The 56,459-nt window shown below is 49.8% G+C and carries 58 protein-coding genes and 1 tRNA gene (2 of these 59 cut by a window edge); 35 read left to right on the plus strand and 24 right to left on the minus strand.

The annotated features are described in order from the left end of the window. Nucleotides 1–451, minus strand: partial view of a GIY-YIG nuclease family protein gene (locus HG66A1_RS32365; RefSeq protein ID WP_232106775.1) — the 5' portion only. Its footprint begins 359 nt before the window's first position; the window shows 451 of its 810 coding nt (coding positions 1–451); it begins with the start codon at nucleotides 449–451; its stop codon lies beyond the left edge, outside the window. A 245-nt stretch (nucleotides 452–696) separates the two neighbouring features. On the opposite strand from HG66A1_RS32365, the gene HG66A1_RS08010 reads away from it, so the two are divergent. Beyond that, complete coding sequence (locus HG66A1_RS08010; protein ID WP_197997037.1) at nucleotides 697–1,383, plus strand: hypothetical protein; 687 nt, start codon at nucleotides 697–699, stop codon at nucleotides 1,381–1,383. Nucleotides 1,384–1,563: 180 nt separating this feature from the next. Here the strand turns inward: HG66A1_RS08010 and HG66A1_RS08015 are convergent, their stop codons facing one another. The 4 genes from HG66A1_RS08015 to HG66A1_RS31870 form a co-directional block, all read right to left on the minus strand. Beyond that, nucleotides 1,564–2,079 (minus strand): hypothetical protein, encoded by a 516-nt coding sequence (locus HG66A1_RS08015; RefSeq protein WP_145181861.1) that lies wholly within the window; start codon nucleotides 2,077–2,079, stop codon nucleotides 1,564–1,566. A gap of 141 nt (nucleotides 2,080–2,220) precedes the next feature. Continuing rightward, nucleotides 2,221–5,274, minus strand: coding sequence for an SUMF1/EgtB/PvdO family nonheme iron enzyme (locus HG66A1_RS08020; RefSeq protein ID WP_145181863.1), 3,054 nt, complete (start codon nucleotides 5,272–5,274; stop codon nucleotides 2,221–2,223). Nucleotides 5,275–5,358: 84 nt separating this feature from the next. Beyond that, on the minus strand, nucleotides 5,359–6,006 hold the full coding sequence (locus HG66A1_RS08025; protein WP_145181865.1) for an RNA polymerase sigma factor: 648 nt from the start codon (nucleotides 6,004–6,006) through the stop codon (nucleotides 5,359–5,361). Between the two features lie 297 nt (nucleotides 6,007–6,303). Then, on the minus strand, nucleotides 6,304–6,657 hold the full coding sequence (locus HG66A1_RS31870; RefSeq protein ID WP_197997038.1) for a hypothetical protein: 354 nt from the start codon (nucleotides 6,655–6,657) through the stop codon (nucleotides 6,304–6,306). Nucleotides 6,658–6,995: 338 nt separating this feature from the next. Here HG66A1_RS31870 and HG66A1_RS08035 point away from each other — a divergent pair, with 338 nt between their 5' ends. Then, entirely contained in the window at nucleotides 6,996–7,304 is a 309-nt protein-coding gene (locus HG66A1_RS08035; protein WP_145181867.1) for a hypothetical protein, read from the plus strand. A gap of 27 nt (nucleotides 7,305–7,331) precedes the next feature. Here the strand turns inward: HG66A1_RS08035 and HG66A1_RS08040 are convergent, their stop codons facing one another. After that, the gene (locus HG66A1_RS08040; RefSeq protein ID WP_145181870.1) at nucleotides 7,332–7,988 is read right to left on the minus strand and encodes a carbonic anhydrase family protein; all 657 of its coding nucleotides are present in this window, start codon (nucleotides 7,986–7,988) and stop codon (nucleotides 7,332–7,334) included. Nucleotides 7,989–8,142: 154 nt separating this feature from the next. Between HG66A1_RS08040 and HG66A1_RS08045 the strand changes: the two genes are divergently transcribed. The 4 genes from HG66A1_RS08045 (at nucleotide 8,143) to HG66A1_RS08060 (ending at nucleotide 9,535) form a co-directional block, all read left to right on the plus strand. Further along, nucleotides 8,143–8,430: a hypothetical protein gene (locus HG66A1_RS08045; RefSeq protein WP_145181872.1), complete on the plus strand. Its 288-nt coding sequence runs from the start codon at nucleotides 8,143–8,145 to the stop codon at nucleotides 8,428–8,430. A gap of 57 nt (nucleotides 8,431–8,487) precedes the next feature. Continuing rightward, complete coding sequence (locus tag HG66A1_RS08050; RefSeq protein WP_145181876.1) at nucleotides 8,488–8,703, plus strand: hypothetical protein; 216 nt, start codon at nucleotides 8,488–8,490, stop codon at nucleotides 8,701–8,703. 94 nt (nucleotides 8,704–8,797) lie between these two features. Then, nucleotides 8,798–9,229 (plus strand): hypothetical protein, encoded by a 432-nt coding sequence (locus HG66A1_RS08055; RefSeq protein ID WP_145181879.1) that lies wholly within the window; start codon nucleotides 8,798–8,800, stop codon nucleotides 9,227–9,229. Nucleotides 9,230–9,283: 54 nt separating this feature from the next. Then, entirely contained in the window at nucleotides 9,284–9,535 is a 252-nt protein-coding gene (locus HG66A1_RS08060; RefSeq protein WP_145181882.1) for a hypothetical protein, read from the plus strand. Between the two features lie 297 nt (nucleotides 9,536–9,832). On the opposite strand, the gene HG66A1_RS08065 is transcribed toward HG66A1_RS08060, so the two are convergent. Continuing rightward, nucleotides 9,833–10,339 (minus strand): hypothetical protein, encoded by a 507-nt coding sequence (locus HG66A1_RS08065; RefSeq protein ID WP_145181885.1) that lies wholly within the window; start codon nucleotides 10,337–10,339, stop codon nucleotides 9,833–9,835. A 221-nt stretch (nucleotides 10,340–10,560) separates the two neighbouring features. On the opposite strand from HG66A1_RS08065, the gene HG66A1_RS08070 reads away from it, so the two are divergent. From HG66A1_RS08070 to HG66A1_RS31880, 4 genes are all read left to right on the plus strand, one after another. Then, nucleotides 10,561–11,163, plus strand: coding sequence for a recombinase family protein (locus HG66A1_RS08070; protein WP_145181888.1), 603 nt, complete (start codon nucleotides 10,561–10,563; stop codon nucleotides 11,161–11,163). 535 nt (nucleotides 11,164–11,698) lie between these two features. Further along, nucleotides 11,699–12,109 carry a heavy metal-responsive transcriptional regulator gene (locus tag HG66A1_RS08075; protein WP_145181891.1) on the plus strand — a complete coding sequence of 137 codons (411 nt, stop codon included), beginning with the start codon at nucleotides 11,699–11,701 and terminating at the stop codon, nucleotides 12,107–12,109. A 131-nt stretch (nucleotides 12,110–12,240) separates the two neighbouring features. Further along, the gene (locus HG66A1_RS31875) at nucleotides 12,241–12,390 is read left to right on the plus strand and encodes a hypothetical protein (protein WP_197997039.1); all 150 of its coding nucleotides are present in this window, start codon (nucleotides 12,241–12,243) and stop codon (nucleotides 12,388–12,390) included. 77 nt (nucleotides 12,391–12,467) lie between these two features. Further along, the gene (locus HG66A1_RS31880) at nucleotides 12,468–12,638 is read left to right on the plus strand and encodes a hypothetical protein (RefSeq protein ID WP_197997040.1); all 171 of its coding nucleotides are present in this window, start codon (nucleotides 12,468–12,470) and stop codon (nucleotides 12,636–12,638) included. Nucleotides 12,639–12,698: 60 nt separating this feature from the next. On the opposite strand, the gene HG66A1_RS08080 is transcribed toward HG66A1_RS31880, so the two are convergent. Next, nucleotides 12,699–13,112: a MerR family transcriptional regulator gene (locus HG66A1_RS08080; protein ID WP_145181894.1), complete on the minus strand. Its 414-nt coding sequence runs from the start codon at nucleotides 13,110–13,112 to the stop codon at nucleotides 12,699–12,701. Between the two features lie 171 nt (nucleotides 13,113–13,283). Here HG66A1_RS08080 and HG66A1_RS08085 point away from each other — a divergent pair, with 171 nt between their 5' ends. From HG66A1_RS08085 to HG66A1_RS08135, 11 genes are all read left to right on the plus strand, one after another. Continuing rightward, on the plus strand, nucleotides 13,284–14,828 hold the full coding sequence (locus tag HG66A1_RS08085) for a mercuric transporter MerT family protein (protein ID WP_145181897.1): 1,545 nt from the start codon (nucleotides 13,284–13,286) through the stop codon (nucleotides 14,826–14,828). Nucleotides 14,829–14,886: 58 nt separating this feature from the next. Continuing rightward, a complete protein-coding gene (locus HG66A1_RS08090) occupies nucleotides 14,887–15,444 on the plus strand; it encodes a heavy-metal-associated domain-containing protein (protein WP_145181900.1) in 558 nt (185 codons plus the stop codon). 134 nt (nucleotides 15,445–15,578) lie between these two features. Continuing rightward, complete coding sequence (gene merA, locus HG66A1_RS08095; protein ID WP_145181903.1) at nucleotides 15,579–17,006, plus strand: mercury(II) reductase; 1,428 nt, start codon at nucleotides 15,579–15,581, stop codon at nucleotides 17,004–17,006. Between the two features lie 47 nt (nucleotides 17,007–17,053). After that, nucleotides 17,054–17,386, plus strand: coding sequence for a YnfA family protein (locus tag HG66A1_RS32775; protein ID WP_145181907.1), 333 nt, complete (start codon nucleotides 17,054–17,056; stop codon nucleotides 17,384–17,386). A 176-nt stretch (nucleotides 17,387–17,562) separates the two neighbouring features. After that, a complete protein-coding gene (locus HG66A1_RS08105) occupies nucleotides 17,563–17,883 on the plus strand; it encodes an ArsR/SmtB family transcription factor (RefSeq protein WP_145181909.1) in 321 nt (106 codons plus the stop codon). A 238-nt stretch (nucleotides 17,884–18,121) separates the two neighbouring features. Beyond that, a complete protein-coding gene (locus HG66A1_RS08110) occupies nucleotides 18,122–18,511 on the plus strand; it encodes a hypothetical protein (protein ID WP_145181912.1) in 390 nt (129 codons plus the stop codon). An 83-nt stretch (nucleotides 18,512–18,594) separates the two neighbouring features. Next, on the plus strand, nucleotides 18,595–19,041 hold the full coding sequence (locus tag HG66A1_RS08115) for an arsenate reductase ArsC (RefSeq protein WP_145181915.1): 447 nt from the start codon (nucleotides 18,595–18,597) through the stop codon (nucleotides 19,039–19,041). A 7-nt stretch (nucleotides 19,042–19,048) separates the two neighbouring features. Continuing rightward, nucleotides 19,049–20,287 carry an ACR3 family arsenite efflux transporter gene (gene arsB / locus HG66A1_RS08120; RefSeq protein ID WP_145181918.1) on the plus strand — a complete coding sequence of 413 codons (1,239 nt, stop codon included), beginning with the start codon at nucleotides 19,049–19,051 and terminating at the stop codon, nucleotides 20,285–20,287. A gap of 5 nt (nucleotides 20,288–20,292) precedes the next feature. Then, nucleotides 20,293–20,553, plus strand: coding sequence for a hypothetical protein (locus tag HG66A1_RS08125; RefSeq protein WP_145181923.1), 261 nt, complete (start codon nucleotides 20,293–20,295; stop codon nucleotides 20,551–20,553). A 32-nt stretch (nucleotides 20,554–20,585) separates the two neighbouring features. Then, nucleotides 20,586–21,005, plus strand: coding sequence for an arsenate reductase ArsC (locus tag HG66A1_RS08130; RefSeq protein WP_145181926.1), 420 nt, complete (start codon nucleotides 20,586–20,588; stop codon nucleotides 21,003–21,005). Nucleotides 21,006–21,036: 31 nt separating this feature from the next. Then, nucleotides 21,037–21,519 carry an ArsI/CadI family heavy metal resistance metalloenzyme gene (locus HG66A1_RS08135; RefSeq protein WP_145181928.1) on the plus strand — a complete coding sequence of 161 codons (483 nt, stop codon included), beginning with the start codon at nucleotides 21,037–21,039 and terminating at the stop codon, nucleotides 21,517–21,519. Nucleotides 21,520–21,617: 98 nt separating this feature from the next. Here the strand turns inward: HG66A1_RS08135 and HG66A1_RS08140 are convergent, their stop codons facing one another. From HG66A1_RS08140 to HG66A1_RS08170, 7 genes are all read right to left on the minus strand, one after another. Continuing rightward, complete coding sequence (locus tag HG66A1_RS08140; RefSeq protein ID WP_145181931.1) at nucleotides 21,618–22,697, minus strand: PD40 domain-containing protein; 1,080 nt, start codon at nucleotides 22,695–22,697, stop codon at nucleotides 21,618–21,620. A 76-nt stretch (nucleotides 22,698–22,773) separates the two neighbouring features. Further along, a complete protein-coding gene (locus tag HG66A1_RS08145) occupies nucleotides 22,774–23,856 on the minus strand; it encodes a hypothetical protein (protein WP_145181934.1) in 1,083 nt (360 codons plus the stop codon). A 21-nt stretch (nucleotides 23,857–23,877) separates the two neighbouring features. Next, nucleotides 23,878–24,423, minus strand: coding sequence for a hypothetical protein (locus tag HG66A1_RS08150; protein ID WP_145181936.1), 546 nt, complete (start codon nucleotides 24,421–24,423; stop codon nucleotides 23,878–23,880). 78 nt (nucleotides 24,424–24,501) lie between these two features. After that, a complete protein-coding gene (locus HG66A1_RS08155; protein WP_145181939.1) occupies nucleotides 24,502–25,584 on the minus strand; it encodes a hypothetical protein in 1,083 nt (360 codons plus the stop codon). Between the two features lie 80 nt (nucleotides 25,585–25,664). Then, nucleotides 25,665–25,886, minus strand: coding sequence for a hypothetical protein (locus HG66A1_RS08160; RefSeq protein ID WP_145181942.1), 222 nt, complete (start codon nucleotides 25,884–25,886; stop codon nucleotides 25,665–25,667). Nucleotides 25,887–26,328: 442 nt separating this feature from the next. Then, nucleotides 26,329–27,912 carry a hypothetical protein gene (locus HG66A1_RS08165; RefSeq protein ID WP_145181945.1) on the minus strand — a complete coding sequence of 528 codons (1,584 nt, stop codon included), beginning with the start codon at nucleotides 27,910–27,912 and terminating at the stop codon, nucleotides 26,329–26,331. Between the two features lie 142 nt (nucleotides 27,913–28,054). Continuing rightward, a tRNA-Arg gene (locus tag HG66A1_RS08170) sits at nucleotides 28,055–28,128 on the minus strand. A 482-nt stretch (nucleotides 28,129–28,610) separates the two neighbouring features. On the opposite strand from HG66A1_RS08170, the gene HG66A1_RS08175 reads away from it, so the two are divergent. Together HG66A1_RS08175 and HG66A1_RS08180 are read left to right on the plus strand one after the other, a co-directional pair. Next, nucleotides 28,611–29,861, plus strand: coding sequence for a nitrous oxide reductase family maturation protein NosD (locus HG66A1_RS08175; protein WP_145181948.1), 1,251 nt, complete (start codon nucleotides 28,611–28,613; stop codon nucleotides 29,859–29,861). 60 nt (nucleotides 29,862–29,921) lie between these two features. Then, entirely contained in the window at nucleotides 29,922–31,025 is a 1,104-nt protein-coding gene (locus HG66A1_RS08180) for an alpha/beta hydrolase family protein (protein WP_232106776.1), read from the plus strand. Nucleotides 31,026–31,042: 17 nt separating this feature from the next. On the opposite strand, the gene HG66A1_RS08185 is transcribed toward HG66A1_RS08180, so the two are convergent. Continuing rightward, nucleotides 31,043–33,118: a serine hydrolase gene (locus HG66A1_RS08185; protein ID WP_197997041.1), complete on the minus strand. Its 2,076-nt coding sequence runs from the start codon at nucleotides 33,116–33,118 to the stop codon at nucleotides 31,043–31,045. A 152-nt stretch (nucleotides 33,119–33,270) separates the two neighbouring features. Between HG66A1_RS08185 and HG66A1_RS08190 the strand changes: the two genes are divergently transcribed. Then, entirely contained in the window at nucleotides 33,271–34,119 is an 849-nt protein-coding gene (locus HG66A1_RS08190) for a glycerophosphodiester phosphodiesterase (protein WP_145181953.1), read from the plus strand. A 31-nt stretch (nucleotides 34,120–34,150) separates the two neighbouring features. Here the strand turns inward: HG66A1_RS08190 and HG66A1_RS08195 are convergent, their stop codons facing one another. The 5 genes from HG66A1_RS08195 to mprF all read right to left on the minus strand — a co-directional run bounded on the left by HG66A1_RS08195 (nucleotide 34,151) and on the right by mprF (nucleotide 42,421). Continuing rightward, nucleotides 34,151–34,999: a DUF6159 family protein gene (locus HG66A1_RS08195; RefSeq protein WP_145181956.1), complete on the minus strand. Its 849-nt coding sequence runs from the start codon at nucleotides 34,997–34,999 to the stop codon at nucleotides 34,151–34,153. Between the two features lie 136 nt (nucleotides 35,000–35,135). Continuing rightward, nucleotides 35,136–36,152 carry a prenyltransferase/squalene oxidase repeat-containing protein gene (locus tag HG66A1_RS08200; RefSeq protein ID WP_145181959.1) on the minus strand — a complete coding sequence of 339 codons (1,017 nt, stop codon included), beginning with the start codon at nucleotides 36,150–36,152 and terminating at the stop codon, nucleotides 35,136–35,138. 113 nt (nucleotides 36,153–36,265) lie between these two features. Beyond that, nucleotides 36,266–37,543 carry an FAD-dependent oxidoreductase gene (locus tag HG66A1_RS08205; protein ID WP_145181962.1) on the minus strand — a complete coding sequence of 426 codons (1,278 nt, stop codon included), beginning with the start codon at nucleotides 37,541–37,543 and terminating at the stop codon, nucleotides 36,266–36,268. A 260-nt stretch (nucleotides 37,544–37,803) separates the two neighbouring features. Continuing rightward, nucleotides 37,804–39,870: a glycogen debranching protein gene (locus HG66A1_RS08210; RefSeq protein ID WP_145181965.1), complete on the minus strand. Its 2,067-nt coding sequence runs from the start codon at nucleotides 39,868–39,870 to the stop codon at nucleotides 37,804–37,806. Then, complete coding sequence (gene mprF / locus HG66A1_RS08215; RefSeq protein ID WP_145181968.1) at nucleotides 39,854–42,421, minus strand: bifunctional lysylphosphatidylglycerol flippase/synthetase MprF; 2,568 nt, start codon at nucleotides 42,419–42,421, stop codon at nucleotides 39,854–39,856. Before mprF ends, HG66A1_RS08210 begins: the two co-directional genes overlap by 17 nt. A 303-nt stretch (nucleotides 42,422–42,724) precedes the next feature. Here mprF and HG66A1_RS08220 point away from each other — a divergent pair, with 303 nt between their 5' ends. Then, complete coding sequence (locus HG66A1_RS08220; protein ID WP_145181971.1) at nucleotides 42,725–43,705, plus strand: YybH family protein; 981 nt, start codon at nucleotides 42,725–42,727, stop codon at nucleotides 43,703–43,705. 57 nt (nucleotides 43,706–43,762) lie between these two features. After that, a complete protein-coding gene (locus HG66A1_RS31885) occupies nucleotides 43,763–45,529 on the plus strand; it encodes a hypothetical protein (protein WP_197997042.1) in 1,767 nt (588 codons plus the stop codon). Between the two features lie 88 nt (nucleotides 45,530–45,617). On the opposite strand, the gene HG66A1_RS08230 is transcribed toward HG66A1_RS31885, so the two are convergent. Next, entirely contained in the window at nucleotides 45,618–47,288 is a 1,671-nt protein-coding gene (locus tag HG66A1_RS08230; RefSeq protein ID WP_145181974.1) for an arylsulfatase, read from the minus strand. 350 nt (nucleotides 47,289–47,638) lie between these two features. On the opposite strand from HG66A1_RS08230, the gene HG66A1_RS08235 reads away from it, so the two are divergent. From HG66A1_RS08235 to HG66A1_RS08250, 4 genes are all read left to right on the plus strand, one after another. Continuing rightward, entirely contained in the window at nucleotides 47,639–48,364 is a 726-nt protein-coding gene (locus tag HG66A1_RS08235; RefSeq protein WP_197997043.1) for a PDZ domain-containing protein, read from the plus strand. Nucleotides 48,365–48,673: 309 nt separating this feature from the next. Then, nucleotides 48,674–49,156, plus strand: coding sequence for an ATP-dependent zinc protease (locus HG66A1_RS08240; RefSeq protein WP_197993886.1), 483 nt, complete (start codon nucleotides 48,674–48,676; stop codon nucleotides 49,154–49,156). A 45-nt stretch (nucleotides 49,157–49,201) separates the two neighbouring features. After that, entirely contained in the window at nucleotides 49,202–50,446 is a 1,245-nt protein-coding gene (locus tag HG66A1_RS08245; RefSeq protein WP_145181980.1) for a RimK family alpha-L-glutamate ligase, read from the plus strand. Nucleotides 50,447–50,458: 12 nt separating this feature from the next. Continuing rightward, nucleotides 50,459–51,592, plus strand: coding sequence for a succinylglutamate desuccinylase/aspartoacylase family protein (locus HG66A1_RS08250; protein WP_145181983.1), 1,134 nt, complete (start codon nucleotides 50,459–50,461; stop codon nucleotides 51,590–51,592). A 48-nt stretch (nucleotides 51,593–51,640) separates the two neighbouring features. On the opposite strand, the gene HG66A1_RS08255 is transcribed toward HG66A1_RS08250, so the two are convergent. Together HG66A1_RS08255 and HG66A1_RS08260 are read right to left on the minus strand one after the other, a co-directional pair. Then, entirely contained in the window at nucleotides 51,641–52,168 is a 528-nt protein-coding gene (locus HG66A1_RS08255; protein ID WP_145181986.1) for an Ig-like domain-containing protein, read from the minus strand. Between the two features lie 92 nt (nucleotides 52,169–52,260). After that, a complete protein-coding gene (locus tag HG66A1_RS08260; protein WP_145181989.1) occupies nucleotides 52,261–53,199 on the minus strand; it encodes a DUF1559 domain-containing protein in 939 nt (312 codons plus the stop codon). Between the two features lie 627 nt (nucleotides 53,200–53,826). Between HG66A1_RS08260 and HG66A1_RS08265 the strand changes: the two genes are divergently transcribed. The 5 genes from HG66A1_RS08265 to HG66A1_RS08285 form a co-directional block, all read left to right on the plus strand. After that, a complete protein-coding gene (locus tag HG66A1_RS08265) occupies nucleotides 53,827–54,816 on the plus strand; it encodes a hypothetical protein (protein ID WP_145181992.1) in 990 nt (329 codons plus the stop codon). A 46-nt stretch (nucleotides 54,817–54,862) separates the two neighbouring features. Further along, on the plus strand, nucleotides 54,863–55,315 hold the full coding sequence (locus HG66A1_RS08270) for a hypothetical protein (protein ID WP_145181994.1): 453 nt from the start codon (nucleotides 54,863–54,865) through the stop codon (nucleotides 55,313–55,315). 20 nt (nucleotides 55,316–55,335) lie between these two features. Continuing rightward, a complete protein-coding gene (locus tag HG66A1_RS08275; protein WP_145181998.1) occupies nucleotides 55,336–55,776 on the plus strand; it encodes a hypothetical protein in 441 nt (146 codons plus the stop codon). Between the two features lie 30 nt (nucleotides 55,777–55,806). Further along, a complete protein-coding gene (locus tag HG66A1_RS08280; protein WP_145182001.1) occupies nucleotides 55,807–56,259 on the plus strand; it encodes a hypothetical protein in 453 nt (150 codons plus the stop codon). A gap of 103 nt (nucleotides 56,260–56,362) precedes the next feature. After that, a protein-coding gene (locus HG66A1_RS08285; RefSeq protein WP_145182003.1) for a hypothetical protein crosses the window boundary here: on the plus strand, nucleotides 56,363–56,459 show its 5' end (the start). Its footprint extends 341 nt past the window's final position; the window shows 97 of its 438 coding nt (coding positions 1–97); it begins with the start codon at nucleotides 56,363–56,365; its stop codon lies beyond the right edge, outside the window.

The following is a 56,459-nucleotide window of genomic DNA, read 5'->3' on the forward strand; positions in this document are numbered from 1 at the left end:
TTTTTGCAGCAATGGCTGACAGCAAAAAATCATTCAGCTTAAATCCCACCTCATGTGGAGACATTGCATCTACGATCAGCAAGTCCTGAGCATATTCAATGAGTTGGTTCATCGAACTTGTTACAGAGCGATTTAATGCTTTACCAAACTGAACAGTTTTGAATTCAGGAGCAATGAATTTCCGGAAAGCCCACTGATTGGCATCATCGGCTGTGAAATCCCGGATACAGTCTACTGCTTTTTCGGCAAAGACCTTCTGATTAGTAATACCTTTGGCTGGCATGACACAGGAATAAAGTGATTTGGTATTACACAACAAAATGTACTGACGGCGATTAGCTGGAAAGATGTGGCATGACCAGTCACCAAATGGGTTCCGGTCTAATGGGCTGGCATTGAGCGTACCAATTTTGATTTTCTGCTTGAGCCTTTGAGAGAGACGAAAGATCATAGCGGTTCTTTTTATAAATAGTTGTTTGCTTTTATGTGCATGGCAGTATAATAAATCAGCCGTCTGGAGCAGCCACACAGACGGCTTTTTTTACGAATGGATCCTTTTTAAATTGCCCCGCCATGCCCAGGTTATCTCTTTGTGCCTCCATCATCTTATGCCTGCACTTCGCAGTCGCGGATTCCCTCGCTGATGAACCCAGTCCAGGATCTGAGCTCAGCTCCCAGTTGCGTAAAATATCCACCGTGGCTTCTGTCGTAAATACGCCGATCAATTCCAAACCCAAACAAATCATCATTCATTTGCTGAACTGGCACTTTGTGTCTCGAGATGATTTCGCTACTGATCTTTCTGATTCCTCAGATAGTAAACTATCTGAAGCAGAAATCGAAAAGCAGTATTATGAATTTCTGGATGATGTTGAAGCTGTTCAGAAAGAGCAAAAACAGATCCTACGGTACCTGATTAAGAATTATGAAGTACGATCTGTGTACCTGGAAGGGCTTACCGCGAAAAACTTAAATGCGTTCAATTCGTTCGTTAAAACGCTTCGGGAATTCGAAGTGCCAGAAGGTAATGGTGCAATTGATCTGTTTTTGAAAGAGCAGTATCGACGAGATTTGATGCAGTTGGGAGTTCCTGCCCAGTTGATGATTACAAATGAATTGAACTCTGTCATCCCACTGGAAAATTCAGCAGCGTTTAAATCGGCCAAGCCTATTGGCGAAAATGGCAAGATCAAAGTTAATCAGGAGGCTGAAGAGAAACGGGAAGATGAGATGCTCAAGATCTTACGTAAAGGGCAGGGGATAAGTGTGATCGTGCTGGGCGGTGGGCATGATTTGACGGATAACCTGGAACGAATGAAGTTGGATTCGGTGCAATATATCAGAGTGGCTACAAATCGTTACAAAAAGGTGACTGAAAACTGACTTAACACATGATGAAATATAAATGTCCCACATCGAGTGTCCCGTCTTCTGACCATTCAATTCCGGTGGGCTCAAATTCGACGCAAAGGTGAGGGCATCATCTGCACATCTTAGGGGAGCTTCACAATGACGGAGAGATCGACAAAAATTTATAAGGCATAGCACGGCAGCTTGGTATGGTTATTGGGTATTTCCATTTGATTTATTATCACGCATTCTTCTTATGAATAATACTAATCCATGTAATAGACAAAGAGCAGTCATCCAAATTACAGCACCTAAAACTCGCTGCCAGTGGTGATCCGTTCCAGTTTTGATAGCAACAAATAATGTGAATGCTAGCATCATCCCAAAGATGAAATACCAAGTTTTAAACCTGTTTAATTTCATTGGAGTCATCAAATTAAATGATGTGCCATATTTTACATAGAATTTCTCTTTGTCCCAGATAACTTGCCACTGCTTTGGATCTAAGTACTCCTGAAGATTTGGGTATTTATCAGCGACTTCTGTCAGATATTCAGATAGAGAGTCTCGACATGCTTGTTGAGACGGGTATCCAAACCAAGCCCATAACGGTTGACCTGGCTTTAAAAAAGAAGGATTAGACCCTCTGCACTCTCCTAACATGGCTCGATGTATAGCAATTGTCTTTAAGATTTCTTTTTCATCTTGCGTTAATGAGTTAGCATCCATTTTAATGTTCCACCAATTGAATAAACTCAGTACTTAACGTTAAGCACCCCTTGAATGACACCGGTTACAAGACATCATCTTCTTTTGTCTCCATGTCTGCTCTATCCGCATGTTGAAGCGGAGGCAAACAGGTCAACGTCTCTATTCGATCTTCTTAATCATGATGTCCTTGAACGCAATATTTGCACCGCCCTTATGAAGTTGTAATCCAATAGAACCACTCTTTCGGTTCTGGTGTTCCTGATTGACCACAACGATCCCGTTTATTCTCGCCCATATTTGATCTCCCATGGCAGCAATTACGCATTCATTCCATCCCGAGCGATCAATTGTATCTATAAGATCACGTTTCTGTGAATCATTCAGAACGTAGTATGTTTTATTGTTTACGTAGAGTTGGCCAAGTTCATCCATATTTTCTTCGTAAGAAATGTTTAATTGGGAGCCGGTCATCTTCTTCAGATCTGATAGCAGGTCACCTCGAAACTGAATTCCGCTGTCGCCAGATTTCAGCTTGAATTTCAGCTTCAATATGAAATCTTCAAACTCTTCCTTGGTCGCTGCATAGGTGTCCGATCCAGCTTTCGGGCTTTTATCACCATACAGAACTCCGTTCTCGATCCACCAGAATCTTCTATCAAGTTCCCAATTATCCAAATCCTTTCCATTAAATAGCGGAATAAAATCACTGTCGTCTATCTTTTCCAGCTCCTGAATTGTTTTGGGAACCATGGCGGACTGACTACCAACGGTCTCGGAAGGGGCGGATGCTGGGTTGGCTGGAGATGACGATTCTGGGGAATTATTGGTGGTCTTCAGGTCCGAAGCCGGGAGAGACAGTTCCCCCTCCACGACACGAAATCCCTGTGTATTCAATGATTTTCTAGGTTCAAGGAACCCACGACGAGAAGAGCGAAGGAATGAATTAAGGTCTATAAAACAGCCGCCACGGATAACTCGCATCGTTCCTGTAGAGGGGCCTGATGGAAAAGCACTATATTCCTGTCGATAGGCATCCTCTGAGTACCAGTCTTGGCACCACTCGCGTACATTGCCGCTCATATCGTACAGTCCCCAGGCATTGGGTTGCCGGGTGCCAACTGGACGCGGGCAAATAGTGTTTTTGGTATTCCACAATGACCAGCAATAGGAGTCTCGGGAATCAATTGGAAAATGGTAAATAGTGGTTGTTCCGGCTCGACATGCGTATTCCCATTCCGCTTCCGTCGGCAATCGGTAAACGCGGTCATTACGTTTGCTAAGCCAGTTGCAAAACGCCATTGCGTCGGCGTATGTAACCATTGTAACTGGATAGCTGTCAGAAGCCGAATACCCTGGATTAGCCCAGTTAAAATCCGGATTATGCTCTCCATAACTCGACGCCCGACTTGCCTTCCAGCCACCCTCACCAGAGGCCTTAGCTTCGGTCACGTAGCCAGTTGCCTCCACGAATTCACGAAACTGACCAACCGTGATTTCATAAGCACTCATGCTGAAGGGTTTTGAGATACTGATTTTTCGTCGTGGCTGTTCGTCCGACCTCGCGTCGGGATCACCTTCTACGCTTCCCATCACAAAGGAACCAGCCGGGAGTTCTACCATCTTCAATTTGAAGGGTTCATTATTTGCTACGGGTTTTTTGTTGATTGGATTGGCGTTGGCATCAGTTGTCGGGTCGTTGATCTGTACATTCAACTGATCTCGTCCACTGACAGTGATGTTGCCAGGAGTCAATTGCCGATTGCCAGGGCCGGCGAGAGAGAGTTTATAACTCCCGGGGGCAACCAGAAATTTGGCCTGGTCACCTAACTCGACAGATCGGACTTTCCCATCTTCGCTGGTGATCTGAATGACATCACCGGGCTGATGATTTTCGACCAGAATTGTGGCTTGTCTGTCAGTTTCCACAATAAGCTGATAAGCTCCGAAACTACCCATACCAAGTATCAACGCTATGAGTAGTATCCATGGACTAACACGCTTCTTTTGAGGTTGTGGGGTAATTTGAGGTTCCGGAGCTGCTGCTTTCTGACGCTTAGAATTCGTAGAAGTCCCTGGGCGATTCGTCTTTTGACGACCAGTCCCTGAGTCTGATGAAGGGGCAGGGGATCTGGTGTTTTTTTCCTGGGACTTGATCGACTGCTGCAGCTGCTCCAGTTTCACAGCGACGGAATAGATGTTTTTCGGTCGTTTCTGGGGATCCTTTTCTGTCAAGCGGTTGCCCAGCTTACTGAGGATCTTGATTAGGTGTTCCCGTTTTGGGCTACTCTTATCCGCTGGTAGCTTTGTGAGCAGATACTTGAGCACACGGCCTGTCGAATAGATATCAGAACGATAATCAACTGGTCCACTACCGTGAGCCTGCTCAGGGGACATGTAGCCGACAGTGCCAGCTCCGATCCGGGCTGCAGATTTCCCCGATTCGGCGGCGATGGCCAGTCCGTAATCAATCAGTTTGATTGTGCCGTCAGTCAGCCGCATGATATTGCCCGGTTTAACGTCACGATGAACAAAACCTTTAGCATGCAGCTGTTCCAGGGCACGGCAAGTTCCCAGTAACGCATCAATAATTTCTTCCGGCGTCTTTATCAGTCCCTGGTTGGCAAGGTTCTGTAGCGAATCCCCGTCGAGTAGTTCCTGGGCCAGAAACAGGCAGCCATCGTGCTCCCAGGCGTCGTAGGCTCGGACCAGGTTGGGATGCTCCAGCTGACCAGCAGTTTCCATCTCCCGCAGGAAATGTTCATAAGCGACCGGATCATCCTGCCGAATCCCCTGGATCACTTTCAGAGCGACAGGGCGTTTCAGGTTCGAGTGCCGCCCCTCATAAACCTCGCCCATTCCACCAGATCCGATCAATTTCAGCACTTCATACTGTCTCAGATTGCAGGGGACATCCAGTGTCGAATCATGGTCTTTTTGCTGACTGGGAGCGAGCTGTCCCCAGATCGTCGTGGCCCTATCTTGAAGCATCTCTTCTTCGATGGCGATGCGGGCATTTTCGAGATCGGCCTGGGTGATCCTAGCCAGTTGCTTCCCGATTTCATTGTGGGGCTCATCGAGCTGGCCGAGTATCAGCTGACATTTTTCGCAGATTTCCACATGATCACAGACGGATTCCAGCTGATCTCCAGGCAGGTCACCGTGGTTCAGTCGAATCAAATCTTCTTTTGTGGGGCAACTTGCCTTTTTGACCATGATTGGGGTACCGAATATATTTGTCCTGTTTCTAGAAATGCTCCTGTGAATAAATATCGGAGGGCCGTAACACGGAAAAATATATTAAGAATCTTCGTTGAATTCGTCGACCATCAAATCCCTAAGTCGTTTCAGCACCCTTTGTTTGGCAACCCGCACAGCGGCAGTGGTCACATCGAACTCTTTCGCAATTTCAGAACTCGGAATATCCTCCACCGTTCTTTTCCAGAACATCTGCCAGGTCTTTTCGGCGGTCGATTCCCGAACCAGTTCTAACGCCCGGGCTTTGACTTCTTCCAGTGCCTGCTGTTCTCCGTCGATCTCATCAGCGTCTTTCTGGTCACGATTGACTAAGCCATCCAGCAGTTCCTGCGGTGTTCCCTGATCCTGAGGCAATGATCGGAAATAGTCTGCAGCCCGGCGTTCCACGATCGTACGCAGCCAGCCCCGAAACTTGCCTTTGGCGGCATCACGCTCGAAGTTTCCAATGCTATTGTAGATTTTTTGGAGGGCATCCTGAAGAACATCGTCTTCTGCTGACTGAGGCACATTCTTTTTTCGAATCCAGAACTTCAGGAGTGGGGTGTAGACCAGCACAAAGTTATTCCACCGATCCTGGGAAAACTCCTTCAGGTCGAAAATCATGCTGGAACGGGTGTGCCATTGAGACTGGGAGTGGGATGGCTGGGGGGAATGGTCTTCTGGTTTCATACTGCCGTCAGGCTCAGTCACATTTTCTCTCCCGCTGCATGCATGCTCATTTACTCGCTCTGGTAACAATTGAAGGAGTACTGATCGTTATGATATCTGTCCCCCAAAGGGTAGCAAAGTATGTGACAGAATGCCATTAGCAGGGGGCATGTGACCAGGGGGTGTCGGCAGGGACAGAATGGACCGGTTCTTTAAAATCTGGAATTTAAAGATGGTGCGGCGGCACTGTTTATTTCTTCTGATTACTGTTGCTGAGTCGAAATTATCATTTTACAAGCAGTTGTCATTCTCAACAGTTAGATCATAGCCCGGCTGTGCTCATCTTGCTGGATTCCCCACCATGTGGATACTGTGTTTTCCTTGAAACCAGCGACCTGTTACGCGACTCTTGCGAAATGTGCCCAGGAAGCCATACTGGTGATCGAATACACTGATGTACCACGAGTGGTCCCCGATGTCAGGAAGCCGTCCCTCTACACGTGTCAGAGCATCCCGCCAGACACCAATGTGATTCACGAGGACTACCGCACGTCGTGTAGATTCATCAAAGAACCGTTCCCAGCCTTGTGCCAGTTCCAGTTTGCCCTCAATTCCCCCAAATGGATCTATGTCACTATGCCCCAGATGGAGTGGGTTACATCGAGCAAAATGCAGAAGACCGTCAGTTGTCACTCCGACTACTTGGGCCAAGTCTTCGAAAGCTTAAATATGCTCGTGAGGAGGGCATAGATTGGCGTCCATTGATCAAAAGCCAGTTGAGTTCACTTGGACGGAAACAAGTCGCTACAAAGCGTCTCGACAATAAAACGGCTGACGCAAAAGTGATGAAGCAGGCGATAGAAAAACATCCTGATTCCCCAGCAGATCAACAGGCATATTGGTGCAACACGACACAAAAAAGTCGTGCTAGTTACTTCAGATTTCGTCAACGGTATCAGAAAATGCTGGAAGATTCTGAGTGACACCTGCATTCCATCCATTACCACACCTATCCAGCAAGGAGCAGATAAATGCTTAAACAGATCGCCAAATCAGACGGCAATAATGAATGTCTCATGAAAGCAGCCAGCGATGCCATCGCAGTTCAAGATGCTGTCAATCTTATTGCTATAGTTGGATGTTTCCATCGACACCTCAAGGCAATGAGAGAAACTGGAATGTCTGGGGATGAACTCAACAATCATCCAGTCACGATCTGCTTCATAAGTAAGTTATCCAGTCTGTGCAGGATGACTGTTGAACGGGAAACTAAAGCCTTTGGGGCCATTGAAAAGATGGCAAATGGCGAAACGGTTCAGTACGAAGTGATTCCCATCTGACACCCATTGATTGATCATTTGCAACAGTTACTTCTTCCCCTTGGGTTTTTCGTCATCTTTGAATGTGGATAAGACATACCTCCGATTCAGTGGCTGCGGAAAACGAGCCTCAGATTCGAACAACTTACGGATTTTTTCCAGCTTGGTTTTGTTTATCTCATATGGATTTTTAATGACTACCCAACTAACGTTTTCGCTGTAGGGCGGTGTGGTCAGCGATCCTTCATATCTGTAGTGCTTTTCCCAGTCGGTTGGCAAAAAGTCCTGTGGATTAAAAGAGACATGATAATCAGGACCGTTGCTTGTTCCAGCAGAGGAGAGAGAGGCGATCTGTGTGAGCAATGAATGCAAAGGATCTTTTGTTTTGCCGGGTTCGATGAAAATCCCAATAACTGCCAGTGATCCATCATGAGAATTTTGGTGAACCACGTGTAACTCCATCGTATGCTGACTTCCATCCACCCAGTGCTCACTGGGATGATGAAAATGAAACTGTCTCAGGTGATATTTCTTACCGGATAGTTCGATGTATTGACGACAGTCCGAAGCGAAAAGTACCTGCATTCCATGATCACCTTTATGAATGTGACCATGGACATCACCATTCCATTCTATCTTTAATTTGTCGTCTCCGAAGTCTGCATAAATCGAATTTCTGATATCGATAGGGGACTGCTGGTTCATGGTGTGCTTTTCCTGTTCTCAAATGATGGATTCACTGTTGTTCAGGTTGTCCCAAATCAGATTAAGTAAGACAAGAATATTCTTTCCTGAAAACCATCTGACACCCATCAGATGAATGCTGAACCAATCACGATCATTTGATGAAAGGAACAAGATGATTCAGAAAAGTAAACCTCTCTTCCAACTCGGTCGGACTGTCGCCACACATGGAGCTCTCGATGCTCTCCAGAAAAATAATCAGTCACCGCTTGAGTTCTTTGAAAGACATAAGCATGGGGACTGGTCTGAGCTGTGTTCGGAAGATCGCCAGACTAATGAGCAGGCTCTTAAAGACGGCGACCGGATTTTCTCGGTCTACCATCTCAAGGACAACACAAAGATCTGGGTAATTACCGAAGCAGATCGCAGTGCCACAACAATTCTGCTCCCCGAAGAATATTGAAATCGACACCCTCAATCACTGTGTTCTTAACTTCAACATTCTTTCTGGGAGATAAACATGATGGACGATCATCTTGACCAATTTATGGAAGATCATCTCAACGGTGGCTATGGCGACATATTAGACGAACAAGCAGCAGATGAGTTCGCCGAAGAATTCGACGAATATCTTCCTTTTGACGAGCCGTGGGATGATATTCTGCAACAACAGGAACTGGAAGATTTCGAGCAGGCAGACGAGTATTTCGGCTTCTTCGGCTACGACGAATTCTAATCTCTAAGTTCCTAAAACAAGACACCCACAAGACTGATCCAAGAATCACTGCGATTCTTGCATCAGTTTTTTTCTTTTAAGGGGAGATCATTTTATGGGGTGGACGTATCCGACAGACGTTTCAAGAAAAGAACTCATTCAACAGCGGACTAAATCATGGCAACGCGAGATTAATGGAGTGACTGTTAAATCGACTTGCCTCTCTCACTGTTTCCGAGGCGGTAGATTTAGCGGCGTGCTATGGGCGGTATTTGAGCGGACGTTTGAAAAAGGTGGCGAGCAGGTTGAACGAACGCAACGCTGGATTACCTGCGACTTAATTCGCTGCCATGGAGGGGACTGGGGTTACAAGGACATGCAGGAAGCCGAACATCCTTATTACTATTCCTGCCCACAAAAATATCTGGATCTGGTGCCTACAGAAGAGTTTGGCGGCAATGCCGAATGGCGATCTCAGGTGAGACTTTACCACCAAAAACAGCTTGAAAAAAGGCGTCAGAAGAAGCCTCAAGGTCTCACTCAATGACACCCGCATGAGCTCTATAACAAACATTCTTCATTTTATTTACAGGAGATGCCAATGACTGATCGCACAGAAGCAGAAGCCATCCGTCGGGTGATGACTCAAAGCATTAATGCTGTTGAGGGTAGTCGAGAATTTTTGGAAGCGAAGCACGGACAGGTCTGGGATACCAGTGAACTCCAGCAGGAGTTCGAAGTGCTGGGGTTTTGTAGTCCATGCTGTGTCGTCCGCAATCGTTCTAATTCACAGAGGGGGACCGTGTTTTTTCAGCATAATCCTCGTTTCTATTTCGGTTTCGAACCTGAATAAATCCTTATTGTGTCTGTGGAGTCAGGGAGGACTTTGCAGACACCTTCATTATATATTGGAGACTTAAATGTGAACGATAAGAAATGCAGACGGAATAATCCAGCCAAGATCATTCCCAATTCATTAAAGAAACCTCGATCATCTGCACGAACCTATTATGGCAAAGGCGTTTCCCGTCAGATGAGATGCTGAGAGCTCTCACTCAGATTGAACTTGTCAGTTTGACAACTTGAATCGTTGGGCTGGGGATGAGTGCCTGTGAAATCCTCCGTGATTCCGCAGACACCCAAATTGACCTCAACCCCAGACAACAAATCTGGGATCAATCGAAAACCCACATTGGTCACATTTTGTATCCGTCATCGAAATCTTTCCCTTTTCGCAATGTGGGCAAATATCAGAATCAAGTAGAATCTTGCAATCTTTCCCCATTTCAATTCCGCATTCAGGGCATGAGTGATTTTCAAACTCGAAAGCCCATTCTCCCCAGCAACTAGGACAGTGATCGTGCGGGACAATCAGTATCTCGCCATTAACTATGTATCGTTGAAACGAAGCAACATTCCAAGTGCGATATAACTCTCCATTCTGACCTACTGAGTGTCCCGTATCTATTAGTTGTAAGAATCGATCATTTTCCCATTCACCAACTTCCAGAGTACAATTCAGGTCAATACTATATTTTTTCCCGATTCGCTTTCCTAATTCGGCGAGTTTTGATCGTAGTCCTTCCAACTCTGGGGAATCCAGTAACTCATCCACAGATACTTCAATCTCATCAATTAAGTCTTTGCCCTTCTGCACGCTTCCTGATCCATTTATGTAATTCCTCGTCGTCCGGTTTCTAAGCCGACTGAAAATGTAAACTGTCAATAATCTCTAATTCTGGCCGATGATTCGCAGTAATTCTAGGTCGTCCAAGTCTCTCATGTCTGTAACGTGTCGCCTGTAATTTACAGTTTACAAATCCTGACACCCGTAAGCCATCTGTCTAAAACAGAAATATAATATGCGGAGAAATTCAGATGGCGAAATCAACCGCGATTTATATGCGGGTATCAACCAAGGACCAGAAGCATGCCAGCCAGCTACCTGATCTGGAACGATGGTGCGAGGCCCATGGCGGGAAAGTCGTCTGGTTCAAAGACACATTCTCTGGCCGCACGATGAACCGTCCGGGGATGGACCAGCTCCTCGAATCACTTCGCATGGGCAAGCTGGATCGGATTGTTGTGTGGCGTCTTGATCGACTGGGGCGAACCACCAAAGGGCTCTGCCAACTCTTTGACGAACTGCGGGAACGCCGGGTTGATCTTGTCAGCCTTAAAGATGGATTCTCACTGGAATCTCCGGCTGGTCGACTCCATGCACGCATTCTTGCCTCGGTCGCGGAGTATGAGACTGAGATCAGAGCGGAACGAGTCGCAGCAGGGCAGGCCGTCGCTCGCAAGAAGGGAAAGAGGTGGGGAGGAAGCGAGAAGGGCTGGCGGTGGAAGGTCACTGACGATCAAGTCAATGCCATTCATGAGATGCGAGCTCAAGGCAAAGCAATCACAAAGATCGCCCGGGTGACTGGTCTTTCAAGACCAACGATCTACCGCGTACTGCGAGAAGTTCAGCCACTGTAAAAGAGTGGCTGGACGCATCAAATTGAGCTCGCACGAGGCGGTGGTGTTACAAAAATTGTTTTAGAGAATTGTGGGGTAGTTTATGTAATAAAGTTACCCCCGGAGGGGGCTTATAATGGACTAAACCCCCTATGGGTTTTATATGACCTTCATGGGACAAAGAATCGTCTATGGAAAGTTGGTAACAAAAATTGGATTATCTGGCAGGCTGATTCTGGGGAAATAATCTTGAAAACTATTAAACAAGCGGCGTCTTATAAATACCGGCGACAGGAAAATTTCATCAATCCTAAGAGTTTTCTGGCTGATCAATGACTCCCGTTTTCCAGATAACGTCTCTTTACCATTTGCTTGAAGCATCTGTAATCATTACTGGAAATGAGATCGTTGGTATCGATCCCAGTGAGTAACGTTCTATGCTCTCGCTTCGGTGGGAACTATAAAAAATGGGGTTCTTCCTGAATTTCAAATAACAAGACTTGACCCTGTAGTATGGTGCAAGGTGTATGATGGGGCAATGAAAGGAAGATTCAACATGAAATCACTCACGATTGGTCAGGTTGCGGAACGTTCTGGTGTCGGCGTCGAAGCTGTGCGGTTTTATGAACGGGAAGGATTAATCCCTAAGCCTGACCGGTCGTCTTCCGGTTATCGCCAATTCGATGACCAAACAATTGCCCGTTTGCAGTTTATCAGACGGGCCAAAGAACTCGGTTTCACGCTCACTGAAATCAAAGAACTGCTGTCACTACGGCTTGATGCAACAACAAGTTGTGCCGACATAAAAAGTCGGGCCGAAGCAAAGATCGCCGACTTCGATGAAAAGATTCGTACACTCAAACAGATGAAGAGGGCTTTGAACAAACTGACCAGCGAATGCAGTGGTCGAGGATCAATCAGTGAATGTTCGATTCTCGATGCTCTTGATTCCAAGCCAAGAAAATAACGGATACTTCCATTCTTTTGACCACGGGTATCAGCCTGTGATGGAAGCCTAGAACAGATTCCGACTCGTGTGTGAGTCAGGTGTGTCGCCTGCCTCAACACCGGCAGTATCCTTTTGGAAAGGAGACAATCATGCCACTCAAGAAAGGTGAAAAGTACCGCTGTCCCGACTCGAAGTGCGGTTGCGAAATCAAAGTGACTCAGGGGGCTGCTCCTGATTGCGGCGGCAATGAAAATCCTCACTGTTGCTGCGGTAAGGAGATGGTCCGAGTCGAGGGATGAAAAACTATCTTGTTCAGTCTGTGAGCAGGTATGTCGCCTGTTAAATGACTGAACGTACTCAAGTAAAGGAGATTATCATGCGAAAGAACTGGATTTGGGCAACTATGCTGGCGTTACCGCTGGCTGTGGGAGGCTGGGTTTACGCCGGTGTACAGACTAACCCAGACGCATCAAGCATTGAAGACAGTTTCGTTTGCCCAGTCACGGGTGAGGAACTTCCCTGTTCCAAGTGTTGTCCGCTCAAGTAAGCCAATAAACTTAGCTGAGCACACGCCCGTCAAAGAAGTTAGTTCTTCGACGGGCGTTTTCTACTTCTTCGCTGCTGCTTCTAATGTTTTGAGAACGTGACAACACTCGGCTGATTGAAACTCTCGACATTGGTTGAGACTTGTTTGCAGCACACGCTGAACGTGTCGCAAATCCTTCAATTTCTGTTTGATGTCGGAAAGCCGCTTTTCAATCAGACGCTGCACGTCCTCACAGGCTGAATTCTGATCGTCGGGCCTGTCGAGCAAAGCCTTGATGTCATCGAGTGTGAATCCGACGGCTTGAGCCGCCCGGATGAATTTCAGTTTCCGTAATGACTCTTCGCTGTACAGCCGGTAATTGCCAGCACTGCGGTCGTCCGGCTCGACCAGTCCGACCCGCTCATAGTAACGCACGGTTGTCGTGGGAAGTTTGGCGGATTTCGCCACTTGGCTGATCGTGAACTGTCTTGCCATTGCTGCTCCGAAAACTATCTGCTTGTGAGTATTTGCGTCCCCAAAGACGAAACTTAAAATATTATCCTCAAATCAGCTTGACCTTGCACTTAGGTACAACGTCGATAATAGGCGTAGAACGAAGATTCGACAAGAGTTCTTGCATCATGACTTCTACGGAAAGGTGATTCGATGACCGCAGAAACAACGACGGATAAACGACTTCATTGCCCCTCCTGCAATAAGAAAGCGAAGCGGGTATCACAGGTGACTTTGCGAGCGTTGCTCAAGGATCAGTTCGCTACCGAGATCGGCAGTGACGATCATTCGTGCTGCGATTCCCACAGTGGATGCACGTCCCTCACCGAGGACACCGGCTGGCGGTATTGCGATTCATCCGATTGCGATGTGGTTTACTTCTCCGAAACAGGCGACATCAGTTTTACGAAGTCACAACTCAATGTTCCTGTCGGTGTGAAGGAAACCAGCGGCGAACGGCCCCTGTGTTATTGTTTCGGACATTCGGTCGCCAGTATCAAGAACGAATTGCGTACGAAGGAACATTCTGATGCTCTGGAAGACATCCGGGACAAGATGAAAGCCCCCGGATGCCACTGCGAAACATCCAACCCCAGTGGTTCCTGTTGTCTGGGAAGCGTGTCCAAAGGTATTCGGATCGCTCAGAAGGAATTGGAGCTGAATGCCTCGAATGAGACGCCTACATCAATAGTGAAACCATCGACCGGACGTGTCGAGAAGTTCGCCCAGATCGGCACGGTCTTCTCGGCGATCATGGCATCGGCATGTTGCTGGCTCCCTCTGCTTCTGCTGGCAGTGGGCGTATCTGGGGCCGGAATTGCAGCCACACTGGAAACATATCGCCCGCTGTTCATAATTGTAACGTTTGGATTTCTTGGCTCGGCATTCTATTTCACCTACCGTCCCAAGAAGTTTGCTGCGGGAACAGGACACGGCTGCTGTCCCACGGAAACTATGGAGGCAGAGGACTGCTGTACCCCGAAAGCCAAACGTCGTTTCAACATGATGTCCTTGAACAAGGTGATGCTGTGGGGCGTGACGGTGTTGGCGGTCGCCTTCCTGTTCTTCCCCAGCTACGTCGGCTTATTATTCGGCACTGGTAATAATTCCGCCGTGACCGAGAATATGCATCGGGCAGTCTTTCAGATCGAGGGAATGACCTGCGAGGGCTGTGCCACAACGGTCGCTCAAGCAATCCGTCAGGTGCCCGGTGTTGTGGCTGTAGAAATCAGCTATGAAAAAAGGCAAGCTGCTGTCGGTGTGGAACCGGGCAGCCCAATCCCTAAGAAAGAAATTCTGGCAGCCTTGAAGAAGGCTGGATACAGCGGAAAAATTCTCAGCACGGAAGAAACATCCGAAGCAAGTGATCACATCATTACGGCAACAACACCCCCATCCATCGATGGTGACGACGAACAGTCAAGCAATATCCCGAACGAATTCTTTCTTCAAACAGTATTGAATATCGAAGGCATGACCTGCGAAGAATGTGCGAAGCGGGTTTCGGAGATGATCCACAGCGTTCCCGGTATCACCGACGTTCACGTCGATTTCGAGTCGGGCCGAGCAAACGTCCAAAGCCCGGCTTGTTGTGCTTTTCCCAAGGAGGCCGTGCTGTCTGCTGTGGAGAAATCTGGTTTCCATGGAAAAGTGATTGTGGAAGAGACTCCCGTCTCGACATCGAGCACCAAACAATAACGCCACACCGATTGGCAGGATTGTTACTTCCTAACTCGCTTCATGAAAGGAGCAAAACATGATGAATTTGAATGGATTCGCTGGAATGACTCTTGCCTTCGCTATGTTGGCTGCGTTCTCGGTAGTAGATGCTGGTGAAGATCAGGATCGCTCATTGACTTTAATGACATATTCCATCGGCATTCAAGGGATGACCTGCGAGACGTGTTCCGCTCACGCCCAAAAAGAACTCGCCGCTGTTCCCGGCGTGGTCAAGTCATCGGTAGATTGGAAGACAGGGCGTGCTTGGGTGACTGTCCAGTTACCTCGGCAGGAAGATGTTCGCACGGCAAACCCTCGACAGATCAGTACGAAACTTGCCACTGCCGTCGAGCGGTCCGGTTATAGGCCAACTGTGAATTATCTGTTGATCATCAAGGGAATGACCTGTGAGGCGTGTTCACAACACATTCAGGACGCCATTGTGAAAGTGCCCGGCGTGTCCGCAGCATCAGTGAACTACAAGGGAGGGTATGCCGTAGTCGTTCCGAAAGATAAAGCGAGGTATCTCGCACAGAATCTTGTCGCCGCCGTGAAGAAGGTGGGATACACGGCGACTGTTCATACGAGACCGTAGCCGTGACGCAAAGCAAGAGAAAAACACTATCATTATTGGTCTTTGTCGAGACGGTTACTTACGTAAAAGTGGCTGAACTTCTCTTCGAGGCGGATTCCGGCATCGATTACTAACACTCACCACAGGTAGAAATAATGAATCAAAACTACGATCTGGTCATCCTTGGGTCTGGTTCCACGGCCTTTGCAGCGGCTCTGGTAGCTCAAAAGATGGGATACACCTCCATTATGACAGAAGAACGAACCATTGGGGGAACTTGTGTAAATCGGGGCTGTCTGCCGTCGAAGAACCTGATCGAAGCGGCGAAGCTACTTCATGACGCTCACCATCCTCGCTACCCCGGCCTCACACCGTGTCGGATAAAACTCGATTTCTCGGCCTTGATCGCTCAAAAGAGAAAAGTCATTCAGGACTATCGGGAAAAGAAGTATGAAAGCCTGATTGATGGCCGTATTCATATCGAACAGGGGCACGTTCATTTCGTTGATCCACACACGGTTAAGGTCAATGGAAAGCTTCTTAGGGGAGAAAAGATATTGATCGCTACCGGCTCTCGTCCGATTGTTCCCGACATCGAGGGCTTAGATCAAGTGCCCTATCTGACGAGCGACTTGCTGACTGTGGACGAGGAAACCGAATTGACCGACTTACCGAAAACTCTACTGATCGTCGGAGGTGGGTACATTTCTTTGGAACTCGCCCAGATGTTTCACCGCTTCGGAACGGGAGTGACCATTCTTGAACGAAACCCTCAGTTGCTTGCTCATGGATACGAACCGGAAGTAGGACATTCCATCGGCAATGTATTTTCCGAAGAAGGAATTCAAGTCGTAGTGAATGCGTCGGTCCGCACTGTCCGTCAGGAAGATGATGAGGTTATTGCAACCGTTTTAGTCGGCGGGAAGAAAGTCGATTATCGAGCAGAGAAGCTGTTGGTTGCAACCGGTAGACGCCCCAATACGGATTACATAGGTATTGAGAAGTCCGAAGTGCAGGTAAACACGCATGATGAGATCAGTGTGGACGAATACCTGAGAACAAGCGTTCCACATATCTTCGCTGCCGGTGATGTAATTGGACAACATAGCGGGAGCCAGATGGCGACTCCTGTAGGAAGTCAGGACGGCGGCATCGCTGCCAGAAACGCTCTTTCCGATGACTTACGGTTTGTTGATCATCGGGTGATTCCCCGCTGTATCTTCACCGATCCACAAGTCGCTGTTGTCGGCATGACGGAAGAAGAAGCGGTTGTCGCAGGCCATCAGTGCTGGTACAATACTGTCCCGATGTCGCTTGTACCTCGTGCCGGTGCCATTCGAGACACAAGGGGCATCATCAAAATGGTGGCCGATGCCAATACGAATGAAGTGTTAGGTGTGTCGATGGTTGCTGCCAATGCGGGGGAAGTCATCCACGAAGCAGCGATGGCGTTGCGGTTTCGTGCTACGATACACGACTTTATCGACCTGCTTCATGTGTATCCCACGATGTCCGAGGCTCTCAAGATCGTTGCCATCTCGAAGTTCAAAGATCCCACCAAGCTCTCCTGCTGTGCGGAATAGTTTCGTAAACTTCGGGAAAGAATTCAAATAATCAGAGAACGATCGATATGAAGACAATAATTCTATTTCTGGTCACAGCATTCTTTGAAATAGCAGGCTGTTTTGCCTTCTGGGCGTGGCTGAGAATGAATCGATCTGCATGGTGGACAGTTCCGGGAACAATTTCACTTATCATTTTTGCTTTATTTCTCACAAGAGCAGAGTCGGACTTTGCTGGACGTTCCTATGCTGCATACGGAGGGATTTACGTAGTATCCTCACTAATCTGGTTGTGGATGATAGAATCACAAAGCCCAGATCACTGGGATGTTATAGGTGCCATCATCTGTTTGGGAGGAGCATCACTCATCCTATTTGGACCTCGACCATTAATGCAGTAAGGTGGTGAGTTTTTTTTAGCAGACAATAATTCTCATTTGAATCCCTCAGTCTGGCGTTTTGATACTTTTCGAGCATACTGTGATAGAGACAACAGAGGTGTTCCCGAATGTTTCGTCAAATGTTTTCAATACTGATTGACAATTTTTAATCAAGACTATAACATGGTCATATTGCCATGAAGGAAAAAACACGCAAACAATATGAAGCCAGAGCCAAAATCGCCAAGGCGATGGCTCATCCAAGTCGATTGCTGATGCTGGATCTGCTCCAGAATCAGGAATTGTGCGTGGGAGATCTGACTGAAAAGGTGGGGGTAGATCAATCCACAGTTTCGAAGCACCTTTCGATTCTCAAGGAAGTCGGGCTCGTAGACTCACGCAAGGAGGGGACTCTCAGTTACTACCGCGTTACCTGTGGCTGTCTCGATGGGTTCTTTTCCTGCATGGAAACGGTGCTGTTAACTGATCTGGAGGGGCGTAAGCAATCTGTTAAATAATTTTTTTTGCCGCATTAATGGCAATATTGCCAAATTGGAATAATGGGAGCAGCCGATGAAAGAATTATTCCAGATCATGGCAGAACTGATATTGGCGGCAGGAGTCATATTTTATGTCGTTTTGGTTCTCACGACAGGTTTCGAGAAAAGGACTATTTTATTTGGTGTACTGCTTACAAGTTTTTCTCTGCTCTATCTTGTCGTTCAGTTCTGACTGAGTGAGGGGGACTCCTGACCTATGCGTCGAACCATCCGTGCGATTGTTTCAGTTCTGATTTTGTCCCTTTTGTTTTATTTGATCATCACTACGGAGTCACCAAACAGGTTCAATCAACTGCTGATTCAGAATTACGAATTACTTTTACCGGATGGTGCAGAAGCGACAGTACCGCTAGTTACCAAAACAGATTGGAGTAGAACAGCAGAGTGGACTATAAATACTAACCAGAGCTGGCAAGAATATCGAATTTGGTTAAATAATCAAGTCGGCGGAACCTATCGAGTCCTTTCAGAAACTGAACGTGAAATCAGTTTAAGGAAAACATATCACTCGGAAATATATGATATCAAGCTGTCTGTTGAGGAAGATGGAAATATCCATGTCGTTTATAGCCTGTCCCTCTGGTAACGCACGACCGATGTGTTCTGAGGACAAAATTTACTCTGCTTAGTTCGGTTTTCTATAAGAATGTCAATTTAGAAGGTCCACGAATGAGTAAACCCATGGTTTTATTTCTCTGTACTGGAAATTCCGCCCGGAGTCAGATGGCAGAAGCCTTTTTAAGGCATCTTGCAGGAGACCGGTATGATGCTCATAGTGCAGGGTTAAGTCCCAAAGGAGTCCATCCATTAACGATTCAGGTGATGGATGAAGTTGATATTGATATTTCAGATTATCAGTCGAAACCCCTCAATCAATATCTCGGAAAAACCAGTCCAAAGTGGGTGATTTTTGTTTGTGAGAAAGCAGAGCAGTCGTGTCCACACGTATGGCCATTTTCACTGCTTACGGAATCGTGGAAAATTGAAGATCCTGTTGCCTGCACTGGCGACGAACTCGAACGGATCATGAAATTCAGGTCAATCCGTGATCTGATTGAAGCACGCATCCTTGAATGGATTTCAGAGAATAAAAATCAATTAGAGACGAAGGAGTAAATTGACAATGAGTGATGCCAATGATTGCCCAGCAATCGAGACCAAAAGCATGAGCCTCTTTGAGCGTTATCTGACCTTGTGGGTCGGTCTCTGTATTCTTGCCGGGATCGTATTAGGCAAGGTTGCTCCGGGGGTTGCACAGACCCTTGATGGGATGGCGATCTATGTCAATGATGCACCTGTCGTCTCAATTCCGATTGCTGTCTGCCTGTTTTTCATGATGTATCCCATCATGGTGAAGATTGATTTTGCCGAAGTTTTGAGGGCGGGGAAAGCGGTTCGCCCAGTAGGACTGACACTATTCATTAACTGGGCTATCAAGCCATTCACGATGTACGCGATTGCCAGTTATTTTCTGGGTACTTTGTTTCTCACATTCATCGGCCCCGAGGCGGTTGATTATGTCAAAATGCCCTTCGGTGCTGACCTCGCTGTGGGAGCCGAATACGGTTCTGGTAAAGTCGTTCTCGTAGATGGCGTGAAAATGCTGGAAGTTCCTCTCTGGCGAAGCTATCTGGCGGGTTGTATTCTACTGGGAATCGCTCCCTGTACGGCGATGGTTCTCGTCTGGGGTTTTCTGGCAAGAGGAAACGACGGTCACACTCTGGTCATGGTGGCCATCAACTCTTTGACGATGCTGGTGTTGTACGGCATTCTGGGAGGATTTCTTTTGGGAGTCGGTAAATTGCCGGTGCCGTGGCAGGCTTTGCTACTTTCGATAGGCATCTATGTGGCACTGCCTCTGGTAGCAGGGTTCTTTTCCCGTAAATGGCTGATTGCGACAAAAGGAGAAACATGGTTTCGAGAGAAATTTCTCCATGTGCTAACTCCAGTTACAATCGCTGCCTTATTGGTAACCCTGATCCTACTGTTCTCATTTAAAGGGGAAACCATTCTCAATAACCCACTGACAATCCTTTGGATTGCGATCCCCCTGTTTATTCAGACTGTTGTTATTTTTGCACTGGGATATGTGCTTTCAAAAGTGATGGGCCTAACCTATGAAAGTGCTGCTCCTACAGCGATGATCGGTGCTTCGAACCATTTTGAAGTGGCGATAGCAACCGCAACCATGTTGTATGGTCTTTCGTCAGGGGCAGCACTGGCAACTGTGGTAGGGGTGCTCATCGAAGTTCCCTTAATGTTGATGCTCGTTCGGTTCTGTGTCAGGACGCAAAACTGGTTTCCACATCAGAGCGTGTCCGATGCTTCGGAAACAACAGCGACCGTTACTGCAAGTGAGTGATGATTATGAAAAATGAAACGCATAAAGACTGTTGTGGAAACATGTTCCCCGACTGCCTGCATTTGAAAGATAACGTACCGAACGAAGGCAAAGTGTTCACAGTGTGGATGAAGACTCCTAAAGGGAGTGTGCTGCCAGTTCATTCTGATCGCTCGATTGAAATAAATCATGATCAATGGGAAGAGTGTCAGCAATGTGCTGATTTCGATAGTTGCTACAAGCTCAGTATGGCGAAAATTGCTTTGGAATCTGCTGTAGCCAGTTAGTAATAAATTTTCATTAGAAGGGTATTCAAGAAATGAAACGTGTTTTAGTCTTATGTACCGGAAACTCCTGTCGTTCCCAGATGGCAGAAGAACTTTGGGAAACGTTGAGTGAAGGTGAGTGGCAGGCGGAATCAGCAGGCTCAAAGCCTTCCGGTTATGTCCATCCGCTGGCGATTGAAGCGATGCGGGAACTGGACATTGACCTGTCTGAGAACACCAGCAAGCACCTCGATCAGTTTACCGATCAGCAATTCGATCTGGTGGTCACGGTGTGTGACAATGCGAAGGAATCGTGTCCAGTCTTCTCTGGAGCCACACAGACTCTTCACTGGCCCTTCGATGATCCTGCCGATGCGACTGGCACTGATGAAGAAAAAATGACAACGTTCCGCCGTGTCCGAGATGAAATTAAAACTAAGATTCAATCATTTCTTGCTGATGAATCTGCTTAATACGTAATTTTCTTGAATGAGGAGTGATTCCATGAAACAAGAATCGGCTGTTGATTTCCCCGGTAATTACCGTTTGCATGTTGCATTAACAGTTGCAAATCTGGAGCAGTCAAAGCAATTTTACGAAGTGCTGCTGGGAGTGCCTCCAGTTAAAGAACGCCCCCGCTATGCCAAGTATGAACCCCAAGATCCTTCCGTGAACCTTACGTTAAACGAAGTAGATGAAGCAGTTAAGGTCGAAGGTGGATCCGCTCATTTTGGTATTCAGGTGAAATCTGTTGCCGAAGTTCATGCTGCGATTGAACGCTTCAAATCAGCAGGGATCAAGACGATTACCGAAGAAGCTACGACCTGTTGTTACGCAGTACAGGATAAAGTCTGGGCTATTGACCCGGATGGGCACAAATGGGAGGTGTTTGTGGTTCTGAATGCTGATGTGAAGGATGAACTCTATGCTGAGTCTGGTTGCTGTGGCCCCGAAATGGTTTCTCTAAAAACAAATAAAGAATCATAAATTTATTACTATCCAAAGGAAGCAGGTATTTAGTCATTCTTAATGAATACCTGCTTTCTTCGATTTAAATTCGTTAAAACTCAATGTGGGGTAACCAACTACTTGTTTATGATCTCTTTGACCATTGTCTCCGGCGAAAAGTTCTTAATCAACAACAATTTTCGGTCGCCACTTTCATCAATCGTGCCCGAATAGAACAGCTCATTTGAGTCCGGCAGGTATCGGGCAAATGCTCCACCCTTGGACGCATCCACCTTCAATCCCTCAGAGTCCACAACTCCAAGATATTCAAACCGATCCTGTGGAGTTCCCCTCGAATAAATCAGCAGATTTGGTTTCCCTTCTTCTGCATCCATGGCATTACAAAACAGATATTTATCATCAGATGATAAAGTCATGAAACGCATCTTGTAGCCACTTGGAGGCAGCAGCAGTGGTCTCGGCGGACTCCACTTTCCGTTCTTTGAGGAACGAGTTGAGTAATGAAATTGAATTCCTTTTCCGTTGACGATACGACCGTAGTAGAGCGTTAGGCCATCAGGAGAAATAGTCGGAGCTGCAATGAAACCATACTTCTTACTTAGCTCAGTTATTGTTTTCGGTCTGCTGAAATTACTTTCGAGATCATCTCTGGTAGCACTGGCCAGAGAACCATTGTTTTGCAACATGATGATTTCAAGACCATCAGATGAAACTGTAAAATCTGCTGCTGGAATCAACTTCTTTTTGTTCTCAAATAAAGAATTCTGATCTTTACGAGAAGCCGTCCACACCCATTTCAATGAATCTGATGGACCTTTGATGTTCCAGAAAATCGTAAGTCCATCTTTCGTGAGAACCGGATTTCCTTCAAACCCCTCAGCATCGAGTTCTTGGAGAACGATCAGTTCAGGAGATTTTGAATCCGATTTAACTTCCGGTGATTCGATTTTCAACACGGTTTCCAGATCAAGATGGTAACTCAGTGTGACTTTCTGACCGGCTTTGAGTTTAGAGAGGTCTGAGTTCTTACTGACATCAAACTCTGTGGTTTTCCCTTTTCGTTCGACTGTGATTTTGTTGTTTTGAGAATCAACAGATTTGATTGTGGCTTCAATCGAAACGACTTCTGCTTGAGCAATATTGAATGACAGGGACAAGATCAGAACAAAGCATGTCATGGTTAAAATGCGATACATTATGATTACCTTTCAAAGCGGGGATGGAAGTTATAGGCCGTGTTTGTGCGAAAGACTGATTCACCAACAGCGAAAATCACTTCGAACCCGGAATCACTTTCTCTGGATCAAAATTCTTCAACACCATCAATTTCAATTCACCATTTCCATTTTCTGGCTCACCAGCGAAAAACAATTCATTGGTGGCTTCGACATATCGCGGAAATATACCCCGAACAGTGATCCCATCAATATTCAGGACGCTCGCACTGTGAAACCCACCCTCAGCATCTCTGCCAGAATGTATGATGATGTTAGAACCTTGCGAAATGTCCTTACCAGTGCAAAATAGATACTTCCCGTCTCTTGAAATGTAAGGATATTTCATTTTGCCTATGGGAGTTAATTTAAGAGGCTCAGGCTTGCTCCAGTTTGAAGATTTAGTTTTTCGTGACATGACCTGAATCTGCGGTCCAACTCCTTTTCTCATACTGTCACAGATCAATGTCAAACCATCAGATGACAGACATGGACCGGCTAGAAACCCGTTCTTGATAACAGCGGAAGGAATTCTTGTTGGTCTCTTGAAGTTATCTTCAACAGTAGCTCTCGTAGTTTGGTAGAGCCCCTTGTTCAGAAACAGAATCATCTCAAGCCCGTCATCTGACAACGTGAAGTCCATCGCTGGAATCAGTCGCTTGGGATTTTCGAACAGCGACTCAGCGTCTTTTCGTTTCGCAGTCCATATCCATCTTGTTTGTTGCAATGGTTTTTTTACCGTGTAGTAAATTGTCAAGCCATCACCATCTGGTGAAAGCCAAGGATTACACTCTTCACCATTCACATCCAATTCAGTCAAAACAACCATTTCTGGTTTCTTTTCAATCGGCGATAGCACGTCGATTTCGAGGACAATTCCCAGTGCATCGTGATATTTCAGTATGACTGACTGTCCTGCCTGCAATGAGCTTTGATTTAGGGACTTGTTCTTCGCGGAGATCTTTGTATTTTTACTCAACTCAAGATCCAGTGTTTTATCTTTGTCGGTCACTGAAATTGTGCGTTTTGTTGCATCAACAGATTTGATCTTTCCATCGATAGTTTTTTCTGCCGCATGAATCGAGGTTGCCGCGAAGAACATGATCAAGACAACACATACTGATAAGTAAAATCGAAACATTTATTTCTCCTTTGAAAGGGATTAAGATCTAATTACTGAATTGCATTGAGGGCATATCACGCCAGTCGTCTCAAAAGCTCCAAAGCTGGGTTCTCTCACCAACAGGCCACAACCATGGCACTGTTGGGTGTCGTTGCCATTCCCGCAGTTCCAGCAGGTGTCAATTTCGTGTTCTACACGAGCACCGCATCTCAAGCATTGGTATTGCCAGTGTTCGGGAGGGACATAATCAGTGACCGGCTCACTCAGCCCTCCAATTCTTTGTGTCCACGAGTCAGAATTGAAGGGAGGGGGCAATGTATCGAAGTATGGATCACCTCCCTCAGAGATATATTGCTGATAAGCAGGATCGTCGCCAGCGAATAGCCAGCCTATAAAACGGATGATTGCCCACATCACGAAGACGAATACACCGATGCCAAGAACTGCCCCATTCCAGATTGCACCAATCGCAATACTCACTCCCAATGTTCCGAGGATGTAGAAAAACATTGTGCCAAGAGACGCTCCAAGAGCAAGAATTCGAGCGATGATTATCGTCTTTGCTGTTCGCGGTTGGCCGCTCATTTCACACTTTCCTTCCAAAGACGATATAGGTGTCATTCCCGTTGATTCATTAGGATGAAATCTGCCATCTAACTTTGATCACACACGAGCCACATACTTCTCTATCATGGGATGCTTCATTAAGAACCCATTGATCAGAGCTCGCATGTCCTCCATCGTCGCTTGGTATAGTTTTGCTGCCTGTTGACGCTTCTTCTCGATATCAGCGTTGTCCACATCGATTTTTCGATTCGCGTTGGCGAGTTTGAGTTGTTCTTTTTTCTTTTGTTCTTCCCACTTTTGTATTTCTATCTGTTGCTGGTTATGCAATTCATCTTTCTGCTGCTTATGTGCCTCCAACTCTTGGAAGAACGACCAAAGTAATGCGATCCCAGCAGCAGTGATTGCTAGAGATAGAATTATCACGTTGAACGGCATTGGTTCATTGCTTGTTAGAGAGACGATAGATCCGAGTAAAAGAGGAAGATTGAATAAAACAAGCAGGCCGCCACATCCAGCTTTGGCAACGGATTTGCCATCACCTAATTTCGTGACATTTTTAGTGATTGGTTTTGGTGGCGTCCTATACGTTTTGGGGAGATTGAGACGTTCTTTCAAAGGAACGTCACGAACAGGATCAAAACCTCTCGCTTTCCTTTGATGATAGACGCCAACTAAGTATTCGAAGTTTTGCAGTTCTTTGAACTGATCTGGAGGTAGTTGCGTCAGAATCGCTTTTGCCTTGGTCATCATGAAATCAAAATGACGCTTGTCATTCAGATCAGATAAATCAGCCGTTGAGAAGCCATTTCCCGGACGATCAATGATTTGAAGTAACCGATTCATCCCAAATGCTGCTGCAACCGGATCGCCATACGCCTCAGTTTCATTGAGGTGTTTTTCGAATTGAAAAAGTATCTCCTTGAGAGATCGCTCTCTTTGAACCTGCTCCAGATGCGTGGCTTGAGCCTCAGCAATTTGATTGAGCGTGCCTGAAATATGATTCAGGAACTGATTGGTATGACACACTTGATATTGGAGTTGATCAAGTAGCTGATTGGTTTGAAATTGTTGGATGTTCTGATTGACCAACAAGCCGATCTTGGCCGCGTCAGTCAACTTCCTACGACGAATTTCTTTTTGATACTCTTTGTCGCGTTGCACAAGGTCGTAGTTACTCATTTGTCAGCTCTTTTTTCAGTGAGTGAGTGAAAACTTGAAATCAGACAAGATGCGTTGGTCAACAATGTTGTGTGCGGGTGTCATTCGCTAAAGGAATGAGGGATGACTACATCGCATGAGCTGCCACCATCTCGGGAATGTACTGTGAGCGTGCGGTTGCCTTCATCAACAACTGAAAGTTGCAGGGAGGTGCTTGAGAGTGGAGTGTCGTCTGCTGCTTTGAGTGCGTGGAACGGGAGCAGGAAGAGCAGGGGGGAGAAGAAGAGAGCGAGTGCCATTCTTTGCGTGAGTGATTTTGCCATCTGCGGTGACCCTTTTAAAGAGATTACTGTGCGATAAATCGGCTCAGCATCTCTTCCGGGTGTCAACGGTGACAAAAATGAGGGAGCGTCAAACCAAGACCGCCCTCTCGACCCCGACCAAGGGGCATACAAGAACAGCACAAGGCCGACGCCCCCCGTTCGGGGAGCGGTCGTCCAAGCACCGCCTCTTGTATTGAAGGAACCACAAGGTGGTTCAGTTTGGTCGTTTCGAGAGAAGCAGTACCGACGTTCGCACGTCGTATCAATTTGTAAAAACATGGCCATTTGAGGCCGTCAAATTCTCCTTTTAGTTTTGAAAGTTGGGCTTCGATCAAAAGATGAAGCTACTGCACATATAGTACAATCGTGTGAGACGACTATCCACTCTAATCAGTTGAAATTCTCTTTATCAAAACTTCTATCCTGTCCTCAAGAGGGATGATTATGTTTTCAGCTCTTTGAAGACAGGCTCGTAGAAGGAGTGTATTTTTCTCAATGCATCATGTAGTAAGCCAAATGGACGATCTGCGTAGATGTTAAGAAGGTCATCGTTTGTTGGATTGCCATGACAAAGCATTAGGCTCGCTACTTCTCCACCAAATCTTTTGCGAAGTTCATTTGATACTGTCTTTCTGAGTGATTTGAATGGGTAGCGTGGGAAATCTTCAATTCGATTGCCAACCTTCGTGACAATTCCAACTTTTCTTGTGCTTTTGGTAGGTTTGCCATTCCACCATGTGTTGATCGCAGATTGTGGAGCTTTCCAAGCCTCATTGTACATTGGATTTCCGTGTCCATTGATACAAATAAATTCCGATCCCAGTTTTTTAGCTCTATCTATTGCTAATTTTAAATAGCGGACAGTTTCGGGCCACAGATACCATTCTCCATATACTCCTGTCTTGGGGCGGTTGAATAGAAGCCATGAGTCTTGGCTGTTTGACTCAATGCCGAGTGTTTCGGCATATGGGTGGGGAGTATCGAGTAAGAATCTATCGATAGTTACTCTGCCTACTTCCGCGTGAGAAAACGAGCAGTTAAGGCATAGTAAGATAATGGCTTTCTGGAAATCATTACATTCTTTTATAATTTCCACTAACTGAGTTGGAGCGTAAGTATCAATTGTGATGGCGGAATTTTGTTTTTCGGATGGAAACACAACCACTTTGCGATTGATCTTGTCTACCCCTTTGGGTTTCTCCCATCTGTAATCAGATGTATCAAGCCAATCCAAAAATCGAAAGATTTGTTTGATGGTACCTTCTGCATGATCGAAGGAGCAGCGACTCGAATAAATTGAGGGCGGACGGTTTCTCCAAATTCCAACGATTTCGTCTATCTGTTGGAGCGACAACTCAGCTAATGTTAAATGTCCAAACTGTTTATTCACTTGTTTAATCAAGCGAATTCTATTTTGTGAACCGAGGGACAATGAGCCATTTTCTATTCGCTTGCCTGTAGTTTCTATGTTTGTGACATAATCTTGAATAGCCTTTTCAAGCTTTGAGAAGTCGGTTGTGAGGGGATTGCCAGATAAGCGAACTTTCGCTGCGAGAGGGCCAAATTCTTGGTTATATCGAGCATTTACATTTGAAATGGCTTCTTGCACATCTTCGGCTATCATTTCGCGTAGGACTTTTTGGCCGTATTGAATTTGTTCCTCATTATCAAATTTTATGGGAACATTATATGTCTCGGAAATTTCATTAAGAATGGATGCTTCCATTGCGGCTTCATAATCATTGGATGTTGAATCATTGGAGAAAACGGTCCAATGAACTGGCTGGTCTTTGGCGACTGCATCTGCAAATTGTAGGACAATATCATCCCAGAAATCATGTCCATACTTTTTGCATTGATGGTCGTATATGGCTTGGATCTTGGCACGTTTTGCTTCCGCCTCGATCTTTGAAGTTCCCAGATTGAATCGTTTCTGGGCTTCGCGTTTGGAATCGATGTATCCTATGCGAGGACGGTACCGACCTTGAGAATCTGGCTTCAAATCCTTCTTGCGAGTAACAGCCATTTCTTTCCTTTCACGTGCTTATCGGCCACACAGGCTTGGTTTATCGGCCATTTTATCGGCCACAAAGAGGGGGGCCAAGAGTAGATGATTTTGTAAGCACGTGAAAAAACACGGCTTACAAAAATGTAGGCCGTGTTTAATATACACCCGAAGGGATTCGAACCCCTAACCCCCGGTTCCGAAGACCGGTGCTCTATCCAGTTGAGCTACGGGTGCAGATCTGATGGATTAGACCAGATAAATGCGACACAGGTTACTTATAAAAACGGAAAGTTTCTCTTTCCGGCTGTCGTATCTGTGATGATTCAGATGCAACCTGTTACCTCAGCTTATGTTACTGAAATGTGATCTGGTTGCAACTGTCGCAGGGACGCATTCTAGCAATCCCAGCATAAAAAACAAGCCGCTCGCGCGATCACAGGTGGTCGTACTCTGGATGGATCTCATCATTGTGACAGGTAATGCTTGACGCTCAAGGCAGGGCAGCAGGCTCTCCTAAATACAGATCAATTCAGCGCCGCCTGGCTCCTGCTGCTTGACTAACCTCATCGATTCCGTTGAGATAGTACTAATTACGTAAGAAAGTTAAGTTGTGCTTTCTGAGTGATTTACTGCAATCTGATCGTGAGGATCGACGTTGTCGTTCTGGTCCTCAGTCCTGCAATCCGCTTTTCTGTTCAAGAGAGGTCCTGCCTGCCATGATGAGTTTACAACGAACGGTTCTGTTTTTGATGCTGACTGTTACACTCAGTTTTCAGCTGAATTTCCACCCGGTTTCAGCAGGAGCGGCAGAGCCGAAACTGGCTGGTGCACGACCGGTGATCCACGCAATCAATTACTCCACAATTCAGGAAGCCATTGATGCGGTTCCTGCTGAGGGAGGGATTGTGATGCTGCCTCCGGGTAAATTTGTAATCGACAAACCACTTGTGATTAGCAGTGGCGATTTTATGCTGGTCGGTGCAGGGGGAGCGACGCATATCCATAACAAGAATGAAGAGGGCCTGGATGCGATTCAGATCCACCCCCCGGCTGATATGAAACTGCCCGATGGGAAAAAAGATCCGAAGCCCCGTATCTGGCGTGTGCAGTTGCAGAACTTTCGTGTGACGGGAAATGAAAAGAGCGGTAGGGGCATCAATGCCAAGTGGGTGCAGGAAATCTTTATTCATGGGGTTACCAGCAGCTATCACGGCAGTGATGGAATCTTTCTGGACTTCTGTTTTGAAGACCCCCGCGTTTCGGATTGTCTGATCACATACAACAAAGCCGTCGGACTGAATCTGATCGGCTGTCACGATATTGTGGTTTCAGCGAATCACTTTGAAGAGAACCAGGATGCCCTGCGTTGCGACGATGGATATAACCTGTGTATGAGCGGAAATAATCTGGATGACCACCTGCGACATGGCGTGATCATTGAGAATACCTATGGCTCAATCGTCAGTGCCAACATGATTGAAGAATGTAACGGAAGTGCCATCATCCTCGACCGGGAATGCTACGGCATTACGATGTCTGCGAACGTGATTGCGCATAACGGAAAAGGGATTATTCTCAAAGACGCGCATGGCTGTGCTGTGAGTGCGAATACTTTCACACTGCTCGCAGAAGATGCATTGTGGATTGGTCCTGGGTCCGGTCGGATTACAGTGACAGGCAATAACTTCTCCAATAGTTACATTGGAAAAGGAATGGTCAAACGCCGCACCAACGATCTCAAAGCCGCTGGTCTGACACTGGATAAGACTCGGGGAATTACTGTCTCCGGCAACCTGTTCTCTTCAGTGCGTCCCAAGGCAGTGGAAGTGATCGAACCGACGACCCATGTGATCTTCGGGAATAACCTGCTGATCGATGTCGAATCAGACCACAAACTGCTGAAAGAATCGATCGTGGAACATGTTCTTGAAGCGGCAGCAGAGCCTGTGAAGCCGGAATCCAAGTAGTCGTCTGTTTCAATGGCAAATGTAATCTGCGAGAAACTTCAATAGAAAGGCGGATCAGAAATGCTGCGGTTAAGTGGATGGATGATGTGTCTGTGGGGATGTCTCTCCGGGTTACAGGCGGCAGAACAGCAGTCTGAGACAGAACAGGCTGCTCCCGTTTATCGGGAGCACCTGGATCTGTCTTACTATCTGGACCAGAATGGTGAGAAGCAGTCGGTAAAAAACTGGAATGACTGGCAAACTCGGAGACAGCACATCCTGTCTAATATGCAGACGGTGATGGGCGAAGTGCCCCGGCCGAAGCAGCCGGTGCCCCTGGAGATGAAAGTGCTGGAAGAGACCGATCTGGGCAAGGTGAAGCGACTAAAAATCTCGTATCACACAGACGATCTACAACAGCGGGTCAAAGCATATCTGTTTGTTCCTCAAGGCGCCTCTGCCGACCATCGAGTGCCTGCCATTCTCTGTCTGCATCAGACGAATTCGCAAATCGGAAAAGAGGAACCGGCGGGAATCCGGGGACTGCCCAATCTGAAGTATGCGATCGAACTGGCAGAGCGGGGCTATGTCACACTCGCGCCCGATTATCCTTCGTTCGGTGAGTATCCGTATGATTTCAAAGCGCACCCCGAATACCGTAGTGGAACCATGAAGGCGATCTATGACAATATGCGGTCCATTGATCTGTTGCAGTCACTGGATTATGTCAACGCGGATCAGATCGGTTGTGTGGGTCATTCACTGGGGGGACATAATACGATGTTTACCGCGGCCTTTGATACCCGCATCAAGGCCCTGGTATCAAGCTGTGGCTTCACCCGTTTCCATAAGTACTACGGCGGAAAGCTGAAAGGCTGGACCAGTGACCGCTACATGCCGTTGATCAACAGCAAATACCAGAACGATCCAAATCAGGTTCCCTTTGATTTCACCGAGATCGTGGCCAGCTTTGCGCCGCGGGCTTTTCTGGCATGTGCTCCTGTGAACGACAGTAATTTTGAGGTCTCGGGGGTGAAAGATGTGATTCGGATCGCGCAGCCGGTCTATCAGTTATCTGGACACCCAGAGAATCTGCAGGCCACATATCCTGAGGCACAGCACGATTTTCCACCCGCGACGCGTGAAGCAGCCTACCAGTTTTTTGATCGGCATCTCAAAAAATAGAGGTGTACCGAAGCGACTCATTCCTCTCGGAACTGATCTTTTTCAGGCCAGTTTTCGATCTGGTTGATCCAGCGATGCATGGGGGCATCGATCAGATTTGATAGTCGCTTCTGGTCCGCACCTTGGTGGGTATTGAATAGAATGGCCCAGTTGATTCGGTCCAGTCGTCTGACGAGTAAGGTTGAAGTGCCATCCAGGGCTCCCATATGCCAATGGTTTGCGTTACCTGCTGTGTCGATCGGCCGCACCATCCAACCACAGGCATAATAGGCAACTTTGGGGACGCCATCCTCTGTGAAGCCCGCACTCCCTTCAGGACGGGCAAACATCTGGGAGAGGGCAGGAGCCTTCAGGATCGGGCATTCATCCGGCAGGTTGAACGCAGTCGCGAAGCGTACCAGGTCTGGAGCAGATGAAATCCAGCCTCCGTGTGAGTCCATTGCTTCCAGATACCAGGCACCATACGGACGCGGCACTTCGGAGAGCGTATTATTAGAATAGACTGTACTGCCAACATTCTCGCTGTAGTATTTGACCTCATTGGGACGTCGGTTGATGAGTAGTGTCCTGCCGAGTTCTGTGTGTTTCATACCCAGGGGCTGGCAGATCGTCTGCTGCACATATTCTGCGTAGGACTGTCCGGTTATCTCTTCGATCACCCGGCCCAGCAGGCAGTAGCCAAAATTGGAGTAGGCATACTTTTCACCAGGGGCAAAATCGAGTGGTTTCTGTACCATGATGCGAATTACATCGTCCGCTTCAGCGGGAGGCTGCTTGCCCAGTTGTCTGGCGAAAGCAACCGAACGAAACATGGGATCAAAGGAGGCATCCCGGTCCCAGCCGCCGGTATGATTCAGGAGGTTTTGAATTGTGATATCTTTTAGACGCGGATCGACTTCTGGAGCTGCCAGCTCCTTCTGGTAATCTTTCAAGACTGAAAAGACCTTCGTGTCCAGCTGCAATTTTCCCTGTTCGATGAGCTTCATGATGGCTACGGCTGTGATAGGTTTGGAGAGGCTGGCAATCCGAAACTGGCTGTCTGGCTGGACCTTTTTCTTTTGCTCAACATCGGCGTAACCAAAACCGCGAGCGTAAACGAGACGACCGCGATAGCTGACCGCGACAGATGCACCCGGGGGATGGTGTTCGAGCAGGAACTCTTTGATTGACTGGTCCAGTGAAGCGAGTTCCGGCTGTTCCAGACCGGTGACCGGAATGTCAGCGGCGGTCTGCCAGCGAATCGGTGAGGAAGTCATGCGAGATCTCTGCTCCGGTTTTCTCCAGATAGCGTTGAAAAAAGTCTTGCCGTTTACCTGGTAGCCATCCAGGTAAGACAGCTCCAGATTCTCGGTTCTGCGTTTCTTATCGACTTCCTCTAATTGACTGGCAGTTGAATGAAATCGTGCCTGCCAGATCGGGCCGGAAACTTTGGACCAGAGGGCATGGTAAAAGGGAGTGTTACCAATACTGAACCCGCAGAGTTCTTCCAGGCGATAGCCACGCGCGATAAACTCGTCGTAGGTCTGAGGAAACCTGTCTGCGGGGACATTACATTCTGCTTCCCAGGCGTTTGCCTGCTGTTTCACCCAGATCCCTGCATGGGAGGCTTTATTGCGGAGAGCGAATCCATCCAGGGAAAGTGGACTATAGCCCTGTTCTTTCAGGGTCTCCAGAGTTTCCTTGAGCTCGGTATCATCGAGGGAATGTTTCAAAATGAAATCGGGAGCAGCCCCTTTTTCCCAGATGACAGCATAACGGGCTGAGCCTCTTAGTTCACATCCGCTAATCTCCACGGGTTGAAAACCATCTGCAGCATATTCCTCTAATTTCTGATTCAGCTGACCGATCGTCAGCCCGTGATGTGCTTTCCAGTCGCGCTGGCTCATGCGAGGGACGGCGATTGCTGCAAATTCGATGGAGCGCTGTCCTGGAAAAACACTGACTTCAGCCAGAGCCAGATCCTGCTTCCCGAGACCTGAAACAAAACGCTGGTACTCTACCGCAGACATTTTCAGTTCAAAAGTTATTTCGGCAGCTCGCAGTAAGCTGGTTGTAAGACTGAGCAGGAGCAGCAGGAAGATTCTCAAAGGCATGAGTTTTACCATTCGAAAGCTGGCGGATAATGAAGTGAACTCCTTCGATGATAAAGGGCCCAGCGAAGCTGGTTCAAGCAGATTCTAATCCCGGAGGCTGATTTTAACTGAAAGGCACTGTAAACTGGTTGTCTGGTCTCACTCAGAACCGAATGAAAACAGAATCCGGAAAGGGCGTTGCTTTGAATTATCTCAAGATGGGAATCGGTTTGCTCTGTACGTTGAGCATCGTCTCTGAGGCTTTATTCGCAGGGGATCCAATCTTAATCGCGCATCGGGGGCTGCTGCGCCATGCTCCCGAAAATACGCTCCCCGCATTTTCAACCTGCCTGGATCTCGGGCTGGGTATCGAACTGGATATTCGAACGACAAAAGATGGTGAGCTGGTCATCATTCACGATGACAGTCTGCAGCGAACAACTGACGGAGGCAAACGTTCCATCAGAGACATCATCTGGGCCGAGGCTCAACAGCTCGATGCTGGAAAGTGGTTTGATCCTGCTTTCGCAGAGACACGGATTCCTACTCTGGAAGAGACTCTGAAGCTGATCAGGGATCGCAAACGGGGCGAGACTGTGATCGCATTGAACATCAAGCAGCTGAATCCGGAAGGCGAACGTAAACTGATTCAACTGCTGGAACAATGTGATCTGTTTGGCGACTGTTTTGGCTTCGATCAGAGTGCTGATATGAGTCAGCGTCTGAAAAAGTTAAATCCAAAGTTTCGCGTCGGACAAAATGTCAGCCGGAAGAATCTGGAAACTCGTCTCAGTGAGGGAAAACTGGATGTTTTTCTGCTGACCTTTGTTCCTGAAAAGTCAGAAGTCGACTCTCTCAAACAGCAGGGCAAACAGGTGCTGTTTAATTTTGGTGGAGCAGGGGAGGCCCGTCGGAATCCTACGGTCTGGAATCAGATCCGTGCGGCTGGTGTAGAAGGCATGCTGACCGATTATCCACTGGAGTGCCGTCGCATCTGGAGAGAAGCAGATCCGGGTTCCTGATTCGAATCTGCTTTAGATACATCGTTCGGTTCTATTTTTGTGCGAAGGCATGTGCGATCAGATCGTGATCGAAGACCTCCGGGACCTCTTCCTCAGCAGCGTAAAGGTAGATGGCTGCGATGACGATCGAATGGCAGGCGGAGGAAACCAGGGATGCCAGCAGGATACCGAAAATGGCGACTCCGATCAGAGCTCCACCGAGGGCGACACTTCCTGAACTGATTAAGAAGCCTCCACCCACAATCATTGCGATCAGCGGGATCATGACCAGGAACATGATCATGCCGATCCCGAAGTTGGCGACCAGTGATTCGCCCCAGGTCTCGCGCAGAATACCGACAGAGCGTTTGATTGACTCAAAGGGGTTTTTTCGTTCGACTACCAGGACGGGGATCACGAAATAAGTCGTAATTGACCAGGCCATTCCCAGCAGACCGGCGACAAACTGTCCCAGTCTCTCAGAGCGGGACTCGATCATCTTGATGATGAAACCTACGGTCGCACTGACCAGAGCCCAACCAGCGATTTGCGGCAGTCGGTTGAGGGCGGAATTAAAGCCATCGCCGATCCCCGGATTGCCCCCCTTCAGGCGAATGATGGCACAGGACATCAGGGCCGAGTTGAAAAAGATCATCACGAAGTAATTTACGAAATAGAAGGCAAACAGAATCACATAAGCGACCGGATCCTGCGGGGCCTGCTGGTCGTTCATGATGACATCAACATATTTACTGTTCCACAGGGGCAGGGCAAAACTGGCCAGTACCAGCAGACAGGAAATGCCACTCATGATGGGAAACAGGAGCAGTTCTTTATCCAGCATTAAGACGTGAAAACTCTGTTTTGAGAGTGCCCATCCGTTTGAGATGCGGGTAAACATGATTGTGAATCCTCCTGATGATCTGGCTGGCAATACAGTGCGACGCTGTCATAAACTGTTGCATTCGTGGCAACTTCCCCAGAGTTATAACAGATTGCTGCACGCGGACATAATCGAATCTGAGGATTCTCATAGATTATTCATCGGTCGGCAATGTCAGCAGCAGTGCAACGGTGGCCCAACTGGCTGCGGTGACTGAGATGAACTGGTCTTTCCCATGCGGATAGCCGGTTTCGAAGTAAGTCTGAAACGGATTGGCCCGCGATTTCACATACCAGGAGCCATCCGGTTGCTGAGTCTCGAGCAGGTATTTTATGCCGCGTTGAATGCTCAGATCGCTTGCCTTATGTTGTCCCGAACGTAAGAGGGCCACAAGGACGGTCCCTGTAGCGTAGGCGTCGCTGGTCATCTCGGGGAGTTGTGACCAGCCCCCATCGGAATTCTGCAGCTGTGTCAGTTCCCGGGCTGCCGCTTGAATACGTGACTCTTCTACATTGAGTTCCAGGAAGGCTCTCAACTGAAAGACTCGTTCTTCGGTGGAAGCCGGTTTGAGTTTCAGGAACCAGTCGCGGCTTTGAGCGAAACGTTTCTGGATCCGGGGTTGTTGTGCCTCGGTTCCAAAATTTCTCAGTGCTCGGATTACGAAATAACTGGTGTTGGTATCGCTGGACATGGACGGAGGCCGCGTAGAATTACGCAGCCAGTGATCGCGGGAGCGGTTGCGTTCCAGCAGATACCCGGTGACGGCTGCTGTGACTTCATCCGGTTTTCTGCCCGCCAGCTCCAGTGTCCAGAGGGAAAAACTGGCCATATCAGGGCCGCCTCCCTGACCTTGCCCCGTCTGATATTTTTCCAGCCCCCGCTTGAGGGCAGCTGCTGTGTGATCGACCTGTCTTTGAAAATTGGTCTGATCAATTTTGAATCCCCGCGGCTGTGCCTCACTGAATACCAGGACGGCCAGGGCCTGGTTATGACAGGTGAAACAGGTTCGTTCGTGGGCTGAGCCGGCGGCTGCTTTTTCGATGAGGGGGATGGAACGGGAAATGGCTGAACGAACCAGAGCCGGATCGGGAGCGGTTTCACCGGCTGGCGATAAGAGTGCGAGATTCAGGATGAGACAGCAGACGCATGCCTGCAGAATCGAATGGTACATGCTACGCCTTCACAGGGGGATGGACTCTGATCGTGTACTGCTCGATTGTAGCAGTCATGGGGATACCGTTTCCAGCAGATTCCCTTAACAGAAGGACTTCCCGTAGAACAGGTTCATTTCGCGGACGCTTCTGCAGGGCGAGGGGCGCGGCTGGGGCATTCGATATGCTCCTGAAGTAAACCGAGTCCGATGATCTTCCCTGCTTTGCGTCTGAGAATCGGGGCAAGCAGCCCAGCCATTTTCCGTAACGGCCAGGAAATCGAGATCGGTTTACCCGGGACGCTGCTACCGCCGAACAGTCGTTGGTGTGCGAAGACCTGCAGGCGCTGCATATGGAGAGCCGGTGGTTCACGCCGCTGTTGTACCCGCTTCAGATCTGACAGAGTCAGGGTTTCATTATAGAGCGGGTCCGCCAGGATGTTGGCTGCTGCGACCGCATCCTGCACTGCGAGGTTGACGCCAACTCCTCCCACAGGGGACATCGCATGTGCTGCGTCTCCAATGAACAGCAGCCCCGGACGAGCCCAGTTGGTAATGTGATTCAACTGCACGGTCAGCAGACGGACCTTGTCCCACGAGTCGATGTCGTTGATGCCATCAGAGAGGGCGGGCAGAATCTCGACGACCCGGTTGCGGAAGGCTTCGAGGCCTTCCTGCTTCAAGTCATCGAAGGAACCTTTGTTAATGATCATCCCGGTCTGGAAGTAGTCTCCCCGGTCGATGGTGATTAACATTCTCCCATCTCGAATGCGGGCCAGTGTGTTGTCGGTGACTTCGCCTGCTTTGCTGACCCGGAACCAGAGTACGTCGATAGGAATCCCTTTTTCGACGATTTCGACACCTGCTTCGTGGCGCATGTCCGATCCTCGACCGTCGGCACCGACGACTAGATCGGCTCGGATTTCATATTCTCCATTCACTCCTTCCACCTTCACGCCCACGACCTGGTCTCCGTCAAAGATCAGGCCGGTGGCCTTCGACTGCATGTGTACTTGGAAGTTGGGGAACTCAGCGCCATGTCGGGCCAGCATATTCAGGAAATCCCACTGTGGTGCAAAAGTGATGAATTTGCATTTGGTCGGCAGATGTGTGAAGTAAGGCCCTTCAACATCCTGCCCTTCAAAATTGAGTTTCAAAGATTCGAAGTGCTTGTCCGCGATGCCCAGGAATTCATCGAGCAGGCCCAGTTCATGCAGCAGTTCCAGTGTGGAAGGATGAATGGTGTCGCCACGAAAGTCACGCAGGAAATCTTTGTGTTTTTCCAGTACGATGACTTCCACGCCGGCCCGCCCCAGCAGATAGCCGAGAAATAATCCCGCTGGCCCTCCGCCGACAACACAACAGCGAGTTGTAATCGAAGCACCGCTTGACGGTGGTTGAAACTCATCCATGGCCCGTAACCTCCTGTAAAAAGAATTGCATCTTGGCGGGTAATACTGAGCGCGAAACAGATTTAAGTTGTGTTTTGTTCCGAATCTGACGGCGGTTGTTCGGTCGCCTTATCCTGTGAGGCTTGCGAATCTGACACAGGTTTCCGTTTAAAGCTTCGGCGGGAGATGATCACTATGACGAAGAGAATCATCAGACTGCCGATGACTTGAGCATAACCTTCCATATTTCGTCTCATCTTTCGCAGCTGAAGAGTGATTATTTATAAGATACGCTTTTGCCTGATCAGAATGACAACCGACCGTGCCTGCACATCATAGGTTGCTGCGGAAACCGGCTTCAGGGACTCTGGTTCCAGCACATCTTCCGGGCTGGGCAGGGCCGTGTCGACCACCCGCTGCCATTCTCCGGGAGTTCCTTCATGGATTCCAAAAATGCAGGTGTTGGCGGCAGCATTGATCATGACATACAAATCGACGTCCGCTTCACTCTGACCATGCAGACAGAACGCCAGCGTTTTCGCGGCAGGCGTCAGATCGACATAGCGTGTAACTCCGTACCATTTTACATCTTCTCTCCAGAAATGGGAACGGCAGACCGTTGAGTGCCGTTTTCGGAAGGCGATCATCAGTTTGACGAAACGAAAGAAATCCTGGTGCGTCTCAAGTCGATCCCAGTCGAGCCAGGTCGTTTCGTTGTCCTGGTTGTACGGGTTGTTGTTGCCCTCCTGGGTCTGCAGGAATTCGTCACCCATTCGAAACATGGGCGAACCATTGGAGACCATCAACAGCGCAAACAGGTTTTTGGCCTGCTGCTTTCTAAGCTGTTCGACTTCGGGAGGCGCGTCTGCCCCTTCCCAGCCGCAGTTCCAGCTGTAATCGTTGGTTCCATCGGTATTGTTGTGACCGTTGGCCCAGTTCTGTTTGCTGTTATACGAGACCAGATCATACAGGGTAAAGCCGTCATGCGAAGTGATATAGTTGACGCTCTGGTATGGTCGCAGGGCGTGCAGGCAGTCATCGGGAAACAGGTCACAACTGCCGTAGATGCGCGTCATGAGGTCTGCGACTTTTCCAGAATCCCCTCGCACGAACTGTTGCACGGTATCTCGGTAGGCGGCATTCCATTGCATCCAGCGATGACCGGGAAAACGGGAGCCGAGCTGAAACTCTCCCGCGGCATCCCAGGGTTCTGCGATGAAGCGGCGGTCCGTCAGGGTATTGTCTGAACCAATCTGTCCAATCGTGGTCGGGTTCGATTCATCAATGCTCCCATCCAGTCTGCGGGTGAGGATGCTGGCCAGGTCAAAGCGGAAACCGTCTACGTGCATCTCCTTGACCCAGTAGTGCATACTGTCGACGATCATCTTCCGGACGGCCCGGTTGGCGGTATGCAGTGTGTTGCCCGATCCTGAATAATTGGCGAACGGATCTCGGGGGTTGTCAGTCAACGTGTAATAGGTGGTGTTGTCGATTCCTTTGAAACTGTAGGTGGGGCCCTGTTCATTTCCCTCGCCAGTATGGTTGTAAACCACATCCAGGATGACTTCGATGCCGGCTTTGTGCAGGGCTTTGACCATTTCACAAAATTCGATGTGGCGTTCGCAGGTGTCGTCTGATTTGCAGTACGCATCATGCGGCGCGAAGAAGCCCAGGGGCATGTATCCCCAGTAATTACCATCGTCGTCGTCGAACTGATAGACGGGCATCAGTTCAACCGCAGTCACTCCCAGTTCCAGGAGATACGGGATTTTTTCGATCACACCCGCGAACGTACCCCGGGCATCAGCCGAGACTCCAGAGTTCTCACGTCTGGTAAACCCCTTGACGTGCATCTCGTAGATGACCAGGTCAGAAGTGTGATGGATATGCTGGTCGTCATCCCAGTTAAAGGCGCATTCAATCGACTGTAATACCGAGAGCGGGGCATGTCCGATGTTGGAGCCCGGCAGGCAGGCCCGCTGACGATCAAACAGGGGGGGGAAGAAAAGGTTGTGGGAATAGGGATCAAACAGCAGCTTATCCGGATCAAAGGCATGCCAGTCATAAATGCCATCCGGCGCGGGACCGTCGATCTGGTAGGCGTAGTATTTTGCAGATTTGATCTTCTCTTTGGGAATCCGGCAGTGCCAGATTTCAGCAGACTTATTGCGCAGGTAGTCGAACGCAAATTCGAAGACCGGTTCGAACAGATTGTCCTCGGTGAAGAAGAGCAGCTTCACCTGTTCGGCGTGTTTCGAATAGATGGCGAAGTTGTAAGCGTTCTCTGAGGGAACCCAGGTTTCTCCCAAGTGTACGGGAGAGCCTTCTCTTTTATCCCAGTGGTCCATCGTGCGATCTCCGGATCGAATCAGTGTGGGGTTTACCAATCAGGGCAACCAGGTCTCGTAAGATCTGAGGCAGTGCCAGTCCGCCGGGCGCTGCGAGGTACTTGGGAGTCCAGACCGGATCGAATTTTTCTTTGTAGCTGCGCAGACCTTCAAAGCGGTAGAAATGATCGCCATAGCGGAAGATCAGGTTCGCCGTCCGGTTCCAGACGGGGGACAGTGGACGACTTTCGATCCCGGAAAGGGGAGCCATGCCGAAATTGAACCAGGCATAACCTGCAGTCTGTCCCCAGAGCATCAGTTTCACAAACAGGTATTCCATCACACCCGGAGGCGCTGTCTGATCGTAACGCATCAAATCGGCTGAGAGTTCTTCTTTGTCGGCGCCTTCGAGTATATTCGTGAAGGCAATGATCGTTCCCCGTTGTTTGACGACAGCGATCGGGAATTGCGACAGATAGGTTTCATCAAAGTAACCGAGGGAAAACCCTTTTTCCTTCGTACTCTTAGACTGCAGCCAGTCATCAGAGATCCGTTTCAGTTCCGGAAGGATGGCAGGAACCTGCTCCCTGGGGATGATCGTGAATCCACATTCTGCCTGTTCACAGTGATTGATCGCCTGACGGAGTTTTCGTCGCTTACCGCCAGAAAGTTCAAACTCGGTTAAAGGGACCCGTGCCTCTTCACCCAGTTTGAGGATGGTCAGTCCCTGGTCGAGATAAATTGAGAGGTTTTCCGGTCTGATCTGGTAGAAGACGGGCCATCCATCATAGAGGTCCACGAGTTCGCGAAATTGCCAGACCAGTTCGGCCCGGTCCGCTTCGGGCCCGACGGGATCTCCCAGACTGATCCAGGACCGTTTCTGAATGCCATACATAATGAACGCTGTCTGCTGTGGATTGAACAGCAGGGATTTATCTCCCAGTAATGCCAGGCGTGTGGACGTGACTGGTGAAGCTGTCACGAGTTGCCTGACCAGCGCCAGTTCGTCCGTGGTCGGCGGGTGTGCCTGGGGACGCTGTGCGGAGGTTAATCTCGCAATGGAGAAGAGCAACACCACCGAGATCGCACCGATGCTGCCCCGCATGAAACGTGAAGCGTCACCTTTGATTGTAAACGCCCACCAGAGTTCGTGGGAATATTCGATGTTCCGATAGGCAAACAGTCCGAGCCAGAGCGAACAGAGTACGATGCTCAGGATGGTAGCCGCCCAGGGAAGACTGAAGCGGTCGTGAATCAGGGTACCTTTGCGATAGTACTGTTGGCGGCTGAGGAGCAGGGCCAGCAGAATGACGCCCAGGAGAATCGCTTCTTCATAGTCGAAGCCTTTCAGCAGAGAGACCAGGATCCCCAGGCTGAGCAGGCCAGTGATCAGCCACCAGGCCGAATCGAGTCGTCGCTGGAGTCCCCGGGCGAGGACCAGCAGGGCTGCTCCGATCAGACTCCCCAGGAAATGTGAAATCTCGACCAGGGGCAGGGGGAGCGTCTGTTGCAGGTGGCCCAGGCGGGCTGTGACGATGGGGGTGGCACCCGAAAAGAGCAGGACTGCCCCCGCAAGTAGCGTGCACCAGGAAAGAATCAGGGGAGCGATCGTCGCTGACCAGCGATTCGCCTGCTGCAGTGTGCGTTGCGCCAGGCCGCGATTGAGTGAGAGCTCATGCAGGCCCATCAATATCACAGCGAAAAACAGGGGGATCAGGTAGTAAATCACTCGGAAGACCAGTAACCCTGCCAGAATTTTAGCTGAAGAAGGGGATGCGACGAGTGTGAGAATTACCAGTTCAAAGACGCCGACCCCTCCCGGTACATGGGAAAGTACCACCGTCACTGTCGCCATCAGGAAGATGCCCAGAAACTCCCCGTAGCCAATGGTGAGATTGTGGGCGAGCAGGGTATACACGATCGCAGCGACCAGCAGCAGGTCTCCCGCCGAGACGGCCAGCTGTAATAAGGTCATCCTGGTGCTGGGCAGACGCAGTTCAATGCCTTTGACCCGGATGGGTGATTTGCGGATAAGTGTCAGCGAGGCATAAACAACCGCAACAGCCAGTAACAGTCCCCCCAGTGGTTGAACACTGGAAAAAGGAAGGTGTAACGATGCGGGAATCGGGAAAGGGTGGGAAAGAAAGACGACTCCGGCCAGCGCGAACACGCCGACCCAGTAGGTCGTTCCCAGCATGAGCATCAACTGCAGGATTTCCATCGCCGTCAGACCCCAGGCGGAATAGAGACGATAGCGAACCGAGGTCCCTCCCAGCAGGGCACCGAAATTATAGCTGGTGACAAAACCGGTAAAGGAAGCCAGCGAGATTTTCCCTAGAGAAAGTGGATGCTGAATTGCCCGGACTGCCAGATAGTCATAACCGATCAGCAAGACGTAATTGAGAACGGTTAAGCCCCCGGCTGCCCAGAGTCGCCAGGCGGGAATCTGCTCCACTGCCGAACGGATATCGTGGATGTTGTAATGTTTCAGCTCCCTGACCAGCAGCCAGATGGCTCCCACAAAGATGGTAATCACCAGCAACGGAGCGAGTTGTTTAAGGCGGTGCAGCATCAAGGGGTCTTATTCACGGGGGCTGATATCATGGTCTGAACTTTGCCATTTGGGCTGGAAGGCCTCACGACTGAAAGACAGATGAGAAAATATTTATCTATCGTGGTGTCATGGTCGTAGTTGGTCAGAGAATTACTCCGTTACAGTGAACGGCTCATGAATTTTCTCGAAGAGATCATAGATTATACGTGCATTATTGAATAGACAGGAATAGAATAAAACCAGGCGCTGTTGGTTGCTGAACAGCGGGTAAACTCTCTCACAATCCAAGCAAACGCGAACTCCTTTCTGAAAGACATCAGGATGAATCTCTCTCCGTATCTTGCCCGCTGGGGGCTCTTTTTCTCTGTGTTATCTACCGGTCTGCTACTGGACTGTTCTGATTTATCAGCACAATATCAGCGGACTCCTGTTTCTGGTGAAGCGGAGGCTGTTGAGAAAGCACCCGCTGCTGAAACCAGGTCGAAACCATCGGCGGCCGAACAGGCCATTCGCAAGGTTGCAGTGGAATTCAAGAAAGCATTTGACGCAGGGAATGCAGAGAAAGTCGCTTCCTTCTGGTCACCGGAAGGGGAATATGTGGAAGCCAGCGGCATGCGACTGGTTGGCCGTCCGGCGATTCAGAAAGCCTATGCAGCTTACTTCAAAACCAACAAAAAAGCTCAAATCCAGATCTCGGTCGATTCTGTTCGCCAGATTGGTGATGACCTGGCAATTGAAGAGGGCCGCACCATGGTGGCAGTTCCCGAAGGGGCTACAGACTACAGTCAATATACCGCGACCCACGTCAGGCAGAATGGGAAGTGGAAAATGGTCAGCGTGAAGGAATCGAATCTGGTTCCCTCGGCGACGCAGGTGAATCTGAAGGATCTGGAATGGCTCATCGGCAGTTGGGAAGCTGAGGATGTGGGGGTGACGCTGAAGACCGTCTATCGCTGGATGCCGGGCAATAAATATATCGAACGCACCTTTTCTGCACAGACCCTGTCCGGCGATAAGCCGCAAGTGATGGGCACACAGATCATCGGCGTGGATCCGCTTACGGGGGACATCATGTCGTGGACCTTCAACACCGATGGCAGTCATGCGATTGGAATCTGGGCTCCCGTGGAGAACGGATGGGTGATTGAATCGCGGGGTGTGACTGCAGACGGCATGCTGACCAGTGCCAACAATGTCATCACCAAAATCGATAAGAACGGCTGCCGCTGGCAATCCGTGAATCGAACAGTGAATGGTACGGAACTGCCCGATGCACTCGAGGTTGTTTCCCGACGACAATAGGCTCGAGACGGCACTTCGATTTAAGACAATCAAACTTTTTAGTTGAGGATAAATGGTATGAGAATTTTCATCAGTCTCATCGCAGTCACAGCCCTGAGTTTCGTGTCGGCTGATCTGTCTGTTGCCTGGGCCCGCGGATTTGGTGGCGGTGGCTTCCATGGTGGCGGTGGAGGCGGTTTTCGCGGCGGCGGAGGTGGTGGCTTCGGAGGCGGAGGCGGCTTTGGTGGAGGTGCCCGTAACTTCAGTGGCGGTAACTTCGGTGGAGGCAATTTCGGAGGCGGTGGTCGCAACTTCAATGGTGGTAACTTTGGTGGTGGCAATTTAGGTGGCGGTAATTTTGATAGCAGCCGCTTCTCGAATTACGGAAGTCGCTTCGATCAACCTGGCCGCTTCAACGATAAAACCGGCTTCGACTCTAATTTCATGAACTCGGTTCGTTCGGGTGACCGGACGAATGGCGATAACTTGAGCCGCTTCAACAACGGACAGTTTAACCGGGGTAACCTCAATCAATTGAATGGCGGCCGTGGTCTGCGTAACGATGGTTCGCTCAATATGGGTAACATGAATTTCAATCAGCGACCGACGCGTCAGGGCCTGGATAATTTTCTGGGGCTCCCTTCAGACGCCGGTCATAACGCAGTCACCAATTCGCATCCTCAGGTTCAAGACTTTACAGGGCGCAATACTGTAAACAGCTCGATTGCCAACGGCTCTGGTTCCGGTAACGTCTATCACGGACCAAATGGTGGAATCGCCGGTGAAGGCAGCTATACCGGGCCGCGGGGAAATACTATTTCAGGCGGTGGAGCGATTGGTCCTGACGGTGGTCATGCCGCGGGTGGAAGCATTACGGGTAACAATGGTGGTTCTGCTACCGGTGGTCGCGTTGTCGGCCCCGGTGGAGCATCCGCGGCCGGCGGGAGAGTCGTTGGACCGGATGGGGGCAGTGCTGCTGGCGGACGCGTCGTCGGTCGTGATGGCGGCTCTGCTGCGGGCGGCCGGGTTGTCGGTCCGAATGGTGGTGGTGCCGCCGGAGGCGTTGTCCGTGGTCCCGGCGGAGGTGGTACCGCAGGTGGTATCGTCCATGGACCAAATGGTGGTTATGCTGCCGGCTTCGTGCATGTCCCTCCTTCGACACGTTACTATCATGGTGCTGTGATTCGCGGCGGTTTTTATGGCTGGGGGATGTATTATCCCGGCTGGTACTCTGCTCACCCTGGTGTCTGGTATGCTCATGGCTGGCCGGCTGGCTACGCCTGGACGGTCTGTACGTGGGGAGCGATGATGGACTGGTTTGCCTGGTCGAACATGCAGCCGATCTACTATGACTACGGTAATAATGTGGTCTACCAGGACAACAGCGTCTACGTCAATAATCAGGATGTGGGAACCGCTGAAGAGTACACTCAGCAGGCCAGTCAACTGGCTCAGGCTGGTGCTTCGGCGGATGTCAGTGACCAGGGGAAATGGATGCCGCTGGGCGTGTTCGCACTCTCACCGACGGGGGAAACCAAGTCGGACAATGTGGTCGAACTGGCTGTGAACAAGGATGGAATCCTGAGAGGGAATTTCACCGATACCAAGACTAAGAAGACGCAGCAGATTCAGGGCTCGGTCGATAAAAAGACTCAGCGGGCAGCCTGGACTGTCGGCGACGATAAAAACACGGTCTACGACACGGGGATCTATAACCTCACCAAAGACGAAGCACCCCTGCTGGTTCACATTGGCAAGGAAAAGACCGAGCAATGGCTGATGGTTCGTCTGGATCAGAAAGATAAGAACACCGACGGGAGCAGCACCTCTACTTCAGGGAACTAACTGTCGATGTTTGACTCTGTATGAACAACCTGCAACCGAACTGGTCAACCTGGCCAGTTCGGTTTTTTATGCGCTGGATTGGGAAAGACTACGGTTTCTGCAGCGGTGCCAGATAATCGATGCGATAATCCTGAGGGTAGGGCAGCACGAAGTTCTCCTGTGCCCACTGATCCCACTTTCGGGCAAGTTGCTGAACTCGTTCCGGTTCCGTTTTAGCAAGATCGTTCAGCTCAGTCCGGTCGCGGGAGACATCATACAACTCCCAAGGGCCGCCCCGGGTGGCAGCCAGTTTCCAGCGACCCTCGCGAATTGCCCGGTTTCCCTGGTGCTCGAAGTAGAGAGTCCGTTCGGATTGAGGTTTACCCTGAAGTAAAGGCAGCAGGCTGCGTCCCGGCAGGGGAATCGTCGGTATATTATCCCAGCTTTCCGGATATGCGACCTGGGCTGCCTCCAACAGGGTGGGGACAATGTCGATAATGTGTGCGGGCGTGGAGATGATTTTGCCGGACTGCTTCACACCGGCAGGCCAGTGGACGATTCCGGGAGAGGCGATGCCTCCTTCGTGATTATAATGCTTGTAGAGACGCCAGGGGGTGTTGGAGGCATTAGCCCAGCCGGAACCGACACTGTGATGCGTATCCGGGCCTCCCATGCGATCAAGCTGATCACCCCAATAGAGTGTATTGTTGCGACTGGAACGGATATCAAAGCCAAATGGATCCCATTCTGCACAGGCTCCGTTATCTGACGTGAAAATGATCAGCGTGTTCTCCAACTCGTTGTTCTGACGCAGGCTGGTTAAGACGCGTCCTACATTCTGATCCAGACGGTCAACCATCGCAGCGAAGATTGCCATGCGGCGTGCCAGATCCCCGCGGCGGTCAGTGGGCAGTGAATCCCAGGCCGGGTTGACGCGTGCTTCGGCTTCTCCCCAGTCCCAGTAACGGGATCGCGGCGAGAGTTTGGTTACTTCAGGTACGATCCCCAGCTTTTTCATGCGTGTCAGTCGCTGTTGCCGGACCTGATCCCAGCCGATGTGGTAGCGATCTGCGTATTTATCGATTTCCTTATTCGGGGCATGCAGTGGGAAGTGCGGGGCGTTGAATGCGAGGTAGAGGAACCAGGGCTGATCGGGATTACGTCGGCCCATCCGCATGAAATCAATGGCATAGTCCCCCAGGGCATCTGTCCCGTAGAACTCTCCCTTAGGATAAGTATGCGTATCGCGGGTCGCGGGGAGACGGGTGAAATGATCGACGTCCCAGAACGTTTTGGCGCTGACCAGCGTCCCATAAAATTCTTCAAAGCCGTGCTTGGTCGGATCTTCTGTTCCGAGGTGCCATTTACCAGAGAGAAACGTGCGGTAGCCACCCTGCTGTAAAATCTGGGCAACCGTGATCGCCTGATCGTCGAGATGTCCCTGGTAGCCGCGCTGATTCAGGTTCCTCGTCATGTGTCCCAGTCCGACGCGATGCGGGTATTGCCCGGTCATGATCGATCCGCGAGAAGGACAGCAGCGTCCGGTGTTGTAGAACTGAGTCAGCCGCACCCCCTCTTTTGCCAGCGAGTCGAGTTGCGGTGTTTCGATTTCACCACCAAAACAACCAAGGTCGGAGTATCCAAGATCGTCAGCGACGATCAGCAGGATATTAGGCCGCTGGGCTGCGGACAGATGATCCAGGGGGAGCAGCAGTGCCAGCAGCAGACAGGTCAAGCCGCACAGAGAGTGGCTGATTCGGTCCAGGGGAGCAGAGGGCATAATGATTCTTCCTGTTGAGCGTCTTAAGAATGTTCGGAAGCCGGGATCCCGACTTTTCTCAGCTTAACCACTCCTCGGGCTGGCTTCCAGAACCAGTTGCCGATTCGCGGGGAATTACGGTTGGTGGACGTCTGGATAAATAAGTGTTGCCTGGAATCATCATATTTCTGAATCCGTGTTTGACAAGGTATATGCGTAAGCTAGGATAGGGTAAATACGTTGAGTGCGGCGATTGTTTGATTGCCCTCAGGTCGAGAAGCTCAGCAATCAGAAATATCATGTGTCTCGTACATATTTTGAGATAAAGGGTTACCAAGATGAATCTGCAGAAGTCTATAACGAGCAAGGGCTTGCTTTGTCTTCTCACACTCTTTTTGATCGTGAACTACGAATCACAGGCGCAGGAATCTGCTCCCAATGCTGCTCCCCAAAGTATTGATCCGAATCTGTCTCCCCGCCAGAAGTATGCTGCTCTGATGAGTGAAGCACACAAGGCGCGACTGAATCAGCATTATTCGAAGTATTACAAAGCGACCCTGGGGGTTGTTGCCACAGATGCTTCCGGTCCTCTGGCCGCTCATCTGACAAATGGTGCTCCCGACTGGTGGACTGGTGTGGGAACGAACCTGGATGGCAATCCGGGGTATGGTGTGGTCATCATGCATGTCGCTCCCGGCTCACCAGCCGACAAGGCAGGGCTGATGAAATACGACATCATCCTTTCGTTCGGCAAGCATCGTCTGGCTTCCGTCCGTCAGTTGAACGCGCTTCTGGCGAAAGCAGAGCCCGGGCAGAATGTGACTCTCTCTGTAATCCAGGTGGGAGAAAAGGGCGCTGTCAGCAAAGTCAATGTGACACTGGGTTGGGCCGAGCGGATCAACGCTCCTGCTGGTGGAAATCCTCCACGGACTTTCACTCCCCAGTTTCCGAATGCTGCCAAATTTGGTAACGATGATGAATATCTTGCCAATCCCAAAGCACCGATGCAGTATCAGTATGCGGCTCCTTATGAGTACGCTCCCAAGCTGAACTCTTCGATGCCCATGGACTTCGAAGGCAGCCTTTCTGATAAGTAAGCGAATCAAGCTTAAGCGAAAAAATTCACAGGCGATGCTCACCTTGGGCATCGCCTGTTTTCGTGCCGGTCTGCAGAAACTTGTCTGAAACGGACCTTCACGTCGAATTCGATTAGCCACTTCAGAGAAACTATGAGGATCAGAACGTGAGATTCACCAGCGGGTTTGTCCAGCGTTTTCGTGAATAAAGACAAATTCAAAGCCGGAAATCGCTGAATTCAGGCGGCTTTACTGGCGATCACACTCAAAGTCCTGTAAAATCGAACGATATTGACCCCTTGAATAACGCAATGGAGGCGATGCAGCGAAGTGAGGAAGACACTGCAGAGCAAGAAAAAACAAAAATCTGATCCTACTGTCATTGGTTGGCGTGAATGGATCAGTCTTCCAGATCTGGGAATTGGCCTGATCAAAGCCAAAGTTGATACGGGCGCACGTTCCTCATCGCTGCATGCTTATGACCTGCATCGGTTTGAGCGGGATCAGGAGGAATGGATTCGCTTCAAGGTACATCCTGTCCAGCGCCGGACACACGAAGTCGTCGAAGCTGAGGCCCGCATCTTCGAATATCGCTCGGTTCGCAGTTCCAGTGGCAAGGCAACCATGCGACCTGTCATTGTGACCAATATCGAACTTCTCGGCTTCAACTGGCCCGTGGAACTGACTCTTGCGAATCGGGATGAAATGGGCTTCAGAATGCTGCTCGGACGCGAGGCGTTCCGTCAGCGTTTTTTTGTGGATGCGGGTAAATCTTACTATGGCGGTAAGCCTCCTCGAGAGAAACGAACCTGAGTGCAGCCTTTTTTACTGCAGACTCAGGTTAGAAAAGGATAACTCATGAAACTGGCAATCCTGTCGTGCAGCCCGAGATGTTACAGTACGCGGCGGCTGCGCGAAGCTGCCGAACACCGCGGATTTAAAGTCAAGGTTCTCAACACACTCAAATTTGCCATCGATCTCAAGCAGGCCGAACCCGACCTGTTCTTTCGACAGAAATCGATCTCCGATTACGATGCGGTCCTCCCACGTGTCGGTGCCTCGATCACCTACTTCGGAACCGCTGTTGTCAGGCAGTTCGAGCAGATGGACATTTTCTGTGCCAACACCTCGGCCGGTATCACCAATTCACGCGATAAACTCCGTAGTCTGCAGATCCTCAGCCGGCACCAGATCGGTATTCCGCAGACGACATTCGTTCGCGATAAAAAAGATGTGCTCCCCGCAATCGAACGGGTAGGGGGCGCACCGGTTGTCATCAAACTGCTGGAAGGAACGCAGGGGATCGGCGTTCTGCTGGCGGAATCCGTGAAGTCCGCGGAAGCCATCATCGAACTGCTGCAGAACCAGAAGCAGAACGTGCTGATTCAGAAGTTCGTCGCGGAAAGTAAAGGACGCGATATCCGGGCGTTTGTGGTCGGGGATCGTGTTGTGGCTGCCATGCGGCGTGTCGCCCAGGGGCAGGAGTTCCGCAGCAACGTCCACCGTGGCGGTCTGACCGAACCGGTCGTTCTCGATGAAACCTATTGTAAGACCGCGGTCCGGGCTTCTCAAATCATGGGTCTGAAAGTCGCCGGCGTTGATATGCTTGAGGGCAAAGACGGTCCCCAGATCATGGAAGTCAATTCCTCGCCGGGGCTGGAAGGGATCGAAAAATGTACCCAGCTGGATATCGCCGGGGCGATCATTGACTACATCGCCGCTCAGGTGGATTTCCCGGAAATCGATCTCAGGCAACGGCTCACCGTCAGTCGTGGATATGGTGTGACCGAGATTTATATTCCCGAGGGTTCAGAATACGTAGGCAAGACGATCCAGGCTTCCGGCCTGCGAGATAAGGATATCAACGTCCTGACGCTCTATCGCGGGACGACGGTGATCCCCAACCCCCGTTCAGATCGGATACTGGAGTCCAACGACCGGCTGCTCTGTTTTGGAAAACTCGACTTCATGCGGGATCTGATTCCTGCTAAAACCCGTCGTAAGAGGCGGCCCAAAGTCATGGATTTGCCGGATCTGCCGGTGGCTGAAGAGGTGCTCTCGGAAGCCGGGCACGGAGCAAGCGATGCCTCAGGCACTGAATAAGGCTGACGTTAGATGAAGAAAATCCGTCCGCGTAAATCGATCGACCAGTGGAATGGCGATCCGATTCCCCCCGGCACTTCCCGTGATGTGAAGCTGGCTGTCAGCGAAAGCTACAGCAGTATGAATGTAAAGATTCCTATTCATATCCGCCGCGCCAAGGAAGAGGGGCCGGTCGTTTTTGTGACGGCTGCGCTGCACGGCGATGAAATCAACGGCACCGGGGCGATCCGTAATCTGATCCAGGATACAGAATTGCATCTGCTGCGGGGCTCCGTGATTTTCGTACCCGTACTGAATCTGCTCGCCTTTGACCGGCACTCGCGTTATCTGCCGGATCGGCGCGACTTGAACCGTTCATTCCCCGGCTCCGCGAATGGCAGTCTGGCCAGTCGCATGGCGCGAATTATCTTCGACGAAATCGTTTCCCGCAGTGACTATGGAATCGACCTGCACACTGCGTCGGTGCGGCGAACCAACTATCCTAACGTACGAGGTGACCTCTCCAATAAGGAAGTTCGACGACTGGCCCAGGCATTTGGCTCTGAAGTTATCATCAATGGCAAGGGGCCCCAGGGAGCTTTCCGGCGTGAAGCCTGTTCCATCGGCTGTCCGACCATCATTATGGAAGGGGGCGAGGTCTGGAAGGTCGAGCCGGGCATTGTGGAGTCGGCGGTGCGGGGGGTGAAGAACGTACTCCGCGATCTCGAAATGCTTGAAGGGGAACATGAGAGTCCCGATTACCAGGTCATTATCGATAAGACCAACTGGGTCCGTGCCGAGCGGGGAGGCTTCCTCAAGTTCCACGTTAAGCCCGGTGATATTGTCGAGAAAGATCAGCCCCTGGCAACTAACACCACGATTCTGGGCCGCGAACGCAGCATGCTGTATGCCCCCTTCGATTCGGTCGTCATCGGGATGACCACGTTGCCAGCGATCAGCCCCGGCGAGCCTGTCTGTCACCTCGGCAAACTGCCTCCCGAGACCAGGCTCTCCCGGATCAGGCGTTCCCGCTCTGAAGAGGACAGCCTGGAAGGACAGGTCGCCGAAGAGCTTTCGACCAACCTCGTAGTCGAAGAGCCCACTGACGAAGCGCAGCAGCTCCGCCAGCACTCGGAAGGCAACGGCGAAGCGACTGCAGCGGAATAGTCGTAAAGTCCTGCAGCACCGTTTTCAGTCTCCCTCAACAGGGAAACTCTACTTTGACTGCAGCTCAAAATCGAACTTGTTTTTGCCTTCGACGACCTCTTTTTTCAGTTCGGATTTGCTGTTATACCTTTCTGGAATCGGATCTTTCTTGAACGTATCCTTGGGCAGTTTCAGCTTGGGCACCCCCTGATCGGAGCTGGCAAAGGTGTCAACGGGAATCACTTCCGCAACGCCAGAGTCTTCTGACTGGCGGGGGCTTTCCGGCGGGGCAGTGATGATGGTGATACTGTGAGGGCCTGGAACGGCTCCCTTCAGTTGATCACGGTACGTCAGCGTGTAGTTCCCGGAGCTGTCAGTACGACCTGACGAGGGATTCCCTTTTTGCGGTGAAAAAATCACGACGGCGTTGGTCAGCGGTTTTCCGTCCATCGTCACGACCCCGGAGACCGGGGCCAGTTTGATGTCATCCCCACCCCGGGAGCATCCCAGGCAGACCAGGGGGACGGTCAAGAATAACAGTGTGAGAACGCGCCTCGGCTGTGCGGCCTGAAGCGTCAGTTTGGTTTCCTGGTACATTAAAATAGCATTCCTGCGCTGGAGTAATATTGCAAAACCCGGTTTCAGCCAGATGCGGAAACCGGGATCGTCTTGTCATCACGCATTGTCAATTAAAAATCACCGATCACGTTGTGGTCGTTGATGGCAGCCAGGTAGATCAGAGTCTCGGCATCAACGTTTTCGCTGATGAATCTCACCCGACCGTCGCCCAGCAGGAAGTGGCAGCCACCTGTGTGTGAGCTGCTTAAGCTCCATGCATATTTGAGGCCGTCCGTCTGGTTGATTCCGTTGATCAGGTAGATGGTCGAAGGAATCGGTGCAGTCGAAGATCCCTGCCAGTTGCGGACCAGTGCCGTGTGGTAAGGCCAGTCGCCATAGTTACCGGCTGTCGCGCTGTTGAGCGGAGAAGAACCGATCCAGATGGCTCCCGAACCACGGTCTTCGGTGGTACGTTCTCCGATCATGATCACGTTGCTGGAACCGTCGGTCAGGTCCCGCATGCGGGTGACGGCGTGGTTGTTAAACGCTCCCGTGTAACCCTGTGTGGTTGACGCGGTCAGGTACCGGGAAGGGGAGTACAGAGCCGGGTAGTTCGATTTTCCCCATGAATTGATGTTGGTGTTGACGCCATCCATGGGATCCGAGGGGCAGTTCAATGTCGGGATCACGGTATTGATCACGGTTGGCTGCAGAACGACACCGGCTACGGTGCGCCAGGGAGCGTTCATATTGAGCTGGTTGTAAAGGTTGGTCTGATCCATGAAGGGCAGCAGCATCACGCTCCAGCCCAGGTAGCTTTCCGTGGGGATGTCGCCGGCGATGGTGCGGACACTTTCCACCTGCATCTGCGGGAAGGTGCGGTGGGTTTCATGGTAGTTGTGCAGCGCCAGGCCAATCTGCTTCAGATTGTTTTTGCAGGAACTGCGCCGTGCCGCTTCGCGTGCCTGCTGGACTGCCGGTAAGAGCAGGGCGATCAAAATGGCGATGATGGCAATCACGACCAGCAGTTCGATCAGGGTGAAGCCACGTTTGACGTTAAGCAGTCTCATTTTCGTCTCCGAACAAGGATAAAAAGAAAGAAATGGAAAACCAGAATCTTGTATTCTTATCCTGTTTCCGGAGGTTCCGAAAACGTATACGCAGCAGGTTTGAGACAGAAATAAGGCTAAAGGGACCTGCCCTTGAGGGGCTCGCAGAATGATGCTGAGTAGTTCGTAAATCTCACGATAAGAACGCAAAATTTGTGTTGGAACAGCAACTCGTATCAACAGAGCCTGTGCGAGACCAATAGCTGAGCGCCGGGACGAAAAGTAAATGCCTGTTGCGATTGCTTTTTCAAGCTGACGCGACATTAAACACTCCAAAGTTTAAAAAGCAACGGAAAAAAATTGGAAATTTCTGGAAATTTTTGGGGAATGTCTTACCCGGTGACCGCCGGCGATACCTAATTCAAATTCGGACAATCTCTTACGTACGGGAAGCCTCCAGGATCGCCAGGCAGGGCACACGCCCCGACCACTTGTTTGCTGGTGAAGTAGTTCGGAGATTCTCTTTGACCGGTCCGGGGTTATCCGGTATCGTTCGTCTCTCAACGACTCCGCCTGCAGGAAGCCAACGGTTCGGCGGGGTTGGAAAACCGGAGGCTCCGGTCCACGATCATTCCAGGGAGGACAATCATGATCTACCGCTGTCTGCTGTCGCTGCTGCTCCTGTCCAGCCTGACCAGGTTCTTGCAGGCCGACTCGCTCCCCCTGGAAGCCGTCAAACCCCTGCTGCCAGCCGCCGACGACGAAACCCGGGCCCTCCGGGCGCTGCGGGAGTGGAGCGAGGCCCATCGAAACTGCACCAGGGTCGAGGCTAAATTTCTTCGTATCTGGTATGACGATGTATTTGAAGTCCAGAAACATGCAGCAGGCGAATTCAGCTATCTGGGACCGCATCGTGGTTTCGTGAAATGGAACGCTCTTGCCCGAAGACCCAGGGAAGAATCTCTCAAACGGGGAAGGCGGGGGAAAGCTTACGAATATCAGGATACTGAACCTGAGGCCTGGTACTGGCTCACGGACCGGTTGTTGAAGATCGATGAGTCTGAAAAAACAGTCGATATTTTTCCTGTTCCTCAAGGGTCTATGATAATTGTTTCGTTCGATTTTGGCGATTTTTTTAAGTCCGTCGACAGCCCCCTTTTGTTTGTTCCCGGAATGCCAAATAAGAAACGCCTTGAAAGTATGATTCAGGGCAGCATGTTCCAGGTCATTCGCGAAAACAAAAGTCATATCTGGATCGCGGGGAAACCCAAACCCCCCAAGCAGGCTGCGATATATCAGGAATTTAAGCTTTACCTGGCAAAGGCGCCCTGGCGACTGAAAGCCATTCAATTGATTCATCCCGGCGGAAATCAGTCGAGCGTTTATATTTTTTCGGAAGTTAATTTTGAACCCGGGGAATGGGATGAACCTGACCTCACTGGCTATAAAATACTGAATGATCTGACGAAAGAACCGTTCGAATGGCCCGTCGAAGCCCGCTACCCAGGCTCGGACCCGGAGACGAGAGAACGCGGGCCAGTCGAAGCCCTGCGGCCTCAGCAGCCAGGCCCGGATTGGATCCACTTTCTCAATCCAATGTTCACACTGGGATTTGCTCTCTGGGAAATGGTCCACTAAGATCAAAGGGTCCCCATGTTCATCCGATTGCCGGAGTATTGCCGCCATGCAGAGGTCCCTTGAAACTGAAAAGATTGAGAAGCATCTCGATGTGATTGGAATCCTGTTTATGGTCATGGCTGGCTTCAGTCTGCTCACGGTAGTATTCATTCCGTTCCACTTCATGTTGTTCCAGTCGTTCACGGATCATTTTCCGCGTCAGGCCAATGGTCCCGATCCCCGGAGAATGATTCAGGACATGCAACCGTTTATTTATATTGTCTATGCCATGATCGGTCTGTTCTCATTGTTCTTTGGCGCAATTTTGCTGGCGGCCGGCATCAACATCCGCCGCAGAAGACACTTCACCTTTTGCGTGGTCGGGTCGGCGCTGATCTGCACTTCCTTTCCTCTGGGGACCGCTCTGGGGATCTGGTCTTTATTGACCCTGTTGAATAAACAGACCCGGCCACTGTTCGAACAGCGGACCGATCTGGGCGATGCCGACTTTCTGGATTGAATGATTGAGGAATCCCTCTGATGCCCATGACCAAAGCCAGCCAGCTCAACCTGATTGGCACCCTGTTTCTGATGCTGGGGATTCTGTCGATCTTCAATCTGGTGTTTTTGAGTCAGATCGGAGAGCAGGTTAAGGCAAACTCCCTCGCGAATGCAGATCTCCGTACGCCCGACGGAAAACCGTATGACGGCTTGAAAGAGCAGCGTGCGATGCAGCAGAGCTTTCTGCTGGGCATGCTGATTTTCTCGATCGGTTTCACCGTGATCAGTCTCCTGACCGGTACTTTTATCTTGAAACGGTTCAGTCATCGATCCTGTATTGTCGGGGCTGTTGTGACTATGATTGCATTTCCCCTGGGGACCATCCTCAGCGGCTGGGCATTGTTCGTACTCTGTAACCGGAACACAAAACAGCTGTTCCAGGAACGGGCAGCGCTGCGGGAAACGGACTTTCTCGAGTGAGGAAGGCAGGGAAGGGAATTGATCAGGTCGATGCAAACCGCAAAAAGAAGTAAACAGCTCAAAATTGCCGCCTGGCTGATTATCGGTCTCGGAATCGCGAGCCTGGCCATCCTCCCCCGCATGGCAGCAGGTTTTCCTAATCTCGAAATTCAACCCGGACCTCCTCCGATCCCCCTTGATCCCGAGGAGACGGCCAGGTACGAACAGATGGAGGAAATCGGGAATTATGCCTTTGGTGCTCTTTTTCGATTCATTCATTTCTGGGCCTGGTTTTATCCGATCAGTTGCCTTCTGGTGGGCGCAGTAATTTTACATCGCAGGTTTTATACGCTATCCGTATTGGGGGCGGTGCTGGTTTTTACCGGTGTCTTTCCGATCGGCATGATTCTCGGCGGTTGGGCAATATTCCTGCTCTGTAACCGGGATACGAAACAGCTTTTTCAGAAACAGACCGAACTGCGGGAAACGGACTTCCTCGATTGAAATATTTCTGCTTCTGTGGCAGCACGAACATTGACAGAACTACTCTACCGACCATAATTCTCCGGTTGTGAATCTGTCTGCAAATCAAACTCTCGAGGTTCTTTTGAACGAACAGAAACAAACGCGGCTCAAGCGGGCCGGTAAGCTGCTGATCCTCTGGGGCGTCCTGCATCTGACTCTGCTGCTGGCTGTGTACCCGA

Origin of the sequence: Gimesia chilikensis (assembly GCF_007744075.1) — a bacterium.
GTDB classification, from domain to species: Bacteria; Planctomycetota; Planctomycetia; order Planctomycetales; family Planctomycetaceae; genus Gimesia; species Gimesia chilikensis_A.

Bases quoted from the DNA above. Each gene is read 5' to 3' on its own strand.
- HG66A1_RS08015 (WP_145181861.1), bottom strand. From the start codon at position 2,079: ATGGATGCTAACTCATTAACGCAAGATGAAAAAGAAATCTTAAAGACA.
- HG66A1_RS08020 (WP_145181863.1), bottom strand. From the start codon at position 5,274: ATGGTCAAAAAGGCAAGTTGCCCCACAAAAGAAGATTTGATTCGACTG.
- HG66A1_RS08035 (WP_145181867.1), top strand. From the start codon at position 6,996: ATGCTTAAACAGATCGCCAAATCAGACGGCAATAATGAATGTCTCATG.
- HG66A1_RS08040 (WP_145181870.1), bottom strand. From the start codon at position 7,988: ATGAACCAGCAGTCCCCTATCGATATCAGAAATTCGATTTATGCAGAC.
- HG66A1_RS08045 (WP_145181872.1), top strand. From the start codon at position 8,143: ATGATTCAGAAAAGTAAACCTCTCTTCCAACTCGGTCGGACTGTCGCC.
- HG66A1_RS08050 (WP_145181876.1), top strand. From the start codon at position 8,488: ATGATGGACGATCATCTTGACCAATTTATGGAAGATCATCTCAACGGT.
- HG66A1_RS08055 (WP_145181879.1), top strand. From the start codon at position 8,798: ATGGGGTGGACGTATCCGACAGACGTTTCAAGAAAAGAACTCATTCAA.
- HG66A1_RS08060 (WP_145181882.1), top strand. From the start codon at position 9,284: ATGACTGATCGCACAGAAGCAGAAGCCATCCGTCGGGTGATGACTCAA.
- HG66A1_RS08070 (WP_145181888.1), top strand. From the start codon at position 10,561: ATGGCGAAATCAACCGCGATTTATATGCGGGTATCAACCAAGGACCAG.
- HG66A1_RS08075 (WP_145181891.1), top strand. From the start codon at position 11,699: ATGAAATCACTCACGATTGGTCAGGTTGCGGAACGTTCTGGTGTCGGC.
- HG66A1_RS31875 (WP_197997039.1), top strand. From the start codon at position 12,241: ATGCCACTCAAGAAAGGTGAAAAGTACCGCTGTCCCGACTCGAAGTGC.
- HG66A1_RS31880 (WP_197997040.1), top strand. From the start codon at position 12,468: ATGCGAAAGAACTGGATTTGGGCAACTATGCTGGCGTTACCGCTGGCT.
- HG66A1_RS08080 (WP_145181894.1), bottom strand. From the start codon at position 13,112: ATGGCAAGACAGTTCACGATCAGCCAAGTGGCGAAATCCGCCAAACTT.
- HG66A1_RS08085 (WP_145181897.1), top strand. From the start codon at position 13,284: ATGACCGCAGAAACAACGACGGATAAACGACTTCATTGCCCCTCCTGC.
- HG66A1_RS08090 (WP_145181900.1), top strand. From the start codon at position 14,887: ATGATGAATTTGAATGGATTCGCTGGAATGACTCTTGCCTTCGCTATG.
- merA (WP_145181903.1), top strand. From the start codon at position 15,579: ATGAATCAAAACTACGATCTGGTCATCCTTGGGTCTGGTTCCACGGCC.
- HG66A1_RS32775 (WP_145181907.1), top strand. From the start codon at position 17,054: ATGAAGACAATAATTCTATTTCTGGTCACAGCATTCTTTGAAATAGCA.
- HG66A1_RS08105 (WP_145181909.1), top strand. From the start codon at position 17,563: ATGAAGGAAAAAACACGCAAACAATATGAAGCCAGAGCCAAAATCGCC.
- HG66A1_RS08110 (WP_145181912.1), top strand. From the start codon at position 18,122: ATGCGTCGAACCATCCGTGCGATTGTTTCAGTTCTGATTTTGTCCCTT.
- HG66A1_RS08115 (WP_145181915.1), top strand. From the start codon at position 18,595: ATGAGTAAACCCATGGTTTTATTTCTCTGTACTGGAAATTCCGCCCGG.
- arsB (WP_145181918.1), top strand. From the start codon at position 19,049: ATGAGTGATGCCAATGATTGCCCAGCAATCGAGACCAAAAGCATGAGC.
- HG66A1_RS08125 (WP_145181923.1), top strand. From the start codon at position 20,293: ATGAAAAATGAAACGCATAAAGACTGTTGTGGAAACATGTTCCCCGAC.
- HG66A1_RS08130 (WP_145181926.1), top strand. From the start codon at position 20,586: ATGAAACGTGTTTTAGTCTTATGTACCGGAAACTCCTGTCGTTCCCAG.
- HG66A1_RS08135 (WP_145181928.1), top strand. From the start codon at position 21,037: ATGAAACAAGAATCGGCTGTTGATTTCCCCGGTAATTACCGTTTGCAT.
- HG66A1_RS08140 (WP_145181931.1), bottom strand. From the start codon at position 22,697: ATGTATCGCATTTTAACCATGACATGCTTTGTTCTGATCTTGTCCCTG.
- HG66A1_RS08145 (WP_145181934.1), bottom strand. From the start codon at position 23,856: ATGTTTCGATTTTACTTATCAGTATGTGTTGTCTTGATCATGTTCTTC.
- HG66A1_RS08150 (WP_145181936.1), bottom strand. From the start codon at position 24,423: ATGAGCGGCCAACCGCGAACAGCAAAGACGATAATCATCGCTCGAATT.
- HG66A1_RS08155 (WP_145181939.1), bottom strand. From the start codon at position 25,584: ATGAGTAACTACGACCTTGTGCAACGCGACAAAGAGTATCAAAAAGAA.
- HG66A1_RS08160 (WP_145181942.1), bottom strand. From the start codon at position 25,886: ATGGCAAAATCACTCACGCAAAGAATGGCACTCGCTCTCTTCTTCTCC.
- HG66A1_RS08165 (WP_145181945.1), bottom strand. From the start codon at position 27,912: ATGGCTGTTACTCGCAAGAAGGATTTGAAGCCAGATTCTCAAGGTCGG.
- HG66A1_RS08175 (WP_145181948.1), top strand. From the start codon at position 28,611: ATGATGAGTTTACAACGAACGGTTCTGTTTTTGATGCTGACTGTTACA.
- HG66A1_RS08180 (WP_232106776.1), top strand. From the start codon at position 29,922: ATGCTGCGGTTAAGTGGATGGATGATGTGTCTGTGGGGATGTCTCTCC.
- HG66A1_RS08185 (WP_197997041.1), bottom strand. From the start codon at position 33,118: ATGCCTTTGAGAATCTTCCTGCTGCTCCTGCTCAGTCTTACAACCAGC.
- HG66A1_RS08190 (WP_145181953.1), top strand. From the start codon at position 33,271: ATGAAAACAGAATCCGGAAAGGGCGTTGCTTTGAATTATCTCAAGATG.
- HG66A1_RS08195 (WP_145181956.1), bottom strand. From the start codon at position 34,999: ATGTTTACCCGCATCTCAAACGGATGGGCACTCTCAAAACAGAGTTTT.
- HG66A1_RS08200 (WP_145181959.1), bottom strand. From the start codon at position 36,152: ATGTACCATTCGATTCTGCAGGCATGCGTCTGCTGTCTCATCCTGAAT.
- HG66A1_RS08205 (WP_145181962.1), bottom strand. From the start codon at position 37,543: ATGGATGAGTTTCAACCACCGTCAAGCGGTGCTTCGATTACAACTCGC.
- HG66A1_RS08210 (WP_145181965.1), bottom strand. From the start codon at position 39,870: ATGGACCACTGGGATAAAAGAGAAGGCTCTCCCGTACACTTGGGAGAA.
- mprF (WP_145181968.1), bottom strand. From the start codon at position 42,421: ATGCTGCACCGCCTTAAACAACTCGCTCCGTTGCTGGTGATTACCATC.
- HG66A1_RS08220 (WP_145181971.1), top strand. From the start codon at position 42,725: ATGAATCTCTCTCCGTATCTTGCCCGCTGGGGGCTCTTTTTCTCTGTG.
- HG66A1_RS31885 (WP_197997042.1), top strand. From the start codon at position 43,763: ATGAGAATTTTCATCAGTCTCATCGCAGTCACAGCCCTGAGTTTCGTG.
- HG66A1_RS08230 (WP_145181974.1), bottom strand. From the start codon at position 47,288: ATGCCCTCTGCTCCCCTGGACCGAATCAGCCACTCTCTGTGCGGCTTG.
- HG66A1_RS08245 (WP_145181980.1), top strand. From the start codon at position 49,202: ATGAAACTGGCAATCCTGTCGTGCAGCCCGAGATGTTACAGTACGCGG.
- HG66A1_RS08250 (WP_145181983.1), top strand. From the start codon at position 50,459: ATGAAGAAAATCCGTCCGCGTAAATCGATCGACCAGTGGAATGGCGAT.
- HG66A1_RS08255 (WP_145181986.1), bottom strand. From the start codon at position 52,168: ATGTACCAGGAAACCAAACTGACGCTTCAGGCCGCACAGCCGAGGCGC.
- HG66A1_RS08260 (WP_145181989.1), bottom strand. From the start codon at position 53,199: ATGAGACTGCTTAACGTCAAACGTGGCTTCACCCTGATCGAACTGCTG.
- HG66A1_RS08265 (WP_145181992.1), top strand. From the start codon at position 53,827: ATGATCTACCGCTGTCTGCTGTCGCTGCTGCTCCTGTCCAGCCTGACC.
- HG66A1_RS08270 (WP_145181994.1), top strand. From the start codon at position 54,863: ATGCAGAGGTCCCTTGAAACTGAAAAGATTGAGAAGCATCTCGATGTG.
- HG66A1_RS08275 (WP_145181998.1), top strand. From the start codon at position 55,336: ATGCCCATGACCAAAGCCAGCCAGCTCAACCTGATTGGCACCCTGTTT.
- HG66A1_RS08280 (WP_145182001.1), top strand. From the start codon at position 55,807: ATGCAAACCGCAAAAAGAAGTAAACAGCTCAAAATTGCCGCCTGGCTG.